Genomic DNA, 45,874 nt, shown 5'->3' with positions numbered 1-45,874 from the left:
CAGGGCGACCGCCGCCGCCAGGCACAGCCAGGTCCACCTCCGCCCGCCCGCCGTCCGGGCGTGCGGCCTGGGGGCCGGTCCCGGACGGCGGCGGGACACCGGGCCGGCCGCCGCATGCCTGCCACGCCGTGCCAACGAACGCTCCGAAGGGGGTTGCCGCGCCGCCGCACAGATGCGGCCCTACGATCGCCTCGTTCGGGCTGGCCGCCGTTGATGGCCGGGGCGATCGACGACCCGGCGCTTCGTTCCTCAGCACCGGTTCACCGAGTAGTGGGCTTCTGTGGTTAATCGTGTTTATCGGGCCCGTTATCGAGCTCTGATTCCTCACCGTCAAGGCCGCTACCCTCGACGCTATCGTCAAGACTAGCTGCCGAATCAAGGGCTCTGAGCAGCATCTCGGACGCTTCCCAATTCAAACGAGCGAAGACGGTATCGTAATCATAATTGCGCCGAATCTCGTCTATAAATGACTCTACCCATCCATGATACTGCCACAAGCTCCGCCTGCCGAAAAGAGGATTTTTGATCTCACCACTCAGTAAAAATTTGATGTCATAATCTCTGCATACAGGAATTTCTAGCCCGAGCACGCGTTCCAGGTAGTCGTACGGAAGGTCGCTCCTGAACCTAGTGAAGGTTGTCACCACCTTGAGGCGGATTGCGGGGCTATCAATCAGAAGAGATCCATCCTCACCCCTCCTCACGTTACTACCTTCCGGTAGCGTGAGATCGAATCGAGAATACATCTTCTTCCCCGAGTAGCTGGTTACGATCTGCCAACCACCATCACTCAACTCGTGCTGGTCAAACCCAGGACGATCCCGGTAATCACGAGAAATTAGCTCGAGAACCCGATTGCTTAGCAGCACATGCGGCAAATCGGACCGCTCAAACCGCCGCACTCTTCTACCATCAATTTCCAGGCGGTTGAAGTAATCCGACAAGTGTGTGCTCAACTTCTGAATAAACACATACTCGGCAACCTCCTCAACTAGGCGCGAGCTAGGAATAGGAGGCATCTGGTCAAAGTTGGCCAGAGCTGGCTCTCCAATCGTCCACTGATCCTTAAGCGCCGAGTTCTCCTCGAAAACTGCATGGGCAACCGTGTAGAACTCACGCCCAAATTCATACCCAGACGTGTCGACAAGATGAGAAGGGTTGTCGTCTCGAATTACAAAGGCGGCTTCAATTACAGCTTCGAATCTGCGCCCTTCCAACCGACTAACTATCACGTAGCCAGTGCAGACAGAGATGATAATCCCTCCCACTAGCAAGGAGGTCCCGACCCCTAAAGCTTCGAACATGGCTGAGCTGATCAGGTTCACTGCGAACGAGAGGGCGACCACCAAAGCAATCAGCTCGCGAATTTGGTATCGAGCCTCTTTGAGTCGCCCAATTATCTCAAGTCGATGATTGGATTTCACTGAAGTCCCTGTTGTTGAAGTACTCTTCATACAGTCGCGACCATAACACCTCAGACATGATCATTCGAAGGCTTCATCAAGGTCAAGCGTTACAAAGTGGTTGAGATATGGCGTTTTTGTAATCTAGAGCTCGCGCGCCCGAAGCCACCGACCGAGGTAGAACGAAGCTAGCTGCCGACGACTCGATTGGCACCTGCCCCATGCAGCGTCCAAGCTCGACCGGATGCACGTCGTGCGCGCGTCCGCACAGGTCAGGAGCCCACAGGGGTTGCAGTTTGGGTTGCAGTTCACCGCTGTGCCAGTGCGTTCCAGACGGATCGAGGAGGGATGTTGGCCCAGGTAGGACTGTCCTACACGCCGACCTTCCGAGCTGCTAATGCGGTTTGGCCGATGCTATGACGCCGCCGTAGAGGTGCCGGCCAACCGATCGCCTGGCTGTGGCTGGTCGCCGTAGGGTGCTGGGGGCGATCGACGGTCCGGGACTTCGTTCCTCAGCCCCGGCCCATTGGGTATCCAGGCGCGGGTCAGATAAGAACTCTCTGAGAATGTGCACCGGCAGGGATGATCCGGAACATACGCGGAATGCTCCCTGCCAAGCAGGAGGAGGTCGCGACGTCAGGCGCAGGTCGGTATGCCACCCGGCGAGCAAACGGCGATCCACTTCTAATCCGACGGTCGCAGGTTCGAATCCTGCAGGGCGCGCTACTCCACCTGCGCAAACCCATGCCGCGCCCGCACGCTGGCGCGGCATGGGGCAAATATGAGGCAAAGCTGAGTCAGCCGCCGAGCGGCCGCCCCAGCGCGGACGCGGCGTTCAGCACCAGCCGGGCCGTTTCCCGGGCAGCCTCGTGGGCCACCTCCGGCAGCACCGAGACATAGGTGTCGGCGGTCAGCACGATGCTGGCATGCCCCAGCATCGCCTGCACCACCTTCAGGTCGGTGCGCGCGGCCAGCGCCAGCGTGGCGGCGCCATGGCGTAGATCGTGCAGCCGGATGGGCGGCTGTCCGGAGGCGGTCACCAGCCGGCGGAACCGGCCGGTGAGGTAGTCCGGCCGCAGAGCCGCACCCGTTGCGGTGGTGAACACGTATCCCGACTCCCGCCAGCGTGTGCCCGCCCTCGCGCTCAGTTCCTCTTGCCGCTCGCGGTGCCGTCTCAGCACCCGCACGGTCTCCGCGTCCAGGGCCACCACCCGGCAGCTGGCGGCGCTCTTCGGCGGCCCGATCACGACGTGACCATCGGCGTGCACCCGCTGTTGTGTCACCGTCAGCTCCGCCGCCTGCAGGTCGACATCCGTCCAGCGCAGCCCGGCCAGCTCACCGCGACGCAGTCCGCGTAGCGCGGCCGGCCACCAGGCGGCGTACAGGCGGTCCTGCGCGACGCCGGTCAGGAACGCCGCGAGCTGTTGGTCGGTCCAGACCGCCACCGCCGGACGTTCTCCCGCTTGCTGCCAGCGGGCCGTCCGCCCTGCGGTCCAGACGACCGGGTGCGGTCGGCGGGGATGGGGGAGTTCGGCTCCGTTGGCCGGGTTGACCGGGATCAGCCGGGCGCGCACCGCCGCGTTCAGCGCGGTCCGCAAGGTGGCGTGGATCCGCACCACGGTAGCGGGCGACAGTCGGCGACCGGTCGGCGAGGGACGGGACGCCAGCGCCGCGAGCAGTCCGTTGACGTCGCGAGAGGTGAGCTTGAGTAGCCGGATCCGTCCCAGGTGGGGGATGAGGTAGAGGCGGATGTGCGCGGCGTAGCCCTGGCGGGTCGACGGTCGCAGGGCGTCCTTGGTGGCCAGCCAGCGTGCCAGCCACTGTCCGAGCGTGCATCCGGCCCCTGCGCCGTCGTGGTCGGCAGCGGCCAAGGCTCGGCCCGCCGCTTGCGCTTCCTCCGGGTCGGCGTAGCCACCCTGGCGGACGCGCTGCCGCTGTCCGTCCAGGCCGCGTACCTGCACCGCGAAATACCAGCTGCCGTGATCGTCATCCACCGGCAGACGCGGACACGTGACGCCTCGCTGACGTCCCGTTTCCGCATCCACACAGCCGCATCGCCTGCTGACCTGCACACGAGTCTTTGCCATCGGTCCCACCTCCGCCCCACGGTGTGCGACGACAGACGCGCCAGCAAGGGCTCGCATTCGATAGGAGGTGACCTCAGGTCAAGTGTCCGGAGTACGGGGGAAGCTCAAGTGCTGAGGATTAGAAGGTCAAATCAGATGGCGTGATGAGTTATGGCACCGCACACCGGTGGGCGTTGATCGAACCGACCTTGACGGCCTGTCGTACCCGGCCCGCGCGGGCCGGGTACGACAGCGCTTGTGCACGACCTGCGAGAAATCGTGAACGCCATCTTGTACAGCTACGCATCCTCCTGCGAGACCGAGTCGGCGGACTCATCCACGAATACCAGCAGGTCACATGACATGACATGGCATTCGGCACCCACGCCTACGTCAGGCACTGTCTCATGGTCTTCAATCGCGAGCCCGTGATCGGGCAGACCCGGATTTCGCGGCCCGCCTCGTCGACGACCTTCCGGCGCCCCAAGGGCCGGTCGAGCGTGATGGGCACAAAAACGACCCCGCCGCGACCACCGATGTAAGAAGGCGGCCACAATTCGTCCCGCCACTTCTCAAGCAGCGTGCGCTCACGTCGCGGGCAGATGTCGCGAAGCACTACCCGGACCCGCACGCTCGTCTCGAACTCGGACGCTTCGGCCTCGTCGGCCTTGAGGCATTCCGTGGGGTTCATACTGAACGCGTGCAGGATCAGGGCCCGTCCTTCCACCTCGACCGTGTCGATCGACCCATTGAAGGGTGGTTCAGCCGGCCGAGACTCCCGGACGGAGGCCGCCATGGAAATCGCGACGGCCAACACCAGGAGGCAGCACACACGCCACAGGAAGGACGGGCCCAGAGGATTCATTTCTTGTAGATGTCCTTGCCGACGGCCTTCATCACGTCATGGATGTCGGTGAAGTAAGTCACGCAGGTGGACTGGACAGGCGCGTCATCGCCGACTCCGCCGCTGAAGATGCCCTTGGCCACCACGTAACCATCGCTCTGGCGGAAAGTGTAGACCGGCGCGACTGAATCACCGCCCACCGGGCACTTGCCGGTTTTCTTACCGACCTGTACCCACCGCACCGTGCCGATGTATTCCCGGGTTTTCGGGCCTGCGTACTCGACCTTCCAGCCGATGTCGGTGACCTTGAAGCGGCAGATCTGGTCGTTGGATTCGGGATTCGTGCTGGCGCCGCCGATGCAGTACTGGTCGCTTTCCCGAGAGCGGACCGAGGACCGCCCGCCCACCCATTCCTTGACGGATGAGTCCCTGTCGCCGATGAAGATGGTGGGGCTCGTGACTCGGCCGGATCCCGTCTGGATCAGGGATACGTCGCCGTAGTAGGTCGGCTGGTTCGGCAGTTTGATGGTTCCTTGACCGTCCCGCCAGTTCGTCCATTTGATGATGCCGGCGAACAGCTCGGCTGCTCGCCGGTAGGACGGGGGTTGAGGAGGAACTCCTCAACCCCCGATCCGGCGTGGGCGAAACCCGGCCACGCCTCGTCCCGGGAGCTCGCCGTCGCCACGGCCGACATCGGCTGCAAGCGGGCAACCGGGGTGGTCGCCGCCCGGTCCGCCGCTGACAAGGCCGTTCAGCTCGACGCCATCGCCGCCCACCGCCGGGACTTCGACCGGTTCCGGCGTGCCCGCGACGCCGAGCTGCGCGCGGCCCGGCAGGTCATCGGGAACGGATAGCGGCTGCTGCCGCCGGGCTCTGCCGGAAAATAGCCGACCCAGGTGTCAGCAGGGGTGATCGCCGCCGGTCGCCGCGCTGCACCGCGATCTTCACCGGTACCAAGCCGACCGCCCACCCCACCATCTCCCTGACCCGTGGGCGGGCATGGCGGCTCCAGCGCCCGCGAGGCTCAGTCGATCTCCAGGGAGGGCTGAGGACGATCAAGCCATTCCCTCTCCAGCCGGACGTTCGTCCGTTGCTCCACGATCGCCATGGCCTTCGCCCGGACAGTGAACGCATCCCGGGTGCCACCGAGCAGAGCCGCCTCTTCCCGGAGAGCCTCGGCGTTCGTGCCGTGAATCCCTTTCGGATCGAAGTCGCGGACCTCGGCCACGACTCCACCGTCGGCGGCATAGAGCAGCCTGCGGGCTCCGGTGATGTTCCACTGCACATGCCAGACCTGCGCGCCCGAACTGACGCGCCCCAGCATCGGCTGCTCCCCGACAGGCGTGAAACCCTCAGTTTGGAAGAGCATCACCGACGTTCCGGACCGCCGGAAGGCCGTCAGGTCCGCGTAACCGGGCTCGTACTCCTGGAACTGCGGAGTCGCGCCACCGGTGACACGGCGCCCCACCTCGTCGAGAGAAAGGCTTCCGGACTCCGGCACGATCACCGTCCATGCCATCCCTTCGCCCATCCATGCCACCTCTTTCAACAAGCTTCGATAGCGCCGCACTGACTCTTGGAAATCTGAAGGATTCAAGCGGGGTTCCCTCCTATATGCGCCTCCGTCGCCGTGCGGCAGGCTGGCTGCCGCACGGCGACGGAGGCTGCTTCTCATGAACGCTAATTCTGCGACACGCGCGTCACGTCCCGGTTATGGCCACTTCGTGTATCCGCCTACAGCAGGTTTCCAGCAGTTTGAATCCGTCGACGGGTTGGACGGTGTGGCCGGATAGGGTAGTAGCTTGGAGGCGAACCGCGAGAACCATGGATCGTCCTTGTACAAGAGCCGGTCGCGATTGTAGAAGCGCGTCATGGCCTTGCCGGCTTTACCGTTGGGGCCGGCCGCCGTGCCCGGCATGGCGCACACCGACAAGTTCCTTGCTCTGTCCCCGGCCGGTGTCCGCTCCACGGCAGATGCCGGCGGAAACTCATCGCACTCCATATGGACCATGGGAGGTACGGGAGTGCCGTAGCTCGGCCAGAGACTTCTGCATCTGGTGGTGGCTCGTCCGCGGTTTCGATCGATCTCCGGCTGGCCTATCCGATGCAGGTAGTTCTGTGCTCCGGGGTTCTCGTTGGCCGAGGTCGCGCAGCCCTTGATGATCTTGTCGGGCCTCTTGGGGTAGGTGTCGCCCTTGTCGTAACAGGCCTTCCAGTAATGGATGTAGGCTTCGTCGTAACCAGCCCCGAGCTCCCATTTGATGGACGCTGCCGCGGGCATCACACACCCTCCCGGAAGCTGCTTCGAGATGTATGTGGCGGAGTCGCACCGGATGGTGAACTGCTGCGGCGTGGCGCCATGGCCCCATTCGAACTTGATGGGATCTGCCCACTCGTCGCTGTCGGTCTTGATCCATGGGCTGAAGTTGCAGTTCGAGATGAGATCGGCTCCGCTCGTGTCTCCGGGAGCGGCGCGGAACCACCAGGTGGCGAGCTTGGGCCACTTGTCGTCGATCGGATTGCTGAGGGCCCGCAGCTCGTTGCCCTTTTTGGTGATGTTATTGTTCTGTGCGCTCCCGTTCCATGAGGTGATGTGACGGCACGCCGTCTGCCCTCGTGCCGGGCTCAGACCGAGCGTATAGTTCGCGTCCAGGAAATCGTAGTCAGTGACGTGATCTCAGCGAATTGTCGGTAGGTAGTTGTGCTCGAAATGGGTGAGGACAAGGGCGGCGCGGGCGATGTCGCCGATTGCGCCAGGGCTGGCGGTGATGTGCTGGAGAATCCGCCAGCGGCCTTTGAGCAGGGCGAACCCGCGTTCGCCGAGACATCGCAGGGCGCGTAGGAGCCGGTTGTAGGTGCGGTTGTCCGGGCTGAGGGTCTGGTTGCCTTCGGGCTGCTTGATCGGCGTATGAATGCCGATGCCGGCGCCGTCGTAGCCGCTGTCGGCGAGGGTGGGCAGACCGGCTGCGGCTGCGGCGTACAACGCGCCCAGCACATGCGCGCGAGCAGCGGTCAGATCGTGAACCGAGCCCGGCTCGACATCGGCGATCCACAGGGGAAGCCCGCTGGGTGCCGAAAGCGCCTGGAGGTTGCCGGCGTGCTGGTGGGCCTTGCCGGAGTACCAGGCGTCAATGGGCTCACCCTTGACGCTGATGGCCTGCTCGGCGCAGCGGTCGATCGGGATCAGGGTGCCGTCGAGGATCACATAGGCCAGCCCGTCGGCTTGGGCGCGGTCCAGAGCCTCGTGCAGATCAGGGGCTTGAGCTGCGAGGACGTCGATCCCCTCGGCGATATAGCGGTAGGCCGTGGCCCGGGAGATGCGGTGATCGCGGCCGAGTTTGGGGATGTCGCACTCGCCCCGGAACCAGCGCAGCACCAGCACTGCCTGCCAGAACGGGGTCAGGGCGCGACTGCCTTTGGGGGTGCCGAGCTGGCGGCGTTCGTCCTGTAGCAGTCGGGCAACGTATCGAACCAGTGCACGGGAGACGTCGAGCATGGCACGATGAGCAATCACGTGGAGCCTTTCGGCCGGCGGGGATTCTTGTGGTGAGAACTCATCTACCGGAGGCTCCACGTCTGTCTCCGGCCTTCGACGACTTCTCCCGGAAGGCCCGAAACGCCACCACGGGCGTCCCGAAAATCCCCAATCGCCCGAATTATTTCTCTGAGATCACCTCAGTGAACCTGAACTCATTGACATAGACGTCGAAGTACATGTCCCGGCTGGTTCCACCGGGGGGAACTCCGTCCGGACCGTTGAAGGTGCTGGCGACGAGCATCAGGTAGAACTGCCCGGTATCCGCGCCGTCACCGGCGAATTTGATGCTGTGCACCTGACATCCGCTGAAGCGGTTCTTCCGCCAGGTCGCTTCGTATCTGTCGTTGTCCTCGAATTTCTTCCAGCATTCTTCCGGGTCGACGCGATCGTAGGTCATGGGTTGCGGAGCGGCCATGGCTGTCGTGGACCGTCTGTCACCCTGGCCGGCGAGCGGAGCGAACTCCTCGGAACTGCTGCCGTCCACCAGCTCAGCGATCTCCGAGTGGGACAGGGCGCGATCGTAGGCCCACACCTCGTCGAGAGTGCCGTTCATGCTGGTGCCGAGGGTGAGCGGCCCGGTGGAATTCCAGGTCGGGAAACTGATCGGCGCGCTTGCCGACACCTCCGTGTCTTCTTGGCTCTCGTCCAGCACCGGCAACCCGATGGTGTTGCCGTTGAGGTAGAGAGTTGCAGTGCTGCTCTGCTTGTCGTACACGGCCGCGATGTGGAACCAGGAGTTCGCGGGAGCTTTGACGCCCGATACGACGCCTTCCGATCTCGCGTCGGCGGCATCAGACGCACGTAGGCGCGGACCTCGTTCCGCAGAGCGTCGGCGTCCCACTTCGCGCGGGGGGCCGGTCCCGGCCACCAGCGGCTCGGGCCGCGATGCCAGGGATTCCCGCAAGCCACGCAGTTCCTCCAGCAACTGTGGCGCGGCTTCGCTGTCCGAGCCGATCCGCGTGCGACTTGTTGACCAACCGATGGCGTTTTAGTGCAACCCTCCACCTCTATGACAGTGCCGGGGCGATACTACGACTATGGAATTGCCGATTCTCTGTACCCGGTGTGGCGCGCACTTTCAGTCAGGCGTTGAGGTGCCAGCCGCTTCGTCTCTGTTCGAGTTCGACCCCTACAAGATGCCATTGGACAGCATCCCGAAAGCCAAGAGGCCGTGCCCCATCTGCGCATACATAAACGATCACGAACCGGTGCTCCATACGCTCGGAGTCCTTTACACGGTCCGTATGGCCGCTCTCAGACGGGATGAGCAGGAGCGGCTCATCAACAAGATCGCACAACTAAAGGGAAGTCAATGTGATTCTGAGCACGCGATTAACGAAATCATCGATGAGGAGCCAAAGATTGCGGGACTGCGGCGACTGGTGCCAAGAGGTCAAGCAAACATCCTGGCCTTCATCGCTCTTCTGGTTTCCTCGGTCACCTTATTGGAGAACATGCTGGGCGATCTAAAAGATCTCAAGGAATTATTTGACGGCTCGCCGAAGAACGATCTAAAGATGGACTACTACCCTCATCGCAAGCTCCACTTCCTTTCGCCGATAAAGTGCGGCGGGTCCGCTACGATGCTAGAGAACAATAGCCTAGTTGCAATAATTTTGAGTGATATTTTTAGGGTTTGGGCTGATGATCGGTCCGCACCTTATAGTGTAATGTTTGAGCATATTCCTGTAGTGGACGGCCGATGGGAATTAGATCAACCCGAATATTATTCCGTTCCTGATATCCTGTGCCTAACTATCGTCGAAAATCTTTCTGAAATTGCGCAGCTTGCGCAATCGGATTGCGTTGGAAAATTGCCCACGGAAGAGGGGCTGAAGCAGTTTTCGCTGGTCGGTCCTGCTGTCAGGTGGAAAAATACTTCGGACCCAAAGGCTCGGATTCGAGAACAGATACCCGGGCGCAGGTTCACGCTGTATGACATGCTTTAGCGCTGGCTGCTGCTTAGTCTAGCGCCAATCTCGGATCGATGGAGAGCGTGCTTGTAGTGAAATCATAGCGATAACATGCAAAGCAAAGGCTTTTGAAATATAGGAGAGTGGTACTACTCTCACGATCGCCCTGCTGTGGCTGGCCTCTATGTGGGGCCGGGGGGCGATCGGTGGCCCAGGGCTTCGTGCCTCAGTCCTGGGCCACCGAATGCACCGGTGAGGGTTGGATGAGAATTCTCCGGCCAAGTGAGCCAAGAGCAAGATCCGGAACATATACGGAACACCGACCCTTGCGCCGGGGACAGTCATATATTCGACTGCAGGTCGGAGAGTCGTCCGATTGCGAAGCGTCGTTCCACTTCCAATCCGATGCTCTCAGTGCTCGTAAATCCGATGCCTGCATTCTCGAGACGAGTCGAGATAGGGCCTGATCTAGTCTTTGCATTCGATCCCGTTGACGGTCAACGCTTTGGCTTATCGAAAGCGGCGTGTCGCCAATGGTTTCCCGACTATGCGCGGAACGCGTTGTCTCGTGCTTCCACGGGTTGGCGTACGGATTTTGTGGACGTCGACTGCTCAGTCCGATGGCCAACCCGTTCGAACCCTCATGGCATACCCAAAATCATGGCGCTGACCTGCGGTAACGTGTGGGTGAGTCATCTGTGTGGGACGAAGTTCTAGGGTCATCGTGCTCGGTGTGTACTCGCGTGTACCAGCCCCTGTACGCAACATGATCGATATCGAACTGTATCGGGGGATCATGTCCAGGCCGATCATCCGCCGCACCCGCTTCCCTCTCCTGGTGGCCTGAGTTCGTGCCTCTGTAGTCCCACATGGTCGCGATAGCAGATATTTCACTTCTGCCCGATCGCCGCCATAACCGCCACGGCCCTCTTCCGTTGCATCTGCTCGAGGGACCGCGGGAGAGGTCACGATCGCCGTACCCAGACTCGGCCAGCGGCCGGGGAGACGTCTGTCCCGGCCGCATGGCCCTTGCATCCCCTGACACCGCTGGAGCGCACCGCAGTTTTCGCCGACGACCATGGGAGCTAACCTCGGCGGTGCTGCGCGCTGACCGCTTGGCCCTCGTCCTGGAGTTCGCCGCGATCCCACTTTCCCTTCACCGAGGTGGCCAAGCGGTTGTGTCACGTTCTACTGGCCAGCGACCTCCCCGGATGGGGAGACGCCGTTGGCCATGGACGGCATCCACAGCTATCACGGGTGCCTGCGCCGTTTCCTGATTTGGGCGCATGGATGCACCGCCCAGGCATTGGCGTGATTCGGGTTGGCCGGTGAGCGGTGTATGGCGATCTCTGTGGTGCTGGCTGTGGATCTGATCGGAACCGAGCTGGTGGAGAAGATCGTCGAGCAGGTGGGTCGGCCTCGAAGAGGATCCGCGCTCCGAGATCTTCAGGCCGGTTGTCGATCGTGCGGGTCGCCTCTTAACGAGGAAGGCTTGGAGGTGATCAACGGCGGCGTGTACGGCAACGACACGGCGATCTTCATCGATGACGTCGGCGCGGCGGTTCCACAACGAGGTCGAGATGGGCATGGTGGGAATCAATGTGCCGATTCCGGTGCCGATGGCGTTCTACAGCTTGGGCGGCTGGAAGTCCTCCTCGCTGTTTGGTGACACGCATATGCATGGCGCCGAGGGGGCGTACTTCTTCACGCGGGGCAAGGTGGTTGCCTCACGCTGACTGGATCCCCGCACGGCGGCGTCAACCTGGGCTTCCCGGCGAACAAGTAGCAGGGACCACCTTAGGGATTTCCCTAGGGCGGTCCCTGAGGCGCGTGTTTTGCCTCCCTCCTAGGGTTCGAGCCATCGTCTCTAGGGGAAGGCACGCATGACTGCGCAGGCCGACACCTGGGCCCACCTACGCTTGCTGGGCCGATTCCTGCTTCAGGATCGCATGGGAGCAGTACGGACGCCCGTGGGTGCGCGGCGGCTACTGGCGCTCCTGGCAATCCAGGGACCCGTCGAACGCGACACGGCCGCCTGCATGTTGTGGCCAGACGTCACCGAGCGGCACGCGTACGGCAGCCTCCGCACGACCCTCTGGCGGCTACGCAAGGTCACCACACCGGTGGTGATCGCGGACGGCGCCGTGCTGGAGCTGGCGCCTCTCGTGGTCGTGGACGCGCGGGTGCTGGCCGAGCGCGCCCAGCGGGCCATCAGGCTCCATGAAGACGTGACCCTCCCCGATGTGATGGGCGACGGCGAGCTGCTGCCGGGCTGGGACGAGGACTGGGTGATCTTCGAGAGGGAGCGGCTGCGGCAGTTGCGCCTGCACGCTCTCGAAGCTCTGGTGACCACCCTGCTCGCCAGGGACCAGCGCGGGGAGGCGCTGGACGCGGCGCTGCTCTGCTTACAGCTGGAACCGCTGCGGGAGAGCGCGCACCGGGCGATCGTCGCGGTCCACCTGGCCGAGCGGAACGCGGCGGAGGCACTGCGGACGTACGAGTCGTTCCGCAGGCTGCTGCGCGAGGAGATGGGTCTCGAACCCTCCGCCGAGTTCCAGGCGCTGGTCGCGCCGCTACGGGGGCGATGACGCCGGGGTGATGAGGCGAGAGGACGATGCAGCACATGGCTGGAGTCTCTGCGCACACATCACCCGGCAGCGGCGCGTTGCTGGTGGTCCACCTGTGGTGGGAGCACGCCGCTTTCCGCGCCCGGATCATCTCCACCACGGACGTGGCGGCCGCGGGGGCCACCCGCGTGGCGGCCAGCGAGCAGGAGGTGATCGAGGCCGTGACGGCCTGGCTCGCGGAGAGCCGGCCGCGATGACTGCGCGGTGATGCCGCGTTGACGGTCGCCTTGTACACCTGGAAGAGCCCGCGAGGTTCCGAAGGGAGGCGGTCATGGCGACGTACCGTGCGATCGACACCGTGTGCCAGGCCGTCGTCGACCTCCTGCGCGACAGTTCCAGCCCGGCCATGTTCAACCAGGACCTCGACTTCCGCGTGTACACGACGTCCGACTTCGCCCAGCACATGACGGCCGGGGTGTCGCTGTTCCTCTACCGGGTGTTCGTGAACGGGGTCTACCGCACCCCGCCCGGCCGCGCCGTGCCCGGAGAGCCGGCACGCGGGAGCCAGTTGCCGGTTGACCTGCACTTCCTGCTCATCCCATGGTCGAAGGACCCCTCCACACAGCACGTGCTCACCGGTTGGATGATGCGCACGCTGGAGGACCTGCCCATCCTGCCTTCGGGGCTGCTCAACCGCCGCACGCCGGGCGTGTTCCGGCCGGACGAGACGGTCGAGGTGGTGGTCGGCGACATCGACGACGAGGAGCTGTTCCGGCTGTGGGAGCTGATCGGCCCGAACGCCTACCGCCTGTCCATTCCCTACGTGGCGCGCGACGTCCGGATCGAGTCCGAGGTGGAAGACGGGGCGGGCGCGCTCGTACAGGAGCGGGTGGTCGAGTTCGCCAGGCAGGTGTCCCCGTGATCCGCACGTACACGCCGCTCGGCGTGCGGTTCTGGGACGCGCTCACCAGGGCGCCGATCGCCGGTGGTCTCGGCGTCACGGCCTGGCCGCTCGGCGACGGGCCGCCAGGGGTGCGGGCCTACCTCACCCCCTCCGGCGTGTACGCCTTCCGCGGCCTGCGGGGGATGCGGCGCGTGGAGTACCCCGTCGGCACGGCCCCGCCCTCGGATTCGGCCGTGTTCGTGATCCGGGTCGAGGACCGGTCCGGCGTTTGGCTGCCCGCCACGATGCTCGTGCCCGCCCCGCACACCGGCCCGGCCCGGATGCTGCTGGAGCAGAGTCCATGGGACACCTTTCCCACCATCTACCTGTTCTCCGCGCCGTCCAGGCCCGTGCCGACAGGCACCGCCTCGGTCAGGGCGACGCTGGTCGAGCACGCGACGGGCGAGCCTGCCGCGCACACCCGCGTGGACGTGGCCGTCGGAGGGACAGTCTGGCCGGGGATCGCGGCCGGGAACGGCAATGTGGCCGTGCTGTTCCCGTTCCCCGTGTTCCAGGGGGCCGTGCCCGCCTCGTTCCCGGCGGGCGGCCAGGGGCAGCCGCCCATGGGCCAGAGCTGGCCTGTCACCGTGACCGTCAGATACCAGCCGGGGGCGTTGCACCGGCCGGCGCCCGGACAGGTGCCGACCCTGGCCGGCATCCTCGCGCAGGCGCCTGCCCGGATCCGGCCCACCCGGGCCGGGGCGCCTCAGGCCCGGCTCGACGCCGAGCTGTACTTCGGGCGCGAGCTCGTCCTGGCCACGCAAGGGTACTCGGTCCTGCGGATAGGCACCTAAGGAGGCTGTGACATGCCCGAATACCTGACCCCCGGCGTCTATGTGGAAGAGGTCAGCTTCAGGCAGCGCACGATCGAGGGCGTGAGCACCAGCACCGCAGGGTTCGTCGGGCCCACGCGGTTCGGCCCGGTGTTCGGCCCGCCGCCGCTGCTGACCAGCTTCCTCGACTTCGAAAGGATCTACGGCGGCATCGACCAGCTCAACTACGGCGGGGCCGTCGCCCACAATCAGATGGCGCACGCGGTGCGCGGCTTCTTCGAGAACGGCGGCTCGCGCCTGTACGTGGCCCGCGCCTACAAGCCGACAGACAACGAGGCTGGCGACCGGGCGACGATCTCGGTGGGCACGGAGGGGTCGATTGTGAAGTTCACAGCCCGATACCCGGGACGGGCCGGCAACGTCCGGCTCACCCTGGACTTCAGGGTCGGGCCCAACATCCACGCGGGCAAGGAGTTGAGGGGGGCGCTCGCCGGAGACACCGTCCTGGTGCGCGCCGCCAATCTGGAGCCCAAGCTCGACCTGTGCTGGCTGGAGCCCGACTTCGACAACGAGTTGCAGGTGGACACGTACCGGCTCAGGAGACCTGCCTCGGCCCCGAACAAGCCCCTCCCGGAGCCTCTCGTCACCGGGCTCGACGCGAATGCGGACGTGCGGGTGGTGACGGTGAACGTCACGGTATCGGGGCAGGGCCGGTTCATGGCCGATCAGTTCTGGGAGGGGCTCGGTTTCCACCCGGCCTCGCGCCCCACGGACCGGCAGGGCCTGCCGACCGTGTTCGCGGCGGTGCCGACGAACAGGTCCGCCGGGCTCAGCGTTCCTCTCGTGGTCGACTCCGGCCTGGACAACGGCGTGGCGATTCTCAGCACGCTCCTGAACCCGCTCATCCCGGACAAAAGCGCGCCCTCGCCCGAGAGTCCGCCTTCGCCCGGGAGTCCGCCTTCGCCGGGGAGTCCGCCTTCGTCCGAGAGTCCGCCCTCGCCAGAAAGCACGCCTAAGGAGTCGTCACCGGCCGAGTTCCTGTCGAAAAAACTGGTCACGGGTCAGCCGGTGAGTCCCGTCCAGCTCAGGCGGTCCCTCAAGGGCGGGGCGGACGGGAGCAAGCCGGGCGCCGCCGCCTACGAGGGCGGCACCGATTCCGGCGGCGACTCCAGCGGGCTGCTGGCGTTCGAGGACATCGACAACATCTCCATCGTGGCGGCGCCGGGCTCGTCCGACGCGAGCCTGGTGGCCGGGGCCAACGACGTCGCCACGATCAGGCAGCACGTCATCTCGCACTGCGAACGCATGAGATACCGCATCGCCGTGCTCGACTCCGCACCCCGCGACCTGGTCGGCGACGTACGCGAGGACCGGGGCGCCATGGACTCCAAGTACGCCGCCCTCTACTACCCGTGGATCAAAATCCTCGATCCGTTCACCGAGACCGAGATCGCCGTACCGCCCAGCGGGTTCGTCAGCGGCATCTACGCACGCAACGACATCGAGCGCGGCGTGCACAAGTCGCCCGCCAACGAGGTCGTGCGCCTCGCCATCGACCTGGAGCTCAGGCTCAACAAGGCGCAGCAGGACGTGCTCAACCCCGAGGGCGTCAACTGCCTGCGGTACTTCGAGGGCCGGGGTTTCCGCGTCTGGGGAGCGCGGACCATCTCCTCCGATCCCGAATGGAAGTACGTGGCCCTGCGCCGCTACTTCGCCTACCTGGAGCGCTCCATCGACAAGGGCACCCAGTGGGCGGTGTTCGAGCCGAACGGCCGCCCGCTGTGGGACAACGTCAGGCTGACCGTCCAGGACTTCCTGCTGGCCGAGTGGAAGGCCGGCCACCTGCTCGGCGACAAGCCCGAAGAGGCGTACTTCGTCCGGTGCGATCTCAGCACGATGACGCAGAACGACCTCGACAACGGCCGGCTGATCTGCCTGGTGGGCGTGGCACCACTCAGACCCGCCGAATTCGTGATCTTCCGCATCGGCCAGAAGACGCTGACCGGCGCCCCCTAGGAGGTGACACACGATGCCGTTCCGCGAACGTCCATACAGCCAGTTCAACTTCCAGGTCGACTTCGGCACCCAGACCGACCCCGCGAGGGCCGGGTTCCAGGAGATCAACGGGATCGCCATGGAGATCGCCGTCGCCGAGTACCGCAACGGCAACGAGGTGGAGAACACGGTCAGGAAGATCACCGGCCTGTACAAGGTGCCCGACGTGACGCTCAAACGCGGCGTCATCGGTGACAACGCGCTCTACCTCTGGCTGGAACAGGTACGCACCGGCCAGCAGGACGCGCTCCGCCAGGTGACAATCCGGCTCCTGGCCGAGGACAGGACGCCCGCCCAGTCCTGGAGGCTGCTCAACGCGCGGCCGACCAAGTACACGGGGCCGCCGCTCATCGGCACGGGCACTGCCCTGGCCATCGAGGAACTGGTCCTGGCCAGCGAGGGCATCCAGCAGGGGTTCGATTGAGCAGGGCGCCGGGCATCACGTTCGAGATTCCACTGCGGGTTCCCGCCGACGTGCTGCCCAGGATGGACGTGGCGGGGTTCGTCGGGTTCGCCGCGTGCGGGCCTGTGCACGTGCCGGTGCCGATCGAGTCCGTGGCCCGCTTCCGCGACGTGTTCGGTCCGGACGTGCCGCTCGGCCGCGATCCGGAGACCGGGCGCGCACACGCCTCCTATCTGGGGTCGGCCGTGGAGGCGTTCTTCGCCAACGGCGGGCTGCGGTGCTGGGTGGTACGGGTGGCACGGCCCCGGCCGCCGTCGGCGTTCGAGATCCAGGGAGTGGTCGGGCTCGGGCGCGGACGGTGGACGCTGGCCGGGGCCGTGGCGCGTAGCCAGGGCAGTTGGGCCGACCTGACCACGCTGGGGTGCGTCGGCAACGTCGCCTGGCTGCCCACCGCGCCGGTCGGCCGCCTCCTCCAGGCGGCCGCGGGCTGGGTCCGGCTGGCGCCGTCGGCCCTGGTGGTGCCGGGGGACGTGCTGCGCTTGACCCTGCCGGGCGGTGGCTTCGCGGTGTCCGTACGGGGGGTGACGGAGGAGCCGGGAGCCCGCTTGGTCTCCTGGGATCCCGCCGAGACCGTCTGGCTGACCCTTCCGGACCCCGCCGGGCCTGCGCTGTCCGAGGTCGTCAGGCTCACCAGGGGCGAGCCGGTCGCCGTGGCCGCGGACGTCGTGGCGGAACCCGTGCCGGGCCGGTACCGGGTGCGCCTGGCCGAGGAGGGGCCGCCATCATCCGCGCCGTCATCCGTGTTGTCACCCGGCGACGTGCTCAGGGCGCGTTCCGGTGCGGACACGTTGCTGCTGCCCGTGGGGGAGGCCCTCGCGCCGCGCGCCGGTGAGGGGCCGGGGACGGTCGTGGCGGCCGGGCCCGGCTGGATCGTGGCGGTGGGTGCTTCGCCGCCGCCCTGGGCGCTGGTGGCCGATGCCGTGCCGGTGGTGGAGCGGCTGTCGGTGGACCTGGTGGTGTGGCAGGGGGAGACGCTGTCCGCGCGGCTCGCCGACCTCGGGCTGACCGCCGCGCACCCGAGGAGCCTGCTCGCGCTGCCCACCGACGAAGCGCTCTTCCGCGAGCTGCCGAAACCACCTCGGCAACTCTGGGACGAGACGCTCACCCCACGTTTCCCCCTGGCCACCGAGCTACCCAAGCTCGACGACCCTGCGGCGTCCCAGCCGTCCGAGCCCGGCGCCGCACCGGCGTCCGAGCCGTCCGAGCCGCCCGTGGTGTGGTTACCGTTGGCGGTTCCGCTCGCGCCCGATCCGGCGCAGGCCAGGCCGCCGCTCGGGGACCATGCACCGGAGAGCGCCTTGTACCGCGACGGCCTGGACGGTTTCGGCCCTGACCTGTTCGTGGACGAAGCCCTGGCCGAAGTGGGCACGGCGACACTCGGGAGGGTGGCCGACGATCGGGCGTTCCTCAGCAGGCCCGCCGAGCCCCTCCGCGGCCTGCACGCGCTGTACCCGCTGGACGAGGTCACTCTGGCCTGCGTGCCGGACGCCGCCCAGCCGGGCTGGGAACGCAGGCCGATCGAGCCGCCGCCCGCGCCGCTCCCGCCCGTACTGGAGTTGACCGGGGGAGAGTTGCGCTGGTCGGCGGTGGGGGCGGCGTACCGGCTCGAACAGGCCGCCACCCCGGACTTCCGCGACGCGGGCGTCCGGTACGAGGGCCCGGCGACGCGGTTCGAACTCGGCGAGTTCCAGGGGTGCTCGGTGTGGCGGTACTTCAGGGTGCGGGCCGCGGCGGCCGGGCCGTGGTCGAACACGGTCTCCGCGCTCCTGCCGCCGTCCGACTTCGACGACTGCCACCCGCCGCCCCAAGCTCCGCGGCTGAGCCTGACCGACGAGCTGACCTGGACCGACGTCGGCACCGACGGCTACGAGGCGCAGACCTCGCCCGACCCCGCCTTCTCCGAGGGCAGCCAGAGCGTCGTCGTGCGGGCACTCAGGCTCGACCTCCCCAAAACCATCGAAACCACCACCTTCTATCGCGTCCGCGGCACGGGCGGGCCCTGGTCGAACACCGTGGTCCAGGTACCGCCGCCCCGCCCGGCCTGGGTGATCAGGCCCGACGCCCCGCGCGGCCCGAACGAAGGGCTCCTGGCCGTGCAACGTGCGCTGGTCAGGCTCTGCGCGGCCAGACAGGACATGATCGCGGTCCTCGCGCTCCCGCACGGCCACGCCCGCGAACGCGCGCTCGACCACGTGGCCGCCCTCGCCACGAGCGCACCGCCGACAGTCCCGGTCCCGGTGCCGCCGCTCACCGGCGACGAGGTGGACGGGCTCGGGTACGCCGCCGTCTATCACCCCTGGATCATGGTCCGGGACGGCGAGGAGATCCGCAGCCTGCCGCCCGAGGGTGCCGCGTGCGGCGGCATCGCCCGCCGCACGCTGGCCCGTGGCGCCTGGATCGCCCCCGCCAACGAGCCGCTCACGGGCGTGCTCGGCCTCGACCCGCCCCTGACGAGACCGGACCGCGCCGGACTGGTCGAAAGCTCGGTCAACGCCCTCGCCGAGGAGCCGCGCGGCTTCGTCGTCGCCATCGCGGACACGCTGGCCCGCGAGAGGGAGACGCGGCCGCTGAACGTCAGGCGGCTGCTGATCCTGATCCGCAGGCTCGTGCTGAGACAGGCGGTGACGTACGTGTTCGAGCCGGGCGGCACCACGCTCAGGAACAGCGTCGTCCGCAGGTTCGACACGCTCATGGCCGGCCTCTACCTGCGGGGCGCGTTCCAGGGGGCGACGGCGCGGGAGGCGTATCGGGTGGTGGCGGACGCCTCCAATAACCCGCGGGAAGGGCTGGACGCGGGGCGCTTCGTCGTCGACCTGATGGTGGCGCCGTCGCGGCCGTTGACGTTCCTCAGGATCCGCCTGGTCCAGTCGGGCCCGGCCGCCGTCACCGTCGAGGGGGTGTGAGCCGTGCCGAACGGCGTACCGTTCACCGCGTTCAACTACACGGTGGAGATCACGCTGCCGGACTCGGCCGAGCCGCTGTGCCAGGCGGCCTTCGCCGAATGCTCGGGGCTGGAGATGACCGCCGAGGTGAAGACCATCAGGCAGGGCGGCCAGAACGGCGGCCCCGTCCACCTGGTCGGTCCCGTCTCTTACAGCCAGCTTTCGCTCAGGCGCGGCATGACCGAGTCGTTTGACCTGTGGGAGTGGTTCGAACGCGTGCTGCGCGACGGCCAGCAGCACCTCAGGGCCACCTGCGAGGTCCACCTGCGCACCTCCGACCGGCGCGGGGACGCCGCCGTCTTCGTGCTCACCGGCTGCCTGCCCACCAGGCTGCGCGCGCCCGCGCTGAACGCCAAGGACGGGCAGCTCGCGATCGAGGAGATGCAGATCGCGTACGAGTCGATGGTGCTGCAAAGGCCACGGGGAGGGATGAGCGGTGCCTGAACCCGTCGAGCTGGCGACCGCCAGCCTGCGCGCCATCCGCCTGCGCGACCGTGACCGGCCCGCGCAGGACAGCGCCGAGCCGGTGCGGGTCGACTTCAACCCGGAAACGTTGCGGGTCACCTACTCCAACACCGTTTCGGGCAAGGACCAGCGCGGCGGCACCGCCCAGCAGTTCGCCAGCAGGTGCAGCACCAAGCTGTCGGTCGAGCTGTGGTTCGACGTGACGAGGACCGGGGGCGCCACCGACGTGCTCGCGCGTACGGGGGAGGTGAAGAAGTTCCTGGTGCCGAGCACGGCGGACGGGCTCGCGCCGCCCGCCGTGCGGTTCAGCTGGGGATCGTTCCTGTTCGAAGGCGTGATGGAGTCCGTGGACGAGACCCTCGAGCTCTTCTCCGCCGACGGCAGGCCGCTGCGTTCCCGGCTCGCCCTGTCCCTCACCAGCCAGGACATCCAATATCTGATCAAGCCGTCCGACACGGGCGCCACCCCGGGCACCAAGCCGCGCGCGCAGGTCAGGCGGAACGAGAGCGTGCAGCAACTCATGGGAAGGAGCGGCGACCCCGGCGGGTGGCAGGACGTGGCCGAGGCGAACGGGGTCGAGAACCCCAGACGGCCCGCCCCCGGATCGTTCCTGGACATCGGGCGCGGGCGCTGAGCGAGGAGGACGAGCGATGGCCGTGGTGATCAACGAAATGGACGTGCGAGCCGACGCGGAACCCGCGGACGAGGCCCCGGCCCCCGTTCCGCCGCCCCGCCCCGAGGAGGTCCTGGCCCTGCTGGAACACCGCCTGGAACACCGCCTCAGCCGCCGGGAACGCCTGCGCGCGCACTGACCCTGCCGGCAACCCGCCGACCTGCCCAAGGGAGGAGAACCGCGATGGCGCAGACCCCGCCGCTCTACACCGCGAGGCCGGAGGTACGGCTCGACGGCCGCCGCGACGCCTCACTCACCGACGGGCTGCTGGCCGCGACCGCCGAGGAGAGCTCCGACGGCCTGTTCCGGTGCGAGGCCACGTTCGGGAACTGGGGCTCCGACGACGGCAGGACGGGCTTCAGATACGCCGACCGCCGCGTGCTCGACTTCGGCCGCGGCCTGACCCTCCGGATGGGCGCGGGGGACAAGGCGGGCGAGGTGTTCACCGGCCGGATCACCGCCTTGGAGGCGTGCTACCCCGCCGACCGGCCGCCGGAGATCACGGTTCTGGCCGAGGACAGGTTCCAGGACCTGCGGATGACCCGCCGTACCAGGACCTTCGAGTTCGTCACCGCCTCTGACGTGGTCGGCAGCGTCGCCGCCGACCACGGCCTGCGCGCCGACGCCGACCTGGACGGCCCCACGTACGGCCTGCTCGCCCAGGTCAACCAGAGCGACCTGGCCTTCTTGCGGGACGTGGCCCGCGCCGTGGACGCCGAGGTGTGGACGGCGGGCGACACCCTGCACGCGGCGCCGCGCCCGCGGCGCGCGGGCGCGGCGGTCAAGCTCGCCTACGGCAGCGAGCTGTACGAGCTGACGATCCTGGCGGACCTGGCGGGCCAGCGTACGGCGGTGTCGGTCAGCGGCTGGGACGTGTCGGCCAAGGAGGCGGTGGACGAGGCGGCCGACGACTCGGCCATCGGCTCCGAGCTGGACGGCGGCACCAGCGGGATCTCCATACTCCGCCAGGCGTTCGGGGAGCGCAGAGACCGGCTGGCGCACACCGTGCCGTTCACACCCGCGGAGGGCAGGGCGGTCGCGCAGGCCGAACTGCGCCGTGCCGCGCGCAGGTTCGTGACCGGACGGGCCGTGTCCGAAGGGGACGCGCGGATCAGGGCGGGCTCGTCGGTGGAGCTGTCCGGCGTCGGCGGGATCTACGAGGGCCGCTACCAGGTGGTCCTGGTGCGGCATGAGTTCACGCCTGAGCAGGGCTACCGCACCACGTTCTGGGTCGAGCGGCCGGTGCTGCGGGAGGCGAGGTAGACGATGCTGCGCGAACGACTGCCGGACGGGTACGCGGGGCCCTACTACGGGGTGTATCCGGCCGTGGTGGTGGACGTGGTGGACCCCGACGGCCAGGGGCGGGTCCAGGTCAGGCTGCCGTGGTCGCCCGACGCCGGGGGATCGGCGTACGAGGCGTGGGCCCGGCTGGCCACGCCCATGGCGGGCGACGACCGGGGGGTCTGGTTCGTGCCCGACGTGGACGACGAGGTGCTGCTGGGGTTCGAGGGGGGTGATCCACGGCGGCCGTACGTGCTGGGCGCCATGTGGAACGGAAAGGACCGCGCTCCCCGGTCGATGGACGGGGCGGGCCGGAACGACGTCAAGGTCATCCGGTCGCGCAACGGCGTACAGATCACCTTGGACGACGCCCGCGGCAGCGAGCGGCTGATCATCGAGACGCCCGGCGGCCAGCGCGTCACGTTGCAGGACGGGCCGGGGTCGGTACGGGTGGAGGACGCCAACGGCAACTCGGTCACGTTGGACTCGTCGGGCATCACGCTCACGGCGGCGTCCAAGATCACCGTCAACGCGGCCCAGGTGGAGGTGAGCGCGGGGACGGTCACGGTGAACGCGGGCATGTCGAAGTTCTCCGGCGTCGTGCAGGCCGACACCGCGATCACCAACTCCGTCGTGAGCGCCAGCTATACGCCCGGCGCGGGGAACATCTGGTGAGCGCCATGAAAGCGACCGTGTCCGCAGCGCCGGTGAGCGCCGGGCCGCCCCACACCGGCATCCCGCTGTGGCGGACCGCCGCGGCGCTGTGGCCCGATCTCTCCGGCCAGGCGGGGCCCGCCATACTCCGCTTCGCGGGCGACGACTTCATGGAGCGGCTGCACGAGACGCTGGCGGAAGGCGGTGGTGGGCTGCGCGACCTCGTGGCGGCCAACGAGACGTGGCGGGGACCGGCCCCCGGCGGGCGGCTCAAGCTGTACCAGCCGGTGCACGGCCGGTTCTACCTGGTGGCGGCGGCGCTGGTGTGCCCGCGTCTCTGGTACCCGGACAAGCGGATCGACGCCTCGAAGCGGGAGTCGGCGTTCTTCGTGCTGCGCCGGCAGGCGGCGGGCGGCACGGAACTGGCCTGGGTGCCCGAGGGGCAGGGGGGCTCGTGGCGCCCGGCCCCCGTGGGAGGGCTGGCCGAGTCGGAGCAGCGGTTGCCGCTGTTCGCCATCACCTACCAGGAGGTCTCGGGGCCGCGGCGGCTGCTGGCGGGGCTGGTTCCGGTGTCGGCGCGGGAGGCGTACGAGGGTGGACGGGCCAGGCCGCCCGCCGCGCCACGGCCGGGCGATCCCATGGGCGCGGTCACGGACACACGGCTCGGCCCGCTCATGGCGGTGGTGGGCGGGCTGCAGGCGTTGCGTGCCGCCGCGAGCCAGGGGCACGGGGCGGCGGGGCAGCGCAGGGAGTCGCTGTTCTTCGCCCTGATCGAGCTGGGGGCCTGGCTGAAAGAGCAGCTGCCGAAGGTGAGGGCGGCGGACTCCGGGCTCGGGACGCGGCAGGCGGCGCTGCTCGCCCGGCTCATGAAGAAGGACGGGTTCGCCACCGGCAGGACGTGGCTGGACGCGCTCAAGACGGCCGACACCCCGGGCACAGGCGCCGCATCGGACGCGGCAGCCTCGGGGGGAGCCGAGCCGCCGCCGGTGGCGGGCATGAGCGGGGCCGCCATCGAGGCCGCGATCGCCGCGCTCGGCGTGGAACTGCCGGGACCGCCGGGCCCTACCCAGGTCGATCCCGCCCAGACGACCTTCTTCACCGAGGCCGCCGCAGCCTTCACCGAGGCCGTCCCCGCGACGGCCCGGGAGGCGGCCGCCGTATCAGACCTCCAGGGCCCAGGCGTGTACGTCCTGCGTTGCGCGTACGAAAGACCGCGCTGCCCCGACCGCCTGACCCTGAGCCCACCGTCCCAGCCGTTCACGCTCGCCCCGTTCCACGACCCCGACGCCCCCTACCGCAGTACCCGCATCCCGACCCCCGGCGACGTCAGCCTGGCGGGACTGCGCAAACACCCCAAGAGCGTCGCCGTCACCGTCTCCCGCCAGCTCCGCGCCCAGCTCGAACGCATCCAGAACGTCAGGCTGGCCGACCTCGACTCCGGCAACGTCCCGGACGCGCCCCAGGTGAGCCTGGGGATGGTGTGCCAGTTGTCCATCCCCATCATCACGATCTGCGCTCTCATCCTCCTGATGATCATTGTGGGGCTGCTGAACATCGTGTTCTGGTGGCTCCCGTTCTTCAAGATCTGCCTGCCGACCGTGGAGGCCGAATGAACGACGAAGGCAGGCTGCTCGGGCAGGGCGTCGCCTTCCCGCCGGCGATCGGCGCCGATGGCCGGCTGGCCTGGTCGGCAGGCAGTGAGAACATCCGCGAATCCATCCGGCTGATCCTCATGACCGCCCCGGGGGAGCGCCTGATGCGGCCCGCGTTCGGCGCGGGTCTCGGCGGGTTCCTGTTCGAGCCGAACGTCCCGACCACGCACCGGCTGATGCGCGAGCGGATCACGCACGCGCTGAGCCGCTGGGAGGGCCGGATCTCGGTCACCCGGGTGGTCGTGGAGGCGGCCGAGGACCCGGCGGAGGCGACGGTGACCATCGAGTACGAGCTCGTGGTCACCCAGGAGACCGGGCGGCTGGGCCTGACGGTCCGGCTTGCGGGTTAGGGAGGCCGGGATGCCGCTGCGGGTGCCGGAGATCGACCGTCGGACGTACCAGGAGATTCTTGACGAGGTGGTGGCCCGCATCCGGGTGCACAACCCCGAGTGGACCAACCACAACGAGTCCGACCCCGGGATCACGATCCTGCAGTTATTCGCGTTCATGACGGAGAACCTGCTCTACCGCAGCAGGCTCATCCCCGAGCGCAACCGGCTGAAGTTCCTGTCGCTGCTCGGCGTCCCCATGCGCCCGGCCGCCGCCGCGCAGGGCATGGTCGCGTTCGAGAACCTGCGCGGCCCGCTGCGGTCCGTCACGCTCGACCGGGACCTGGAGGTGCTCGCGGGCAAGATCCCGTTCCGCACCGCGAACAGCCTGGCCGCCCTGCCCGTGGAGGGCCGCCTGTACGTCAAGGCGCCGCTGCCGCCCGACCGCGAACGCCAGGTGCGCGAGCAGTACGACCGCCTCTTCGAGAGCTTCAAAACCCCCGGCAACACCCTGGTCCTGTACGAGACCAGGCAGGTCGCCTTCACCAGGACGCTCGACCTGAACGCCGACACCGTGGACGGCACCCTCTGGCTCGCCCTGCTGACCAGGGACGTACGGCTGATCGACGCCACCCGCGCCGCCATCGCCGGCCAGCCGCTCACCGTGGGCGTGATCCCCGAGGGCGACGCGGCGGGCCGCGTCCTGCCCCCGGGTGGTCCGCGCGTGCGTTCGGAGGGCGCCACGCTGAGCTTCCAGACGCCCGACGTCGGGCCGCTGCCGCAGGACCCGGCGCAGCGCGTCGCCCGCTACCGCCCGCTGCCCGCCCGCTCGTCCGCCGACGTGCTGGCCGAGCCGGGCCTCGTCGAGCTGAGGCTCCCGGGCGACCTGCCCCTCTGGGACGACCTCGAACCCGGCGAGCTGGGCGTCGGCGACTTCCCACCCGCCGTCGAAGGCGAGGACGGCGACCGCGTGGTCACCTGGATCAAGATCCGCCCGGTGCGCCCGTCGTCCGGCGCGAACGCCCCCCAGGCCACCGCCCGCCTGGCCTGGCTGGGTGTGAACGCGGCCACCGTACGCCAGCGGGCCACCGTGACCCGCGAGATCGTGGCCAGGGGCACCGGCGAGCCCGATCAGGTGTACCGCCTGGCCGCCACCCCGGTCCTCGCCGAGACCCTGACGCTGACCGTGGACGGCACACCGTGGACGCAGGTGGACGACCTGCTCGCCGCCGGGCCCGAGTCCAGGATCGGCGAGGCGGAACGCGCCCCCGTCGGGTACGGCGGGGCGGGCAGGATCGTGGTCCGCGCCTACACCCTCGACAGGGAGTCCGGAACGATCACGTTCGGCGACGGCCTGCACGGGGCCAGGCCGCCGGCGGGCGGGCTGATCGAGGCGGGTTACGACCACGGCGGCGGCCGGACGGGCCTGGTCGCCCCCGGGGCCATCACCAGGGGCCCGGCGCTGCCCGCGGGCGTGCGGGTCGTCAACCCGGTCGGCACGTGGGGAGGCGACGATCCGGCCTCCGTGCGCGAGGGCGAACGCGCGATCCCGGGCTTCCTGCGCCACCGCGACAGGGCCGTCACCGCCCGCGACTTCGCCGACATCGCGGGGGAGACGCCCGGCGTGGACATGGGCAGGGTCGAGGTGCTGCCGCTGTTCCTGCCCGAGCTGCCCGACGTGGCCACGCCCGGAGTGGTCACCGTGATGGTGATCCCGCGGTACGACCAGGCGCACCCCGACACCCCCGAACCCGACGGGTTCTTCCTCGACCTGGTCTGCGACCACCTCGAACCGCGCCGCACGCTCACGACCGAGGTGCGCGTCAGGGGGCCGGAGTACGTGCCGGTGAGCGTGTCCGTCGGGTTCGACGTCATGCCGGGCCGCGACGTCGCCGGGGTCAGGGACGCCGTGACTGACAGGATCCGCCACTTCCTGTCCGCACTGGAAGGCGGCCCGGCCGGCGCCGGGTGGCCGCTGTCGACCAACGTCGAGCGGCTGGAACTGTGGGCCCAGGCCAACCGCGTGGACGGGGTCGGCAAGGTCAACGACGTGCTGCTCTTCGGGCCCGATGGTCCCGTACGGGATCGGGTGGAGCTGTCGGGGCTGTGCCTGCCGCGCCTAGCGGCGGTGGCGGCGGGGCCGGGCGATCCGCCGCCCGCGGGCGGCGAGCCGCCCGCGGCGGGCCCCACGCCGCTGCCGGTCCCGGTCGAGCCGGGCGAGTGCTGAAGGGAGGGACGACGGCGTGGACGTGAACGGCACGAGGTTCCACCTCCTGCTGGCCGAGGCGGACTGGGCGCCCGCCGACGGCACCGGCCTGCGGGAGCACGGCCTGCAGTGGAGCGAGGGCGGGCTCACGCTGCGCTCCGCCCTGCGCAGGTTCCCGCCGCCGAAGGGCAGCCGCGACCTGACGCCCGCCGGCCGCCGCGGCGCCGCGCCCGACCGGTACGGCGACTGGTTCTTCATCGGCCCGGAACGCACCGACATCCGCCTCGTCCCCGCCGGTGAGGTCACCTCCACCCGCTACTGGCCGCGAGAGGACCCCGCGGAACCGCCCGCCCCCGGGGAGTTCCAGGACAGGACGCCGCCCGGGCCGCCGTCGCCGCTCACCCTCGCCGGGCTGGTGGTCACCGAGCATCACTACCTGATCGTCGGTGTGCCGGCGTTCGGCGGGATCCTCGTGTTCGACCTGCACGGTGGCGGGCCGCCAGTGCCCGTTCTGTGGCCGGACGGGCTCGACCCCGTGGACATGGCACCCGCGCCGGGCGGCGGGGCGTGGATCCTGGACCGCGCGCCGTCGCTGCCGGGTCGGGCCCGCCTGTGGCTGGTCGACCGCTACCTGCGCCCGCCTGGCGTGCCGGTGGCGCACCACACGGACTTCGGCCCCGTCGCGGGAGCGCCCGCACCGCCCGATGCGATCGGGCCGGCCGCACCGATGATCGTGACCGCCGCCGACCCGATCTCGGTGGAGGCGCTGCCCGACGGCACGGTCCTCGTGCTCGACCGGCAGGGCCCGGCCGGACCCGCCAGGGTGATCAGGATGCGCGGTCACGAGGAGATCCCGTTCCCGCTCGACGCGGGCGAGCTGCGCGGCCCGGCCCACGACCTGGCCTTCCTGCCCGGGCCCGGCCTGCTGGTGCTGGTGGACGCGCAGGGCAACCAGGCGTTCTCCTATCGGGTCACCCCGGACGAGATCACGTTCACCGGCGACTACGTGCCGATCAGGATGTTCACTGGCAAGGCCATCGTCACGTTCGGTGAGTCGGTCTACTACGACATGGGCGACCGGTGGCTTCCGCTGGTGGCCAGGCACGGCAACAGGTACGAGCGGGAGGGGACGCTTATCCCCGGCTCGTTCGACGGGGGAGAGCCGGGCTGCGTGTGGCACCGGCTCACGATCGACGGGTGCCTGCCGCTGGGGACCGGCCTTGCCGTGGAGAGCCGGGCGGCCGACGAGCCCGGCCTGCTGGCCGGTCAGCCGTGGAACGACGAGCCCGCGCCGTACCTGCGGGCCTCGGGTTCGGAGCTGGCCTGGCACCGGCCCTTCCCCCCGGAGAACGCCCCAGAAGGAGCGGGCACGTGGGAGCTGCTGTTCCAGCGGGCCAAGGGCCGCCACCTGCAGCTCAGGCTGACGCTGCGCGGCAACGGCAGATCCTCGCCCCGCCTGGGCGCGCTCAGGATCCACTACCCTCGCTTTTCCTACCTGCGCGAATACCTGCCCGACGCCTACCAGGAGGACGAGTACTCGGCCTCGTTCCTCGACCGCTATCTGGCCAACCCCGAAGGCGTGAACACCACGGTCGAAGGGCTGATCGAGACTGCGCAGGCGCTGTTCGACGTGCGTACCGTGCCCGCCGAGTTCCTGCCCTGGCTGGCCTCGTGGGTCGGCGGGGTTCTCGATCCGGACTGGGAGGAGGCCAGGCGGCGGCTGTTCATACGGCACGCGGTACGTATGTTCGGCAGGACCGGCACGTCGGGCGGGCTCGTGCGCGCGGTGCGGCTGGCGATCGACGAGTGCCCGGACGACTCCCTGTTCCTGCGCGACGATGACGACGGGGGAGGCTTCTCCGTCCGCGTCGTCGAGGATTTCCGCACCCCACGGTCACCCGCCGACGTGACGGCGGCCGACACGGGCCCGTTCCGCGCGTTCCTGCGGCAGCGCTATGGCCGACCGGAACGGCTCAACGCCGCGTGGAACCTGTCGGGTGCCCACCAGGTCACGGACTTCGACCAGATGGAGCTGCCCGAAGGTCCACCGGAACAGCCGGACGCGCTGCGGGACTGGACGCAGTTCGTCGCGATCGTGCTGCCCGCCGCGCGCCGCGCCCACCGGTTCACCGTGCTGGTCCCGGTCCGGCTCGACGAGAACGACAGCGCCCTGGAACGCAGGCTCGGCCTCGTGGAACGCGTCGTGCGCGCCGAGCGGCCGGCGCACACCGCGTACCGGGTGAAGGCGTACTGGGCGGCGTTCACGGTCGGCGGGGCACGGGTGGGGCTGGAGACGGTCGTCAGCCAGGGCAGCCGCTTCGCCGCGGTCGTGCTGGGACGCGGCCGCCTGGGAGCGGGTTTCCTCACGGGCGCGGCGCCCTGGGAGGTGGGGGACCGCTTCGTTGTGGGGCGGGACGGCGTGGCAGGGAAGGAGACGAGCGGTGAGTGACTTCGGTCCGGGTCCGCGCTTGGACGTGCGCAAACGGGTGAACTACTCGCTCGGCCTGGTCATGGGCGAGGACGAGTTCCGCCAGGACCAGTTCCACCTGCGAGAACGCGACGATCTCGGCGTGCGGGCGCTGCACGGGTACGGCACGGTCGCGGGGCTCGGCATCGCGCTCGAAGGCAACCAGGTCACCGTGCTGCCCGGCCTGGCCGCCGACCCGGCGGGGCGCCTGGTGTGCGTGCCTTCGGCCCAGTGCGCCGACCTCGGGGCCTGGCTCGACGCCCATCAGGAGGAGGTGCGTACCGCGCTCGGCGCCGCGCCCCTGCCCGCGCCGCTGGAGCTGCACATCCTCCTGTGCCACCGCGAATGCCCCACCGACACCGTGCCCATCGCGGTGGAGCCGTGCCGGACGTCGCAGGAGAACATGGTGGCCTCGCGGATCAGCGACACCTTCGAGCTGTCGCTGTCGCTCCAGCCGCCCGCCCCGGTGGGCGAGGTCGCGGGCGGCAGGCTGGAGACGGCCGTCGACGGCCTGGTGCTGCCCGACGCGACGTCCATTCCCTCGATCCCCGGCTCGCCGCCGGACCTGGGCGACATCAGGGACGGAATCCGCCAGTGGGCGGTCGAGGACCGTCCCGAGATCGCCGCGGGCGAGCCGTGCCTGCCCGCGCCAGGGTCCGACTGCGTGCCGCTGGGCCGCCTGAACCTGCGCATCGCTGCCGCGGGCGATGGGAACCGGTTGCTGCTGGACGGCCCGCCTGCCAAGGACGACGCGGACCGCCCCATCGTGCTCAGCACCCGCTTCCTGCAGGAATGGCTGATCAGGCTGCAGGCCAGCGAGGCCACGGAACGCGAGCTGTTCGCGCTCGACGACCTCACCGACGTGGACACGCCCGCGCCCCAGCAGGGGCAGGTGCTGACCCGCTCGGGCGACCGCTGGCGGGCGGAGGACCCGCCACGAGGCGTCACCGCGCACCACGACCTCACCGGGCTGGACGCCGACGACCACCAGCAGTACTTCCTGGCCGACGCCAGCAGGGCGCTCGGCGGCCCTCTGCTGGCGGGCGGCCATCGCCTGACCGACCTGGCCGACGCCACCGACCCCCAGGACGCCGTCACGCTCAGCCAGCTCCAGAACGTGCGGGGCCCGGCAGGCGGCGACCTGACGGGCACGTACCCCGATCCCGTCGTGGCGGGCCTGCAGGGCAGGCCGGTGAGCGCCGTCGCTCCGCAGCCGGGCGACTTCCTGACGTGGGGCGGGCGCGTCTGGCGTCCGGGACGGGTACTGGGACCGGTGTTACCCTTCGTCACCATCACGAGACTCGATACGGGCAAGTACGAGCTCTGGTTCAACATAGACGCGCCGGGCAACAAGATCGCGGTGACGAACCTGCGTGAGGCGCTGGAGGTTCAACGCGAGACCGGAAGCGACCCGTTCCTGCTCACGGTCGGGGTCAGCAAAATCGCTCCCGGTGGCCGGAGGAACACCTTCGAGGTCACCCTCTTGGAAGAGGACGAGCTCCTGAGGTTCAAATTCTCCCTCGCGCGCATGCTCCTGGACGTGGGTGAGGGGAACTCGACCGACGCGCTGAAGTACTTCACCACGAATCGGATCACGCTGCTCGGCCAGGCGCCCGAGGGGACCGTGGTCGCGTTCTTCCGCGGCCCCGGCAAGATCGGATAGGGGGCAACCATGGTGGACGTCCTGCTCGGCGCCTCCTACCTGGACGGCGGGATCGCCGCCGTCGACTTCTTCAACGGCCGGGTGCTGACGGCGGAGGACCTCAGGGACCAGCAGGCGGCCGAGGCGGCCCGCCACCGCAGGCTCGGCAGGGCGGCCGGCCCCGGCGTGGTCTCGGGCTTCACCGTCGCCAGGGGAGCCGACGGCCGCTCACTGGAGATCACCGCGGGCCTGGCGGTAACCGCCGCGGGCGACGTGATCGAGCTCGCGGCCGACCGCGTCAGGGTGCCGCTCTCACGCCCGGTGACGCCCGCGGCGGGTGGACCGTGCGGGCAGGCAGACTTCACCGACTGCGCCGGCCCGGAAACGCCCATGGCGGTGCCCGGCCAGGGCGTGTACGTGCTCGCGGTGAGCCCGGCGTCGGGCGGGCGCGGCCAGGCGCCCCGAGTGGCCTACGACGCGGGCGGCGTGGCCCGCGACTGCGGCCCCAGGTACCAGGTGGCGGGGTTGTCGTTCCACCTGCTGGCGGTGGACGTGGCGGGCCTCGCCGCGGCCGGCGGCCTGGACGTGGTGGACATGACGGCGCTCACCGGCGGCGATGCGCTGCTGCGCAACGTGCTGGCCCACCTGTTCCTGGGCACGGTCGCCGCCCGGAACGTGATCGCCGACCCCCTGGGCGCGGGAACCGGCCCATCGGCCCTGGACCGCCTCCGCTCGGAAGGCAGACTCACCCCGTCGGACGTGGCGCTCGCCGTGTTCACCTGGGCGGGCGGCTCGGTGGACGTGGTCGACCGGTGGGCGGTCAGACGCGCCCCCGTACACGAGCGGATTCCGTCGCCGCCCTGGACCTCCCTGATCGGCGCGGCGCGCGCCGCGGTGAGCGAAGCCGTCTTCCTCCAGTTCCACCAGCACCTGTACGAGCTGACCGGCCCGATACGGGCGCGGGACCACTTCCGATACCTGCCCGCGGCGGGCCTTGTCCCGGCCTCGGACACGTTCTTCGACGGCATCCGCGTCCGCCCGCCCGTGACGATCTCGGCTGGTGCGGTCGAACGGCTCCTGCGCGAGTCGCTGACCTGCCCGCCTCTGGACCTGAGGCACGACCCGGCCCTCTACCTGTACGAGGTCAGGGAGAACCAGCAGGCGGGGGCGGCCTCTTACCTGGTGTTCGCCTCGGCGGACCTGCCCGACGGGGACGAGGGGCCGGAGATCCTGGCCATCCACCCCTCCGGCCCACTGCGTACCGGCCAGTCCATCCAGATCAGGGGCCGCCGCTTCGACTGGTTCGCCAGAAGGCCGCCGGTCTCCCTCGACGGCACCGAGGCCATGCCCGCTGACGGCTCCACGGACAGGAAGCTGCTGGTCACGGTGCCGCCGAAGCTGGACGTGCCGGAGGAGGGACGCACGTGCACGCTGACGGTGACAAGCGGGCGCGGCACGGACTCCGTACCCGTGATCGTCATCCCCGGGCAGCCGCCGCTCAAGGGTGTACTCGTGCTGGAGGCGATCACGCCGTTGCTGACGGGCCCGTTGGGTCCGGCCGTCACGGCGATGCGCTTCAGGCTCACCTCGCAGCTTGACCGGGCCGCCGACGTCAGCCTCCGGTTTGAGGTCACCCCGGACCGCCTCAGGCCGCTGCTGGTCCTGACCGACGACGACGGCGGTCCGCTCCCGGGTGCCACGCTCTTCGGCGTGGCACCCGGCGAGCACCGCGACTTCGGGTTACGCCGCGTCGGTGGCCGGGTCCTCATGCCGGGAAACTTCGCGATCGTCCTGACCGCCGTCGCCGACGAGATCACCGTCACGTGGGTGGGCGGCCTGGAACACCTCCCGAGGCCGCCCCGATGACGGGGACCACGGTGGGCGTCCTGCGGGTCTCGGCGCCACCGGCAGACGCCTGGCGCGCGCGGGCGACGGGACGGCTGGTGGCCGCCGCCGACCTCGTCCCCGCCGCGCTGCCGCCCAGCGCGATCCTGGTCGTGAGATCCCTGACCGTGGCGCGCTCCATGAGCCCGCGCCCGTGGTCGCTCATCCCCCCGGCCGACTGGGAGCGGGACTGCCGGGACGCGCTCGACGCCCTGCTCGCGCGGGCCGCGGCGCCGCTGCGCGAACCGGTCCCCGCCGCCGCGCCCGCCGTCGTCTTCGCCGACACGGCGGAACTGGTCGCCGGTCTTCTCATCGACGTCGCCGAGGGCGTGGCGTGGGACCGGTGGTGGTGGCGGGAGGCGGCCGCGGGGCACGGCGGGACGCAATCGACGGACGCGGTGCTCGCCGCCGATCCGCGGATCGTCCCTCACGTGCTCCGGTTGCTGGCCCGGCTGGGACGTGCCGTCCCCGTTCTGGCCACGGTGAGCGATGTCTGCGCGACGGGCGTGCTCGACGGGGTGCTGGAAGCCTGGGACGTATGGTGTCCGCCTCGCGCGGGCCGGGCCGTGGCGGGTCTGGGGCCTGGGCGGACGGCGTTGCTGGGGGTCTCGCTGGTGCTGGCTGAGCGGCCCGAGCTCGGGCGGTCGCCGTCCTTTCCCGAGGCGGTCGCCTCCCGCCTGTCCGGCGCGCCGGTCCAGGACGAAGCGCCGGACCGGCATCGGCATGCTGTGGGGGTCCACTCCGGCTCGCCCTCGACCAGCACGCCTCCCGGACCACCGCCACCCGACACGACCTCGAACCCGCCAGCGCGCGGCAACGCCCCCGACCCTAACCCCGCCCCCGGCAGTGGCCCCGATCCCGGTCCCGCCTCCGGTCTCGATCCCGGCATCAGCTCCGGCTCCGGTCCCGCTCTGGGCCGCAGCTTGGGGTCGAGGGCCGGCCCTGCTGGCGGTCCTGGTGGCGATCTCGGCGGTGGTCCCGGTAGTGGTCCCGATTCCGGTTCGAGGCAGGGCCGTGGCTTGGGGCTGAGGGCCGGTCCAGGCGGCACCGACGGCCATCCCGACGGCGGTCCCGGTGGCGGTCGTGAGGGCGGTCTCGGCGGTGGTCCCGGCAGCGGACGCGCCTTTGCCACTCGCGCCGACAGGCACGCCGGCCGCACGCCGGGAACATCCCGCCGGGCCCCTTCGAACGGAAGGGCACCGGCGGCCGAGCACCCGCGGGCGATGGAAGCAGCGAGCGCAGACGCCCCCGACCGTGCCGACGCCCCGCTCCCGCGTGCCGCTCGCGACACCACCACGGGCCTGGCGGGCGCCCTCTACCTGATCAACCTGTTCACCCGCCCGCACCTGCACGAAAGGTTCGCGGCCGGCTGGCGCGGCGACCCCGGTTGGCCCCTGGTGGAGGCCCTGGCCCGAGGCATTCTCGCCGCAACCCCACCCCCGGACAGAACCGAGGCACGCGACCCCCTGTGGGCCTCGCTGCGCGCCCTGCGCGCCCGGGGGTCGCGGTCCCCGCGCGTGACGATCCCCACCGTCCTGGGCGGACTCGCGGACGTGCTCGCGGTGGAACCGCAGGAGGTCGCCGGCGAGCTGCTGCGCCGCCCAGGACACCTCAGCATCACCACCTCCCACGTCGACCTCACCATGCCGCTCACCGCCGTGTCGATCCGCGTGCGCCTGGTCGGTCTGGACGCCGATCCCGGCTGGGTGCCGGTGCTCGGCAGGGTGGTGGCCTTCAAGTTCGCGGGTTAGGGAGGCGTACGGGAATGTCAGCTTTCGAGGGAGTCCCGCCGACGGCGAGAGAGCACTTCGCACTCCATTACCACGCCGCCGCCTACCGCCTGATCGACCACCTGAGGCGCGTGGAGGGCCTGGACTCGGCGTTCGGGCGGTATCCGTTCCTGCGCCGTCATCTGGAGGCCGTGGCGCCCTGGCTGCCGGAAGAGCTCGGGTGGGAGCAGGCCCCGGCCTGGTGGGACGGCGAGCTGCCGGCGTGGGAGTCGGCGGTCCCGGAGGGGGGCGAGTCGGCGTTGCCGCTGCTCGCGCTGGCCAGGAACGGTGGGCTCGATCCGGGTGCGCGGCTGGCGCTCATGGTGTGCGGTCTGGTGGAGGAGGATCCGAGGTTCGGGCACGTGTTCGCGGATCTGCAGGCGCCGTCGGCCGAGCGGCGGCCGTGCCTGGACACGGTGAACGCCGTGAGCGGTTCGCCGGGGGCGGTTCTCATCAGGCATGGGCTGGTCGAGGTGGCGAACCGAGAGGCGCCGCGCGCGTCCTGGATCCTGCGCGTGGCGCCCGATCTGTGGGAGGTGCTGCGCGGCGATGGCGAGCCCGCGCTGGCCCCCGGCCTCCTGCACATCCCCCGAAGAGAGGCCGAGCCGATCGCGGAACTGCTGGTGGGAGCGCGGGTCGCGGACTGGTTGCCGCAGGTGCCGCCGCTGCTGGCCGCGGGCGAGGCGAGCGCCGTGGTGCTGCGCGGCATGCGGGGCAGCGACCGCCGCCGCGTGGCGAGGGCGGTGGCGGGCGCGCTCGGCCGCGGCACGCTGGAGGTCACGGCCGAGCAGGTCACGGGCGAGTATGGCTGGCCGCGGATCGGCCCGCTGGCCACGGCGCTGCACGCGATCCCTGTCCTCGTGTACGACCTGTACCCGGGCCAGGCCGCCGACGTCCCCGCGCTGCCCGGCTACGCGGGCCCGCTGCTGCTGGTCCTGGGGCGAGAGGGAGGGCTGCGCGGCCCGGCCGTGGCCCGCGCGGTCACGATCGAGATCCCCCGTCCGAGCGCCGCCGACCGCCTCGGACACTGGCGCCGGGCGATGAACGGCCACCGGTGCGGCGACCTCGAAGCCATCAGCGACCAGGTACGGCTGCCGCCCGCCGACATCCGCCGGACCGCCGAGACCGCCGCCGCCATCGCCGCCCTGGACGGCCGGGAGTCGGTGACGCCCGCCGACGTGCGCGACGCGAGCAGGACGCTCAACCGCCAGCGGTTGGACACGCTCGCGACCCGGCTCGAACCCGCCGGTGGCCGGGACCGGCTGGTCGTCACCGAGGTGGCCGGGGCCAAGCTGCTGGATCTGGAACGCCGCTGCCGGCACCGCGAACGCGTTCTCGACCTGCTGGGCCCGGCGTTCGGCGAGGACACGGGCGGGGGAGTGCGGGCGTTGTTCACGGGGCCGAGCGGCACCGGGAAGACGCTGGCCGCCCGCGTGCTGGCCCACCGGCTCGGCATGGACGTGTACCGGGTGGATCTGGCGGCCGTAGTCGACAAGTACGTGGGCGAGACCGAGAAGAACCTGCACCGCGTGCTGTCCAGGGTCGAGGAGCTCGACGTCGTGCTGCTGATCGACGAGGGCGACGCGTTGCTCGGCGCGCGTACCGAGGTGCGTTCGGCCAACGACCGCTTCGCCAACCTGGAGACGAACTACCTGCTGCAACGGCTGGAGGTGTACCAGGGGATCGTCGTGGTGACCACGAACGCCGTCGCGAACGTGGACCGCGCGTTCCAGCGGCGGATGGACGTCGTGGTGGACTTCGTCGAGCCGGGCCCGGCCGAGCGGGCGCGGATCTGGCGCCACCATCTGCCGCGCGTGCACGAGGTGCCGCCCGACCTGCTGGACCACCTCGCCGCACGCTGCCCGCTGACCGGCGGGCAGATCCGCAACGCGGCACTGCAGGCGGCGCTCCTCGCGCTCGACGCGGACGGCGTGGTGCGCGCCGGGCATCTGGAGCAGGCCATCGCCACCGAGTACGGCAAGGCGGGCGCGGTGTCCCCGCTCGACTCCTCGGGCCTGTCCGGACGGTCAGGCGGGGTCCAGGATCTGCTGGAGGCGCTGCCGTGAGCCACGCCAGGAAGCCCGCCACGAAGAAGGGCGCACCGCAGCCCCGGTCCGGACAGCCCGCCGAGGTCGCCAAACAGGCCGGACCCGGACCCGTACGCGACGGGACCGAGCCCAGGGTTGGCATGCCGGCCAGGCGCGCGATCAGCATGAGCGAGCCGGGCGACAAGCACGAACGCGAGGCCGAGGCCGTCGCCGAAGACGTGGTGTCGGGCAGGAAGGCGACCCCTGTCACACGGGCCATGGAGCCGATGCGTGACCCCATGACCGAGGTGCGGACGGCGAAGGAGCCCGGCAGCCAGGTCGGCGGAGGCGCCGAGGACCAGGTGCGGAAGGCCCTGGACGACCGAGGGCGGGGACGGCCCATGGCGCCCGCGATGCGCGCGGCCATCGAGCAGCGCACCGGCGCCGACCTGAGCGACGCCAGGATCCACGACGACGCGACCGCCGTACGGGCGGCGCAGGCCATAGACGCCCGGGCCTTCACCCAGGGCGACGACATCTTCCTCGGCCAGGGGGAGTCGGACCAGGACCTGGGCCTGATGGCGCATGAGGCCGCGCATGTGGCCCAGCAGCGCGGCGACGACCGGGACAGCCCCGTGCACCGCCTGGCGGAGGGCGCCACCGTCCCCACCCCGACCGATCCCGGCGCGAGCCACGAGCGGGAGCCGCACCCGGTACGGCGGGCGAAGGCGGCGAAGGGCCGGTCCGCGCCGGACGAGGGGGACGGCGACGCGGGCTCGATCAAGGGAATGAAGATCGTCCTGAACAAGGTGGCGATCCCCGAATGGAAGTACGACTTCACCAAGCGGAAGACCGGCCTCGACATCCCCAAGACGGGAAAACGCAACACCGACCAGACCGCGGAGTGGGCGAGGAAGGTGAAGCCGGGCATGAGGCCGAAGCTGGTGGCGCAGTTGGAGTCCTCCAAAGCGATCCACGTCGGTGACAAGCGCATGTACTTCTTCGCCTACACCCGCGGCACCGGATACGTGCTGGGCAGCAGGGCCGCCCTCCTCAACCGCATCATCCGCCCCGAATGGGATAAATCCGGGAAACCCCACTACTTCGATGTGGACCACAAGCAGGAGATGCAGCTCGCCGGCGAGGACGAGATCGCCAACATGTGGCTGCTCGACGCCCGCATCAACCAGGAAACGGGCTCCCAGATCTCCGCCGCGATCGAGGACCAGATCAGCAGGGTCCTGGACAAAGCCAGGAAGACCCTGGGGAACAAGGTGCCGGACTCTGCGCGCGCCGCGCGCGCCACCCACGAGGTAACCATCGCCAACGTCGTCGCGGCACCGGCACGCAAGCCGAACGACGACGATTCCTGGGAGCCCGCCGACATCGAGGCGGGCGAGCCGCTGGAGTCGCTCAGGCTGATGTCCGAGGACGAGGCGAAGAAGGCCGGCCTCATCGACCCCACCGCCACCTCGCCCCTGCTGATCCTCGCCAGCGGAACGGGCGGCGGCAGCGTCACCATCCCCTGGAACCTGGCCGCCAACCGGCCCGAGGGCAACGGCCCCTGGCCGTTGTTCAGCAGTTTCAAGATCACCGAGATCACCTGGAAGAACGGCAAGGGCAGCATCACCGGCGGCGTGTTCGAGGGCAATCCCCTGCTCGAGGACTCCTCGCTCACGGTGGACCTGGAGAAGCACCCGAGCCTCACCCACGCGGCGGTGGTGAATGGCAGGAACATCGAGTCGAAGCTGCGCAAGTTCGGGGTACGCGGCCTGAGCCCCGTGAAGATCGAGGTCGCCGAGCTGCGCGACCCGGTCGGCCTCTACCTCAGGGGCAAGGTCCTGCCCACGATCCCGCCGATCATGAACGTCGGGATCGACCTGGTCATCGAGGGCGACGACGTCTACCTGGAGAAGTCGTTCACCTCCGCGGACCTCACCTTCTCCGGCCCGATCGCGGTCACCGGGACCTCGCTTGCCATCGCGGGCGGGTTCATCGGCGGGCACGCGGCGCTGCGCGTCACCGGCGGTGTCTCCTTCGCCGTCGAACGGGTCGGCGAAGGCAACGTGCGGGCCCAGGCCGAGCTGAGCGCCGAAGGGGTGAAGTTCGCGCTTGAAGGCGACTTCGACTTCGACACGAAGCTGTTCGACCAGGCTACGGTCAACGTCTGGTACCGGCCGCCCACGTTCGGCGGTGGCGGCCGGCTGGAGATCAAGGAAGGGAAGATCAGCGGCATCAGGGGCGCGCGGCTCGACGTCGCGTTCGACAACGAGCGCATCGAGGCCAAGGGCAGCGTGGACGTCGCCATCAAGGGCGTCGACCGGGGTGACCTCGCCGTCACGTACGAAAAGGACAAAGGGCTGCTGATCGCGGGCTCGCTCAAGTTGTCCGAGGACATCCCCGGCATCAAGGGCGGCACCCTGGAAGCCTCGCTGCGCCAGAAGGAGGACGGCGCGTGGGCGCTCGGCGGCGACATCTCCGCCGAGACGGATATTCCAGGCGTCGCCGGGACGGTGACCGGCAAATACGACGACGGCGCATTCCAGATCGAGGGCACCCTCGGCTACGCCAAGGGCATGCTCCAGGGCTCGCTCACCCTCGGCGCCACCAACCAGCGCATCGGCGACGACGGCAAGCCCACGGGCACGGCCGGGGACAGGCTCACCGCGTACGGCGGCGGCCTAGTCAACGTCAAGCTGGCCCCCTGGCTGCAGGGCACGGTGGGCCTGCGGATCAAGCCCGACGGCGGCGTCGTCGTCACCGGCAAGGTGGGCCTGCCGTCGGAGCTGGAGCTGTTCCCCAAGAAGAATCTCACCAAGAACATCTTCACCATCAACATCGACATCCCGATCGTCGGCTTAACCGTCCTGGGCCAGCGGGTGGGCGTCTTCGCCACCGTGGGCGGCGGCCTGGACGCCCAGGCGGGCATCGGGCCGGGCAAGCTGACCAAGGCCGAGCTGGGCGTCACCTACGACCCCGGCGACGAGGCTGCGACCAAGGTCACCGGGGCCGCCAAGATGTCCATCCCGGCCCACGCGGGCCTGGGGCTGTTCGTCACCGGCGGCGTCGGCGCGGGCATCCCGCTGGTGAGCGCCACCGCGGGGCTGAAGGTGGGCGGCGCGCTCGGCATCCAGGGCGCGCTGGAGAGCGACCTCCAGGTCAACTGGACGCCCTCCAGCGGCCTGGTCATCGACGCCTGGGTCGGCGCGTCCGCCAAACCGTCGTTCACCTTCGACGTCACCGGCTTCGCCAAGGTCACGGTGGACTACGTCGTCGGCACCGAGACGCTGTACGACCAGCGCTGGCAACTGGCCTCGGTCCAGTACGGCTCGGACCTGACGTTCGGGCTGAAGCTGCCGCTGCACTACGAGGAGGGCAAGGCGTTCGACATCGCGTTGTCCGACATCGAGTTCCAGTACCCGGAGATCGACACGACCGCCCTGCTCAGAGGGCTCGTCAAGAAGATCGCCTGAGAAGGGCGGGCAAGGATGCACACCGACGGTCCCAGGACGTACCTGGAGCGCAACGGCCCGCGGTCGGCCCGCGAGCACAACGACCGGGGCGCGCTGCTGCACTGCGCGGGCGACCTGGACGCGGCGGTGGCCGCGTACGAGGCCGCGCTCGGCCTCGACCCGGACAACCCCTGCGCGCTGAACAACCTCGGCTTCGCCCGCGCCCAGCGCGGCGACCACGCCGCGGCGCGCGCCCTGTACGAGCGGGCGGCGGCCGCCGATCCTTCGTGCGCGACCACCAGGGTCAACCTCGGCAACACGCTGGCCGTGCTCGGCGACCTGGAGGCCGGGGCCGCGATGCTCGGCGAGGCCGTCAAGCTCGACCGCACCAGCGTTCCGGCCTGGGACAGCCTGGCGATCGTGCTGGTAGCCCTCGGTGACCTGGCGGCCGCCGAGGGAGCCTGGCGCACCGCGCTGGAGATCGACGCGCGCAACGCGGACCTGATCGTCTCGCTCGGCACCGTGGTGGCCGCCCAGCGGCGGCTGGACGAGGGGGCCGGGCTGCTGCGCCGTGCCGTACGCCTCGACCCCGGCTCCGCGCGGGCCTGGGCGCAGCTCGGGATGGTGTTGTTCATGCGCTCGGACCTGGGATCGGCCGAGGACGCGTTCAGGGAGTCGCTGGCGGCCGAGCCGGCGGACGCGGAGGTCAGGAGGCACCTGGCCACGACGCTGGTGGCGCGGGGCAGGCACGCGGAGGCGCTGGCCGAGCTGCGGCGCGCGCTCGCCGTCGACCCCGACCGGCCCGAGACGCTCGTTGACCTCGGCGTCGTGCACCTGGGTCTCGCCGACCCGGCCGCCGCGCTGAAGGCGCTGGAGGCCGCCGTGAGCCTGGCGCCGCGGGATGAGCGCGCCGCCTTCTACCGCGCCGCCGCGCTCGACCTGCTGGGCAGGGAGGAGGGCAGAAAGGCGATGAAACGACTGGCCGCCGAGGGCGGCGACAGGGCCGCGCACTACCTCGCCGGTGACTCCCGATGAGCGAGGCACCGCTGGTCACGTGCTTCATGCCCACCCGCGACCGCCGCCGGTTCGTGCCCCTGGCGATCCAGCAGTTCCTGTGCCAGGACTACCCGGACAGGGAGCTGCTGGTGCTCGACGACGGGACGGACACGGTCGCAGACCTCGTGCCCGACCACCCCGCCATCAGGTACGAGCGGATCCGGCCCACCTCGACGCTGGGCGCCAAGCGCAACCTGGGCTGCCGTATGGCCAGGGGAGAGTTGATCGCGAACTGGGACGACGACGACTGGTCGGCGCCGTGGCGGCTCAGCCGGCAGGTGGAGGCGTTGATCCGTACCGGAGCCGACGTGTGCGGCCTCAGCGAGATGTGCTTCTTCGACCTCTCCTCCGAAGCCGTCTGGCGCTACCGCTACCCGCCCTCGCGGACCCGCCCCTGGGTGGCGGGCGGCACCATGTGCTTCCGCAAGGACTTCTGGGCCGAACACCCGTTTCCCGAGATCCAGGTGGGCTCGGACACTGTGTTCCTGTGGCAGGGCCGCCCTCGGGTGCACGCGCTGGACGCGCCCGGCATGTACGTGGCGACCACTCATCCTGGCAACACCAGTCCCAGAAGGGTGTCAGGGGCGTGGTGGCGGCCCGCCGAGCGGTCGGATCTGCCCGCCGAGTTCCTCGGCGCCGTTCGGCCGGGCACCTGCGTGGTGATCACCACGTGCGAACGGCCGGAACAGCTCGGGCGGCTGCTCGACGACATCGAGCGCGAGTGGCCGGGCGGTGGCCTGGACGTCCGCGTCTACGACGACGGGAGCGCGGCCGACTACGCGCACCAGCGGCGCCGCCTGGCCGCCCAGGGCTGGCGCTACGCCAAGGCGGAGCAGCGCCACGGCAAGCACGACTGGTGGCGGTTCTGGAACTGGATACTCGCCGACCTGCGTGACACCACCGCCGACCGGTTCTACGTGCTCCAGGACGACATGCGCTTGTGCGAGGGATTCCCCACGCTGAGCGCCCGGCTGTGGAACGAGATCCCGGACGACGGGAAGGTGTCCCTGTTCCTGCATCTGGACGAGCACGTGGCGGCGGGCGGGCGCTCGGGATGGACCCGCGTGCGCGACCGTCCCGTCGGCGAGGTCGTGTGCTGCGGCTGGCTCGACCTGACCGCATTCCTCTGTGAGCGCCACCTTTTCGACGCCCTGGATTGGAGGCTCAGCCCGATCCCCGTCCAGCGCTGGACCCGCGACCCGCTGCTCGGCTCCGGCGTGGGCGCGCAGATCAGCGTCCGCCTGCACCGGCTCGGCCTGCGGATGTACCGGACCTCGGAGTCGCTGACCGTGCACGACCACAGTCCGTCGCTCATGAACCCGCAGGCCAGACGCCACAAGCCGATGCGGACCGTGCGCTTCGCCGGAGGGGAGCACGAGGCGGCGCGGCTGGCGGGCGCCGAACCGGACGTCCTCGTCGCCGTGGCCAGCGTGCCCCAGCGCGAGAGCGGCCTCGCCGAGGTGGTCGAACGCCTGCTTCCCCAGGCCACCCGCATCGGCGTCTACCTCAACGACTACCCGGCCGTCCCGCCGTTCCTCGACCACCCCCGCATCAGCGTCGCTACCAGCCAGGAGCACGGCGACAGGGGAGACGCGGGCAAGTTCTTCTGGGCCGAGCAGGCGTCCGGCTACGTGGTGCTCTGCGACGACGACATCCGCTACCCACCCGACTACGTGGGCAGGATCCTCGCTGCCATCGACCTGTACGGTCGGCGCTCTGTGGTCGGCTTCCACGGAGCCACCATGAAGGAGCCTGTCACCGACTACCACAGGTCCAGGCGAGTGCATCATTTCTCGGGCGAACTGGAAACGGACACGCCGGTGCATCTGCTCGGCACCGGAGCAGCCGGGTACCACGCCTCCACCCTGCGGATCCGGTCGGCCGACTTCCCCGCCCCGAACATGGCCGACCTCTTCTTCGCGATCGCGGGGCAGCACCAGCGGGTGCCGTTCACGTGCCTGGCGCACGGGCGCGGCTGGCTGACCGGCATCCCCGGCCTGTCCGGCGATTCCATCTACGCCCGCTCCGTCGGCGATGCCGCGTTCCGCGCGGAGATGACGAGGACGGCACGCCAGGCCGGGACGTGGATCCTGCACCGGGTCCCCGACCCCTTAGTCGGGCTGGTCCAGGTCCCGGTCCGGGGTCCGGCCGCGCGTACCCGGCTCATGCTTCCCGAACATGATCACATCACGCTCGCGATCCAGCGTTCGGGCACGTACTACGAACACGACCTGCTGGACGCTATCCGCTCCCGGCGCCGCACCGGCACGTACGTGGACGTCGGAGCCCACTACGGCAACCACACGCTGTATTTCGCGCTGGAATGCCCGGCCGACCGGGTCGTGGCCATCGAACCGAACCCGGTCAGCCATGCGGGCATGCTCGCCAACGTTCGCGCGGCAGACGTCGAGGACCGGGTGACCGCCCTGCCCATCGCCATCCACCCGGACGCGGAGCGGGTCTCCCTCGTCCCGCTGCCGTGGCGTCCCCGGCCCGGCGGCGCCAGGACGAACTCCGGCATGTACGGGGTCACCGTGGGCGGCCCGACCCCGGCGGTCCGCCTCGACCGGGCGCTGGCCGATGTCGGCGACATAGCCGTCGTGAAGGTGGACGCCGAAGGCCTCGGAGCTGAGATCCTGAGGTCGGGACTGGGTCTGCTCACCCGCGACAGACCCCTCGTGGCGGTCGAGGCCGCCTCGGACGAGCAACAGGAGAGCATCCGCGTGCTGCTCGCGCCGCTCGGGTACAGACTCGCGGGACGGTACTGCTGGACGCCCACGTGGTTGTGGGAGCCCACTCAGTAGCCGAGCCTGTCCCGTTAGCTTGCGCACTAGTTCAGGACACGGATGATCGCGGCCTCGTGCCTGCGCCGCTTGTCCGGGTCGGGCTGGGTCCGGGGCGTGAGACGGGCAACTCGCGGACGTGCCAGGCGTTAACGAAGGACAGCTCGACGGCCTGCGCCTGTGGGGTCGAACATTCAGTCATGGCGTCTGACCTGTGGGTTCGCTGGACGCGCTGAACCCAGGCAGTTCGATTTGAGTGACTAGTCAAGTTGTTTGAGCGATCGCTCACTAAGTTGGGCGTCTGCTGAGGACCAGGATCCGGTCCAGAAGCTCGCGTTGCAGGGTGCCGATGACCCGCTCGTAGATGGTGTTCATCCTCGGCGTCCGGGGCAGGGTGGTTAGCTTCTGAAGCCCTTCGGCTGAGAAAACCTGCCGAAAGGCGGAGGCGAAGAGCCGGTTTCGATCGTGGATCAAGAACCGCAACCGGGCGATGCGGTTACCCAACTCCATGACCAGGCTGCGGGCCTGCTGCACCATCCACGCCCCCCGGGCGGGTGCGCGACAGCTCCGGCCAGGTGTAGTCGTCAGGTGCCGTGCTCGATCACGACCAGCGCATGCAGCTTGAGGTCAAACGCGGTATTGGGGAGCGCAACGGGGGATTGAGCCCATGACCCACGGATTATGACTGGACGCCAGCGCGGCGCGGTGCCAGAGACTCGATGTCGAGTACGCGCTCGGCTGTCTCTAGCCAGTCGTACGTCCTGGCCACGTCGGTCGCCGCCAGCAGGAAGCCGATGCTCTCCCGCCCCGAGGGAATGTCCGTGCGCCGCTTTCCGATTAACCACCTTGTCCTGTTGCTTTGAAGGAGATCAGCCGAATAGACGGCGAGTGCCTTGAACGCCCGGTATCGGCGATGAGCCTCGTAGTCTTTTTCGCTGGCATACCAGCGCAGTTCACGGTCAGCGCGAACGTTTTCCCGCAGTGACTGGTACGCCTGCCTGAAGCAGCCCAGCAGCAGCAGATCGTCCTCCGTGAGTCGCCGCTCCAGCACGATTTTGATCAGAGCCGCCTCCAGGTTTCCCTCCACAGCGGCCGCGCGCTGCAGGCACTGCCACTGCATATCGTCCGGGGTCGTGACCTGCGCCGGATGGCGTTTGTGCGCGCTCCACAGACGCCAGACCTCAATGAAGGATCCGTAGGCCCGATAGAAGCTCTCGACTGCAGCAAGATCGAGCTCTCGCCGTCGTTTGACGTCGTCCCAGCGGTAGGTGATCTGGCTGCCGATCAGCCACGCCAGCCCCGATGCTAGGACCACCGACAGTAACCCGGTCACGTTGGCCTCCGAGAATCAAATCTCCAGATTCCAGCATGCAGCGTCTCGCATGGTGCCGGAGAACGCACGGGACGATTGCGTCGTGGAGCGCGACTTCTGATCCGAAAATTGGAGCGTAAGTAGGAAACGCGGTAGCAAGCCCCGGCGTGTTCGGTGCCCCGAGGCTGGTGGGCAGGTCAGCCGGTTAGGCCGCAGGTTCCAAGATGACCCAGTAGCCGAGGGCATCGAGTTGGCGGACATGGTTGCGCCTCTTGCGTTCGGGGCAGATGCGGGTGTCGTAGAAGTCGGCGCCCAGGTCGATGACGTGAGCGTCGGGGTCGGACAGCGGGTGCCAGATGACGGTGAGGATGGAGCGGCCGGCGGCGACGATGGCTCTCTTCTTGCTGCGGCGGCGGGCGATGCGGCGGTGACGTTTGCCGAGGAAGGTGTTGGTCTTGCCAGCCGAGACCCCGGCTTCGCCCAGGACCCCGGGCCCGGTAGGGGGTGCCGTGGCAGGTGGCGCTCCCGCCTTTCTTGCGGTCGGCTGATTCCTTCGTCGTGGGGCGAAGCGTGCCCAGGAGGCCAGATGGTCGGTGGTTGGGAAGCGAGTCATGTCCAGGCTGATGACGTTCGTTGAAAGTGCTCAGACCTGCTCGTTGAAAGTGCCCACCTGGGAGAACTCGCCGGTGGCGGTCGTTCCGTCGCTGGTGAGCTC

Annotated in this window: 36 protein-coding genes and 1 pseudogene; 26 read left to right on the top strand and 11 right to left on the bottom strand. The window is 69.4% G+C overall.

Annotation, left to right across the window (positions count from 1 at the left end):
• Positions 1–284 precede the first annotated feature (284 nt).
• The 4 genes from AB0L65_RS59525 to AB0L65_RS59510 form a co-directional block, all read right to left on the bottom strand.
• On the bottom strand, positions 285–1,454 hold the full coding sequence (locus tag AB0L65_RS59525; RefSeq protein WP_364265914.1) for a hypothetical protein: 1,170 nt from the start codon (positions 1,452–1,454) through the stop codon (positions 285–287).
• A gap of 746 nt (positions 1,455–2,200) precedes the next feature.
• Entirely contained in the window at positions 2,201–3,397 is a 1,197-nt protein-coding gene (locus AB0L65_RS59520; RefSeq protein WP_364265912.1) for a site-specific integrase, read from the bottom strand.
• 460 nt (positions 3,398–3,857) lie between these two features.
• Complete coding sequence (locus AB0L65_RS59515; protein WP_364265910.1) at positions 3,858–4,334, bottom strand: hypothetical protein; 477 nt, start codon at positions 4,332–4,334, stop codon at positions 3,858–3,860.
• Positions 4,331–4,720: a hypothetical protein gene (locus AB0L65_RS59510; protein ID WP_364265909.1), complete on the bottom strand. Its 390-nt coding sequence runs from the start codon at positions 4,718–4,720 to the stop codon at positions 4,331–4,333. The genes AB0L65_RS59515 and AB0L65_RS59510 overlap by 4 nt, the downstream gene beginning before the upstream one ends.
• Before the next feature lie 198 nt (positions 4,721–4,918).
• Here AB0L65_RS59510 and AB0L65_RS59505 point away from each other — a divergent pair, with 198 nt between their 5' ends.
• A complete protein-coding gene (locus AB0L65_RS59505; RefSeq protein WP_364265907.1) occupies positions 4,919–5,167 on the top strand; it encodes a hypothetical protein in 249 nt (82 codons plus the stop codon).
• A gap of 170 nt (positions 5,168–5,337) precedes the next feature.
• Here the strand turns inward: AB0L65_RS59505 and AB0L65_RS59500 are convergent, their stop codons facing one another.
• The 4 genes from AB0L65_RS59500 to AB0L65_RS59485 all read right to left on the bottom strand — a co-directional run bounded on the left by AB0L65_RS59500 (position 5,338) and on the right by AB0L65_RS59485 (position 8,692).
• Entirely contained in the window at positions 5,338–5,844 is a 507-nt protein-coding gene (locus AB0L65_RS59500; RefSeq protein WP_364265906.1) for a hypothetical protein, read from the bottom strand.
• 180 nt (positions 5,845–6,024) lie between these two features.
• Positions 6,025–6,594, bottom strand: coding sequence for a hypothetical protein (locus AB0L65_RS59495; protein WP_364265904.1), 570 nt, complete (start codon positions 6,592–6,594; stop codon positions 6,025–6,027).
• A 396-nt stretch (positions 6,595–6,990) separates the two neighbouring features.
• On the bottom strand, positions 6,991–7,809 hold the full coding sequence (locus AB0L65_RS59490) for a transposase family protein (RefSeq protein ID WP_364265903.1): 819 nt from the start codon (positions 7,807–7,809) through the stop codon (positions 6,991–6,993).
• A gap of 160 nt (positions 7,810–7,969) precedes the next feature.
• Complete coding sequence (locus AB0L65_RS59485; RefSeq protein WP_364265915.1) at positions 7,970–8,692, bottom strand: LamG domain-containing protein; 723 nt, start codon at positions 8,690–8,692, stop codon at positions 7,970–7,972.
• Positions 8,693–9,095: 403 nt separating this feature from the next.
• On the opposite strand from AB0L65_RS59485, the gene AB0L65_RS59480 reads away from it, so the two are divergent.
• The 25 genes and pseudogenes from AB0L65_RS59480 (at position 9,096) to AB0L65_RS59360 (ending at position 43,868) form a co-directional block, all read left to right on the top strand.
• Positions 9,096–9,800 carry a hypothetical protein gene (locus tag AB0L65_RS59480; RefSeq protein WP_364265901.1) on the top strand — a complete coding sequence of 235 codons (705 nt, stop codon included), beginning with the start codon at positions 9,096–9,098 and terminating at the stop codon, positions 9,798–9,800.
• 1,273 nt (positions 9,801–11,073) lie between these two features.
• A pseudogene (locus AB0L65_RS59475) lies at positions 11,074–11,500 on the top strand (aldehyde dehydrogenase family protein); the annotation flags it as partial.
• A 303-nt stretch (positions 11,501–11,803) separates the two neighbouring features.
• Positions 11,804–12,352: a BTAD domain-containing putative transcriptional regulator gene (locus tag AB0L65_RS59470; protein ID WP_364265899.1), complete on the top strand. Its 549-nt coding sequence runs from the start codon at positions 11,804–11,806 to the stop codon at positions 12,350–12,352.
• Between the two features lie 35 nt (positions 12,353–12,387).
• On the top strand, positions 12,388–12,588 hold the full coding sequence (locus AB0L65_RS59465; protein WP_357739676.1) for a hypothetical protein: 201 nt from the start codon (positions 12,388–12,390) through the stop codon (positions 12,586–12,588).
• Between the two features lie 74 nt (positions 12,589–12,662).
• Positions 12,663–13,253, top strand: coding sequence for a DUF4255 domain-containing protein (locus AB0L65_RS59460; protein ID WP_364265897.1), 591 nt, complete (start codon positions 12,663–12,665; stop codon positions 13,251–13,253).
• Positions 13,250–14,068, top strand: a complete 819-nt coding sequence (locus tag AB0L65_RS59455; RefSeq protein ID WP_364265895.1) for a hypothetical protein — start codon at positions 13,250–13,252, stop codon at positions 14,066–14,068. The genes AB0L65_RS59460 and AB0L65_RS59455 overlap by 4 nt, the downstream gene beginning before the upstream one ends.
• A gap of 12 nt (positions 14,069–14,080) precedes the next feature.
• Positions 14,081–16,063 carry a phage tail sheath subtilisin-like domain-containing protein gene (locus AB0L65_RS59450; protein WP_364265894.1) on the top strand — a complete coding sequence of 661 codons (1,983 nt, stop codon included), beginning with the start codon at positions 14,081–14,083 and terminating at the stop codon, positions 16,061–16,063.
• A 13-nt stretch (positions 16,064–16,076) separates the two neighbouring features.
• Positions 16,077–16,526 (top strand): phage tail protein, encoded by a 450-nt coding sequence (locus AB0L65_RS59445; RefSeq protein ID WP_357739690.1) that lies wholly within the window; start codon positions 16,077–16,079, stop codon positions 16,524–16,526.
• Positions 16,523–19,468 (top strand): hypothetical protein, encoded by a 2,946-nt coding sequence (locus tag AB0L65_RS59440; protein ID WP_364265892.1) that lies wholly within the window; start codon positions 16,523–16,525, stop codon positions 19,466–19,468. Before AB0L65_RS59445 ends, AB0L65_RS59440 begins: the two co-directional genes overlap by 4 nt.
• Before the next feature lie 3 nt (positions 19,469–19,471).
• A complete protein-coding gene (locus tag AB0L65_RS59435; protein ID WP_357739696.1) occupies positions 19,472–19,951 on the top strand; it encodes a phage tail protein in 480 nt (159 codons plus the stop codon).
• Complete coding sequence (locus tag AB0L65_RS59430; RefSeq protein WP_364265890.1) at positions 19,944–20,606, top strand: hypothetical protein; 663 nt, start codon at positions 19,944–19,946, stop codon at positions 20,604–20,606. Before AB0L65_RS59435 ends, AB0L65_RS59430 begins: the two co-directional genes overlap by 8 nt.
• 22 nt (positions 20,607–20,628) lie before the next feature.
• On the top strand, positions 20,629–20,784 hold the full coding sequence (locus AB0L65_RS59425; RefSeq protein ID WP_364265888.1) for a hypothetical protein: 156 nt from the start codon (positions 20,629–20,631) through the stop codon (positions 20,782–20,784).
• 44 nt (positions 20,785–20,828) lie between these two features.
• The gene (locus tag AB0L65_RS59420) at positions 20,829–21,908 is read left to right on the top strand and encodes a contractile injection system protein, VgrG/Pvc8 family (RefSeq protein WP_364265886.1); all 1,080 of its coding nucleotides are present in this window, start codon (positions 20,829–20,831) and stop codon (positions 21,906–21,908) included.
• 3 nt (positions 21,909–21,911) lie between these two features.
• Positions 21,912–22,601 (top strand): phage baseplate assembly protein V, encoded by a 690-nt coding sequence (locus AB0L65_RS59415; protein WP_364265884.1) that lies wholly within the window; start codon positions 21,912–21,914, stop codon positions 22,599–22,601.
• Positions 22,602–22,606: 5 nt separating this feature from the next.
• Positions 22,607–24,193 (top strand): hypothetical protein, encoded by a 1,587-nt coding sequence (locus tag AB0L65_RS59410; RefSeq protein ID WP_364265882.1) that lies wholly within the window; start codon positions 22,607–22,609, stop codon positions 24,191–24,193.
• A complete protein-coding gene (locus AB0L65_RS59405; RefSeq protein ID WP_364265880.1) occupies positions 24,190–24,582 on the top strand; it encodes a GPW/gp25 family protein in 393 nt (130 codons plus the stop codon). The genes AB0L65_RS59410 and AB0L65_RS59405 overlap by 4 nt, the downstream gene beginning before the upstream one ends.
• 10 nt (positions 24,583–24,592) lie before the next feature.
• A complete protein-coding gene (locus AB0L65_RS59400) occupies positions 24,593–26,788 on the top strand; it encodes a hypothetical protein (protein WP_364265878.1) in 2,196 nt (731 codons plus the stop codon).
• Between the two features lie 16 nt (positions 26,789–26,804).
• Positions 26,805–29,216 carry a phage tail protein gene (locus AB0L65_RS59395; protein WP_364265874.1) on the top strand — a complete coding sequence of 804 codons (2,412 nt, stop codon included), beginning with the start codon at positions 26,805–26,807 and terminating at the stop codon, positions 29,214–29,216.
• On the top strand, positions 29,209–30,897 hold the full coding sequence (locus AB0L65_RS59390; RefSeq protein ID WP_364265872.1) for a hypothetical protein: 1,689 nt from the start codon (positions 29,209–29,211) through the stop codon (positions 30,895–30,897). Before AB0L65_RS59395 ends, AB0L65_RS59390 begins: the two co-directional genes overlap by 8 nt.
• Before the next feature lie 9 nt (positions 30,898–30,906).
• Complete coding sequence (locus AB0L65_RS59385; protein WP_364265870.1) at positions 30,907–32,742, top strand: hypothetical protein; 1,836 nt, start codon at positions 30,907–30,909, stop codon at positions 32,740–32,742.
• On the top strand, positions 32,739–34,511 hold the full coding sequence (locus tag AB0L65_RS59380; RefSeq protein ID WP_364265868.1) for a hypothetical protein: 1,773 nt from the start codon (positions 32,739–32,741) through the stop codon (positions 34,509–34,511). Before AB0L65_RS59385 ends, AB0L65_RS59380 begins: the two co-directional genes overlap by 4 nt.
• A gap of 14 nt (positions 34,512–34,525) precedes the next feature.
• Positions 34,526–36,595: an ATP-binding protein gene (locus AB0L65_RS59375; protein ID WP_364265866.1), complete on the top strand. Its 2,070-nt coding sequence runs from the start codon at positions 34,526–34,528 to the stop codon at positions 36,593–36,595.
• Positions 36,592–40,029, top strand: coding sequence for a DUF4157 domain-containing protein (locus AB0L65_RS59370; RefSeq protein ID WP_364265864.1), 3,438 nt, complete (start codon positions 36,592–36,594; stop codon positions 40,027–40,029). Before AB0L65_RS59375 ends, AB0L65_RS59370 begins: the two co-directional genes overlap by 4 nt.
• Before the next feature lie 15 nt (positions 40,030–40,044).
• Positions 40,045–41,043 carry a tetratricopeptide repeat protein gene (locus AB0L65_RS59365; protein ID WP_364265862.1) on the top strand — a complete coding sequence of 333 codons (999 nt, stop codon included), beginning with the start codon at positions 40,045–40,047 and terminating at the stop codon, positions 41,041–41,043.
• Positions 41,040–43,868, top strand: coding sequence for an FkbM family methyltransferase (locus AB0L65_RS59360; protein ID WP_364265860.1), 2,829 nt, complete (start codon positions 41,040–41,042; stop codon positions 43,866–43,868). Before AB0L65_RS59365 ends, AB0L65_RS59360 begins: the two co-directional genes overlap by 4 nt.
• 267 nt (positions 43,869–44,135) lie before the next feature.
• Here the strand turns inward: AB0L65_RS59360 and AB0L65_RS59355 are convergent, their stop codons facing one another.
• The 3 genes from AB0L65_RS59355 to AB0L65_RS59345 form a co-directional block, all read right to left on the bottom strand.
• Entirely contained in the window at positions 44,136–44,384 is a 249-nt protein-coding gene (locus tag AB0L65_RS59355) for a hypothetical protein (protein WP_364265858.1), read from the bottom strand.
• A 142-nt stretch (positions 44,385–44,526) separates the two neighbouring features.
• On the bottom strand, positions 44,527–45,180 hold the full coding sequence (locus tag AB0L65_RS59350) for a hypothetical protein (protein WP_364265856.1): 654 nt from the start codon (positions 45,178–45,180) through the stop codon (positions 44,527–44,529).
• A 184-nt stretch (positions 45,181–45,364) separates the two neighbouring features.
• The gene (locus AB0L65_RS59345; protein WP_364265855.1) at positions 45,365–45,772 is read right to left on the bottom strand and encodes a hypothetical protein; all 408 of its coding nucleotides are present in this window, start codon (positions 45,770–45,772) and stop codon (positions 45,365–45,367) included.
• Between the last annotated feature and the right edge of the window lie 102 nt (positions 45,773–45,874).

Source organism: Nonomuraea sp. NPDC052116 (assembly GCF_040680035.1).
Classification (GTDB): Bacteria; Actinomycetota; Actinomycetes; order Streptosporangiales; family Streptosporangiaceae; genus Nonomuraea; species Nonomuraea angiospora_A.
The sequence above is the reverse complement of the archived record's forward strand: the minus strand, read 5'-3'. Positions and strand labels throughout refer to the sequence as shown.

What these genes read in the sequence shown, in the direction of transcription:
- AB0L65_RS59525 (WP_364265914.1), bottom strand. Translation starts at nt 1,454, where the DNA reads ATGAAGAGTACTTCAACAACAGGGACTTCAGTGAAATCCAATCATCGA.
- AB0L65_RS59515 (WP_364265910.1), bottom strand. Translation starts at nt 4,334, where the DNA reads ATGAATCCTCTGGGCCCGTCCTTCCTGTGGCGTGTGTGCTGCCTCCTG.
- AB0L65_RS59500 (WP_364265906.1), bottom strand. Translation starts at nt 5,844, where the DNA reads ATGGGCGAAGGGATGGCATGGACGGTGATCGTGCCGGAGTCCGGAAGC.
- AB0L65_RS59495 (WP_364265904.1), bottom strand. Translation starts at nt 6,594, where the DNA reads ATGCCCGCGGCAGCGTCCATCAAATGGGAGCTCGGGGCTGGTTACGAC.
- AB0L65_RS59490 (WP_364265903.1), bottom strand. Translation starts at nt 7,809, where the DNA reads ATGCTCGACGTCTCCCGTGCACTGGTTCGATACGTTGCCCGACTGCTA.
- AB0L65_RS59480 (WP_364265901.1), top strand. Translation starts at nt 9,096, where the DNA reads ATGGCCGCTCTCAGACGGGATGAGCAGGAGCGGCTCATCAACAAGATC.
- AB0L65_RS59470 (WP_364265899.1), top strand. Translation starts at nt 11,804, where the DNA reads ATGTTGTGGCCAGACGTCACCGAGCGGCACGCGTACGGCAGCCTCCGC.
- AB0L65_RS59465 (WP_357739676.1), top strand. Translation starts at nt 12,388, where the DNA reads ATGGCTGGAGTCTCTGCGCACACATCACCCGGCAGCGGCGCGTTGCTG.
- AB0L65_RS59460 (WP_364265897.1), top strand. Translation starts at nt 12,663, where the DNA reads ATGGCGACGTACCGTGCGATCGACACCGTGTGCCAGGCCGTCGTCGAC.
- AB0L65_RS59450 (WP_364265894.1), top strand. Translation starts at nt 14,081, where the DNA reads ATGCCCGAATACCTGACCCCCGGCGTCTATGTGGAAGAGGTCAGCTTC.
- AB0L65_RS59445 (WP_357739690.1), top strand. Translation starts at nt 16,077, where the DNA reads ATGCCGTTCCGCGAACGTCCATACAGCCAGTTCAACTTCCAGGTCGAC.
- AB0L65_RS59420 (WP_364265886.1), top strand. Translation starts at nt 20,829, where the DNA reads ATGGCGCAGACCCCGCCGCTCTACACCGCGAGGCCGGAGGTACGGCTC.
- AB0L65_RS59415 (WP_364265884.1), top strand. Translation starts at nt 21,912, where the DNA reads ATGCTGCGCGAACGACTGCCGGACGGGTACGCGGGGCCCTACTACGGG.
- AB0L65_RS59410 (WP_364265882.1), top strand. Translation starts at nt 22,607, where the DNA reads ATGAAAGCGACCGTGTCCGCAGCGCCGGTGAGCGCCGGGCCGCCCCAC.
- AB0L65_RS59405 (WP_364265880.1), top strand. Translation starts at nt 24,190, where the DNA reads ATGAACGACGAAGGCAGGCTGCTCGGGCAGGGCGTCGCCTTCCCGCCG.
- AB0L65_RS59400 (WP_364265878.1), top strand. Translation starts at nt 24,593, where the DNA reads ATGCCGCTGCGGGTGCCGGAGATCGACCGTCGGACGTACCAGGAGATT.
- AB0L65_RS59385 (WP_364265870.1), top strand. Translation starts at nt 30,907, where the DNA reads ATGGTGGACGTCCTGCTCGGCGCCTCCTACCTGGACGGCGGGATCGCC.
- AB0L65_RS59380 (WP_364265868.1), top strand. Translation starts at nt 32,739, where the DNA reads ATGACGGGGACCACGGTGGGCGTCCTGCGGGTCTCGGCGCCACCGGCA.
- AB0L65_RS59375 (WP_364265866.1), top strand. Translation starts at nt 34,526, where the DNA reads ATGTCAGCTTTCGAGGGAGTCCCGCCGACGGCGAGAGAGCACTTCGCA.
- AB0L65_RS59365 (WP_364265862.1), top strand. Translation starts at nt 40,045, where the DNA reads ATGCACACCGACGGTCCCAGGACGTACCTGGAGCGCAACGGCCCGCGG.
- AB0L65_RS59360 (WP_364265860.1), top strand. Translation starts at nt 41,040, where the DNA reads ATGAGCGAGGCACCGCTGGTCACGTGCTTCATGCCCACCCGCGACCGC.
- AB0L65_RS59355 (WP_364265858.1), bottom strand. Translation starts at nt 44,384, where the DNA reads ATGGTGCAGCAGGCCCGCAGCCTGGTCATGGAGTTGGGTAACCGCATC.
- AB0L65_RS59345 (WP_364265855.1), bottom strand. Translation starts at nt 45,772, where the DNA reads ATGACTCGCTTCCCAACCACCGACCATCTGGCCTCCTGGGCACGCTTC.